The organism is Stenotrophomonas sp. GD03777 (assembly GCF_029842485.1).
Taxonomy (GTDB): domain Bacteria; phylum Pseudomonadota; class Gammaproteobacteria; order Xanthomonadales; family Xanthomonadaceae; genus Stenotrophomonas; species Stenotrophomonas sepilia.
Genome location: NZ_JAOCGL010000010.1, coordinates 1 through 57,671, shown reverse-complemented (window position 1 = coordinate 57,671; position 57,671 = coordinate 1). Strand labels below are relative to the sequence as shown.

45 protein-coding genes (1 of these 45 running past the window's edge) are annotated in these 57,671 nt (G+C 65.5%); 28 read left to right on the top strand and 17 right to left on the bottom strand.

Annotated elements, in window-relative coordinates; genetic code table 11:
- On the top strand, positions 1-234 hold the end of the coding sequence (gene nfi / locus N5E02_RS04480) for a deoxyribonuclease V (RefSeq protein ID WP_279945907.1). The gene continues 441 nt to the left of window position 1, outside the view; only the last 234 of its 675 coding nucleotides appear in the window; its start codon lies off the left edge, out of view; it ends in the stop codon at positions 232-234.
- Positions 235-272: 38 nt separating this feature from the next.
- On the opposite strand, the gene N5E02_RS04475 is transcribed toward nfi, so the two are convergent.
- Both N5E02_RS04475 and N5E02_RS04470 read right to left on the bottom strand, forming a co-directional pair.
- A complete protein-coding gene (locus N5E02_RS04475; RefSeq protein WP_171955919.1) occupies positions 273-1,253 on the bottom strand; it encodes a cation diffusion facilitator family transporter in 981 nt (326 codons plus the stop codon).
- 140 nt (positions 1,254-1,393) lie between these two features.
- A complete protein-coding gene (locus tag N5E02_RS04470; RefSeq protein ID WP_279945906.1) occupies positions 1,394-3,643 on the bottom strand; it encodes a TonB-dependent siderophore receptor in 2,250 nt (749 codons plus the stop codon).
- A 286-nt stretch (positions 3,644-3,929) separates the two neighbouring features.
- On the opposite strand from N5E02_RS04470, the gene N5E02_RS04465 reads away from it, so the two are divergent.
- Positions 3,930-5,345, top strand: a complete 1,416-nt coding sequence (locus N5E02_RS04465; RefSeq protein WP_279945905.1) for a GGDEF domain-containing protein — start codon at positions 3,930-3,932, stop codon at positions 5,343-5,345.
- 95 nt (positions 5,346-5,440) lie between these two features.
- On the opposite strand, the gene N5E02_RS04460 is transcribed toward N5E02_RS04465, so the two are convergent.
- Positions 5,441-6,649 (bottom strand): MFS transporter, encoded by a 1,209-nt coding sequence (locus N5E02_RS04460; protein ID WP_231114046.1) that lies wholly within the window; start codon positions 6,647-6,649, stop codon positions 5,441-5,443.
- Between the two features lie 86 nt (positions 6,650-6,735).
- Here N5E02_RS04460 and N5E02_RS04455 point away from each other — a divergent pair, with 86 nt between their 5' ends.
- The 15 genes from N5E02_RS04455 to map all read left to right on the top strand — a co-directional run bounded on the left by N5E02_RS04455 (position 6,736) and on the right by map (position 19,299).
- Complete coding sequence (locus N5E02_RS04455) at positions 6,736-7,185, top strand: helix-turn-helix domain-containing protein (RefSeq protein ID WP_111127944.1); 450 nt, start codon at positions 6,736-6,738, stop codon at positions 7,183-7,185.
- A 73-nt stretch (positions 7,186-7,258) separates the two neighbouring features.
- A complete protein-coding gene (locus N5E02_RS04450; protein ID WP_111127946.1) occupies positions 7,259-8,386 on the top strand; it encodes a metallophosphoesterase in 1,128 nt (375 codons plus the stop codon).
- Between the two features lie 133 nt (positions 8,387-8,519).
- Positions 8,520-9,203, top strand: coding sequence for a response regulator (locus N5E02_RS04445; RefSeq protein ID WP_008265770.1), 684 nt, complete (start codon positions 8,520-8,522; stop codon positions 9,201-9,203).
- On the top strand, positions 9,200-10,579 hold the full coding sequence (locus tag N5E02_RS04440; protein ID WP_065186713.1) for a sensor histidine kinase: 1,380 nt from the start codon (positions 9,200-9,202) through the stop codon (positions 10,577-10,579). Before N5E02_RS04445 ends, N5E02_RS04440 begins: the two co-directional genes overlap by 4 nt.
- Positions 10,580-10,659: 80 nt before the next feature.
- The gene (locus tag N5E02_RS04435) at positions 10,660-11,496 is read left to right on the top strand and encodes an alpha/beta fold hydrolase (protein ID WP_005415777.1); all 837 of its coding nucleotides are present in this window, start codon (positions 10,660-10,662) and stop codon (positions 11,494-11,496) included.
- A gap of 1 nt (position 11,497) precedes the next feature.
- A complete protein-coding gene (locus tag N5E02_RS04430; RefSeq protein ID WP_021202495.1) occupies positions 11,498-11,857 on the top strand; it encodes an EamA family transporter in 360 nt (119 codons plus the stop codon).
- Positions 11,854-12,252, top strand: coding sequence for a DMT family transporter (locus N5E02_RS04425; protein ID WP_032954032.1), 399 nt, complete (start codon positions 11,854-11,856; stop codon positions 12,250-12,252). The genes N5E02_RS04430 and N5E02_RS04425 overlap by 4 nt, the downstream gene beginning before the upstream one ends.
- 10 nt (positions 12,253-12,262) lie before the next feature.
- A complete protein-coding gene (locus N5E02_RS04420; RefSeq protein ID WP_111127947.1) occupies positions 12,263-13,465 on the top strand; it encodes a DegT/DnrJ/EryC1/StrS family aminotransferase in 1,203 nt (400 codons plus the stop codon).
- Between the two features lie 174 nt (positions 13,466-13,639).
- Positions 13,640-14,356: an MtnX-like HAD-IB family phosphatase gene (locus N5E02_RS04415; RefSeq protein WP_111127949.1), complete on the top strand. Its 717-nt coding sequence runs from the start codon at positions 13,640-13,642 to the stop codon at positions 14,354-14,356.
- 64 nt (positions 14,357-14,420) lie between these two features.
- Complete coding sequence (locus tag N5E02_RS04410; protein WP_171958168.1) at positions 14,421-15,821, top strand: aminotransferase class III-fold pyridoxal phosphate-dependent enzyme; 1,401 nt, start codon at positions 14,421-14,423, stop codon at positions 15,819-15,821.
- 28 nt (positions 15,822-15,849) lie between these two features.
- Complete coding sequence (locus N5E02_RS04405; protein ID WP_279945900.1) at positions 15,850-16,914, top strand: GNAT family N-acetyltransferase; 1,065 nt, start codon at positions 15,850-15,852, stop codon at positions 16,912-16,914.
- A 3-nt stretch (positions 16,915-16,917) separates the two neighbouring features.
- A complete protein-coding gene (locus N5E02_RS04400; protein WP_111127953.1) occupies positions 16,918-17,802 on the top strand; it encodes a hypothetical protein in 885 nt (294 codons plus the stop codon).
- Positions 17,803-17,865: 63 nt separating this feature from the next.
- On the top strand, positions 17,866-18,225 hold the full coding sequence (locus N5E02_RS04395) for a VOC family protein (protein WP_053498166.1): 360 nt from the start codon (positions 17,866-17,868) through the stop codon (positions 18,223-18,225).
- 68 nt (positions 18,226-18,293) lie between these two features.
- Entirely contained in the window at positions 18,294-18,506 is a 213-nt protein-coding gene (locus tag N5E02_RS04390; RefSeq protein WP_005415768.1) for a ParD-like family protein, read from the top strand.
- 10 nt (positions 18,507-18,516) lie between these two features.
- On the top strand, positions 18,517-19,299 hold the full coding sequence (gene map, locus N5E02_RS04385) for a type I methionyl aminopeptidase (RefSeq protein WP_279945909.1): 783 nt from the start codon (positions 18,517-18,519) through the stop codon (positions 19,297-19,299).
- Here map and N5E02_RS04380 read toward each other — a convergent pair.
- On the bottom strand, positions 19,296-19,910 hold the full coding sequence (locus N5E02_RS04380; RefSeq protein WP_111127956.1) for a LysE/ArgO family amino acid transporter: 615 nt from the start codon (positions 19,908-19,910) through the stop codon (positions 19,296-19,298). The two genes, map and N5E02_RS04380, sit on opposite strands and share 4 nt — an antisense overlap.
- A gap of 105 nt (positions 19,911-20,015) precedes the next feature.
- Between N5E02_RS04380 and N5E02_RS04375 the strand changes: the two genes are divergently transcribed.
- The 5 genes from N5E02_RS04375 (at position 20,016) to N5E02_RS04355 (ending at position 25,696) form a co-directional block, all read left to right on the top strand.
- Positions 20,016-20,909 (top strand): LysR family transcriptional regulator ArgP, encoded by an 894-nt coding sequence (locus N5E02_RS04375; RefSeq protein WP_005415765.1) that lies wholly within the window; start codon positions 20,016-20,018, stop codon positions 20,907-20,909.
- A 78-nt stretch (positions 20,910-20,987) separates the two neighbouring features.
- Positions 20,988-22,394, top strand: a complete 1,407-nt coding sequence (locus N5E02_RS04370) for a TolC family protein (protein WP_188238854.1) — start codon at positions 20,988-20,990, stop codon at positions 22,392-22,394.
- Entirely contained in the window at positions 22,387-23,400 is a 1,014-nt protein-coding gene (locus tag N5E02_RS04365) for an efflux RND transporter periplasmic adaptor subunit (protein WP_005415763.1), read from the top strand. Before N5E02_RS04370 ends, N5E02_RS04365 begins: the two co-directional genes overlap by 8 nt.
- On the top strand, positions 23,385-24,572 hold the full coding sequence (locus N5E02_RS04360; protein WP_279945897.1) for an ABC transporter permease: 1,188 nt from the start codon (positions 23,385-23,387) through the stop codon (positions 24,570-24,572). Before N5E02_RS04365 ends, N5E02_RS04360 begins: the two co-directional genes overlap by 16 nt.
- Positions 24,569-25,696: an ABC transporter permease gene (locus N5E02_RS04355; protein WP_279945896.1), complete on the top strand. Its 1,128-nt coding sequence runs from the start codon at positions 24,569-24,571 to the stop codon at positions 25,694-25,696. Before N5E02_RS04360 ends, N5E02_RS04355 begins: the two co-directional genes overlap by 4 nt.
- Positions 25,697-25,823: 127 nt before the next feature.
- Here N5E02_RS04355 and N5E02_RS04350 read toward each other — a convergent pair whose 3' ends face one another.
- The 5 genes from N5E02_RS04350 to N5E02_RS04330 all read right to left on the bottom strand — a co-directional run bounded on the left by N5E02_RS04350 (position 25,824) and on the right by N5E02_RS04330 (position 31,178).
- The gene (locus tag N5E02_RS04350; RefSeq protein WP_005415760.1) at positions 25,824-26,192 is read right to left on the bottom strand and encodes a glycine zipper 2TM domain-containing protein; all 369 of its coding nucleotides are present in this window, start codon (positions 26,190-26,192) and stop codon (positions 25,824-25,826) included.
- 165 nt (positions 26,193-26,357) lie between these two features.
- Positions 26,358-28,580 (bottom strand): methyl-accepting chemotaxis protein, encoded by a 2,223-nt coding sequence (locus tag N5E02_RS04345; protein ID WP_279945895.1) that lies wholly within the window; start codon positions 28,578-28,580, stop codon positions 26,358-26,360.
- A 210-nt stretch (positions 28,581-28,790) separates the two neighbouring features.
- The gene (locus N5E02_RS04340) at positions 28,791-29,183 is read right to left on the bottom strand and encodes a hypothetical protein (protein ID WP_279945894.1); all 393 of its coding nucleotides are present in this window, start codon (positions 29,181-29,183) and stop codon (positions 28,791-28,793) included.
- Between the two features lie 309 nt (positions 29,184-29,492).
- A complete protein-coding gene (locus N5E02_RS04335) occupies positions 29,493-30,518 on the bottom strand; it encodes a DUF2628 domain-containing protein (RefSeq protein ID WP_239502782.1) in 1,026 nt (341 codons plus the stop codon).
- A gap of 180 nt (positions 30,519-30,698) precedes the next feature.
- A complete protein-coding gene (locus N5E02_RS04330; RefSeq protein WP_155760280.1) occupies positions 30,699-31,178 on the bottom strand; it encodes a hypothetical protein in 480 nt (159 codons plus the stop codon).
- Positions 31,179-31,207: 29 nt separating this feature from the next.
- Here N5E02_RS04330 and N5E02_RS04325 point away from each other — a divergent pair, with 29 nt between their 5' ends.
- Positions 31,208-31,399, top strand: a complete 192-nt coding sequence (locus tag N5E02_RS04325) for a hypothetical protein (RefSeq protein WP_065196529.1) — start codon at positions 31,208-31,210, stop codon at positions 31,397-31,399.
- A gap of 18 nt (positions 31,400-31,417) precedes the next feature.
- On the opposite strand, the gene N5E02_RS04320 is transcribed toward N5E02_RS04325, so the two are convergent.
- The 6 genes from N5E02_RS04320 to N5E02_RS04295 form a co-directional block, all read right to left on the bottom strand.
- On the bottom strand, positions 31,418-31,762 hold the full coding sequence (locus N5E02_RS04320; RefSeq protein WP_065196596.1) for a DUF596 domain-containing protein: 345 nt from the start codon (positions 31,760-31,762) through the stop codon (positions 31,418-31,420).
- A 1,517-nt stretch (positions 31,763-33,279) separates the two neighbouring features.
- The gene (locus tag N5E02_RS04315) at positions 33,280-33,684 is read right to left on the bottom strand and encodes a hypothetical protein (RefSeq protein ID WP_065196530.1); all 405 of its coding nucleotides are present in this window, start codon (positions 33,682-33,684) and stop codon (positions 33,280-33,282) included.
- 273 nt (positions 33,685-33,957) lie between these two features.
- A complete protein-coding gene (locus N5E02_RS04310) occupies positions 33,958-34,206 on the bottom strand; it encodes a hypothetical protein (RefSeq protein WP_134955893.1) in 249 nt (82 codons plus the stop codon).
- Between the two features lie 183 nt (positions 34,207-34,389).
- Positions 34,390-34,902: a hypothetical protein gene (locus N5E02_RS04305; protein WP_155760283.1), complete on the bottom strand. Its 513-nt coding sequence runs from the start codon at positions 34,900-34,902 to the stop codon at positions 34,390-34,392.
- Positions 34,902-47,606 (bottom strand): hemagglutinin repeat-containing protein, encoded by a 12,705-nt coding sequence (locus N5E02_RS04300; RefSeq protein WP_279945893.1) that lies wholly within the window; start codon positions 47,604-47,606, stop codon positions 34,902-34,904. Before N5E02_RS04300 ends, N5E02_RS04305 begins: the two co-directional genes overlap by 1 nt.
- A gap of 21 nt (positions 47,607-47,627) precedes the next feature.
- Positions 47,628-49,382 carry a ShlB/FhaC/HecB family hemolysin secretion/activation protein gene (locus N5E02_RS04295; protein ID WP_065196533.1) on the bottom strand — a complete coding sequence of 585 codons (1,755 nt, stop codon included), beginning with the start codon at positions 49,380-49,382 and terminating at the stop codon, positions 47,628-47,630.
- A gap of 356 nt (positions 49,383-49,738) precedes the next feature.
- On the opposite strand from N5E02_RS04295, the gene N5E02_RS04290 reads away from it, so the two are divergent.
- The 4 genes from N5E02_RS04290 to N5E02_RS04275 all read left to right on the top strand — a co-directional run bounded on the left by N5E02_RS04290 (position 49,739) and on the right by N5E02_RS04275 (position 55,399).
- Positions 49,739-50,131 carry a barstar family protein gene (locus N5E02_RS04290; protein WP_005415746.1) on the top strand — a complete coding sequence of 131 codons (393 nt, stop codon included), beginning with the start codon at positions 49,739-49,741 and terminating at the stop codon, positions 50,129-50,131.
- 133 nt (positions 50,132-50,264) lie between these two features.
- Positions 50,265-52,856 (top strand): DNA mismatch repair protein MutS, encoded by a 2,592-nt coding sequence (gene mutS / locus N5E02_RS04285; RefSeq protein ID WP_005415745.1) that lies wholly within the window; start codon positions 50,265-50,267, stop codon positions 52,854-52,856.
- A 321-nt stretch (positions 52,857-53,177) separates the two neighbouring features.
- Positions 53,178-54,689: a catalase gene (locus N5E02_RS04280; RefSeq protein WP_188248333.1), complete on the top strand. Its 1,512-nt coding sequence runs from the start codon at positions 53,178-53,180 to the stop codon at positions 54,687-54,689.
- Positions 54,690-54,796: 107 nt separating this feature from the next.
- Positions 54,797-55,399, top strand: coding sequence for a DUF937 domain-containing protein (locus N5E02_RS04275; RefSeq protein ID WP_065178082.1), 603 nt, complete (start codon positions 54,797-54,799; stop codon positions 55,397-55,399).
- 38 nt (positions 55,400-55,437) lie between these two features.
- Here N5E02_RS04275 and N5E02_RS04270 read toward each other — a convergent pair whose 3' ends face one another.
- Together N5E02_RS04270 and N5E02_RS04265 are read right to left on the bottom strand one after the other, a co-directional pair.
- The gene (locus N5E02_RS04270) at positions 55,438-55,845 is read right to left on the bottom strand and encodes an RNA-binding S4 domain-containing protein (protein WP_005415742.1); all 408 of its coding nucleotides are present in this window, start codon (positions 55,843-55,845) and stop codon (positions 55,438-55,440) included.
- 9 nt (positions 55,846-55,854) lie between these two features.
- Positions 55,855-56,094, bottom strand: a complete 240-nt coding sequence (locus N5E02_RS04265) for a hypothetical protein (RefSeq protein WP_053498135.1) — start codon at positions 56,092-56,094, stop codon at positions 55,855-55,857.
- Between the two features lie 62 nt (positions 56,095-56,156).
- On the opposite strand from N5E02_RS04265, the gene N5E02_RS04260 reads away from it, so the two are divergent.
- Entirely contained in the window at positions 56,157-57,617 is a 1,461-nt protein-coding gene (locus tag N5E02_RS04260; protein ID WP_279945892.1) for an MATE family efflux transporter, read from the top strand.
- Positions 57,618-57,671 lie beyond the last annotated feature (54 nt).

The window sequence follows — 57,671 nt, the reverse complement described above, 5'->3', positions numbered from 1 at the left end:
AGGTTCGTCGAACCGGGCGCCGAAGCTGGTGCGCATACACCGCTGCTGGATGGCGACGAGCAACTGGGCTGGGTGCTGCGCAGCAAGGTGCGCTGCAAGCCGCTGTTCGTGGCCGGTGGCCATCGGGTCAGTGCCGATACCGCGCTGGGCTGGGTGCAGCACACCCTGCGTGGCTATCGGCTGCCGGAGCCAACCCGGCTGGCGGATCGGCTGGCCTCGCGGCGGGACGAATAGCTGCGCCGGGCGTCTCCCGGCGCGCGCGTCATCTTCGATCAACGATGCACATGGCCACGATGGCCCTGCGCGTCCTCGCCGTGGTCGTGGCCCTCATGGCCCTCGTGTCCGCCGCCCTTGGCCGGCGCCGGCCCGCCACAGGCTTCGCCGCAGTGGTCCGCTTCGATCTGCAGTGTCACGTGCTCGATACCGAAGTCATCATGCAGGCGTCCGCCCAGCTCACGGCGCAGCGCATCGGCATCGGTGCCCTGGCGCATCACGATGTGCGCGGTCAGCGCCGGGGTGCTGGAAGCCAGCGCCCACACGTGCAGGTCATGCACGTCCAGGACTGCGACGTGGCCGGACAGGCTGTCGCGCACCCTGGCCACGTCCATGCCCTTGGGCACGCCTTCCAGCAGTACGTTGATCGCCTCACGCATCAGCACGTAGGTACGCGGCAGCACCCACAGGCCGATCAGCACGGCCAGGATCGGGTCGATCGGTTTCCATCCGGTCCACTTGATCAACAATGCGCCCGCAATCACTGCCACCGAGCCGAGCATGTCGGCCCACACTTCCAGGTAGGCGCCCTTCACGTTGAGGCTCTCGCCACTGCCCGCCTGCAGCAGGCGCATCGAGATCAGGTTGATGACCAGGCCCGCAGCCGCGATCACCAGCATGCCGGAGGAGGCGATCTCCTGCGGCTGGCGGAAGCGGCCGATCGCCTCCCACAGGATGTAGGCGGCGACCACGAACAGCATGGCACCGTTGATCATCGCGCCCAACGCTTCCAGCCGTGCATAGCCGTAGGTGCGGCGCGCATCCGGCGGGCGCCGGCTCAACCGTACCGCGACCAGCGCGATCATCAGCGCCAGCGCATCGGTGGCCATGTGTGCGGCGTCGGACAACAGCGCCAGGCTGTTGGTCCAGAACGCGCCCACCACTTCGACGACGAGGAAGGTGGTGGTCAGGCCGAGTGCCCACCACAAGGGCTTCTCGTGGCGGATCTGGGATGGCAGGTGATCGTGGTCGTGGCCCATGGCAACAGCTCCTTTGCGATGCGGTGCAGGCTACGCGGTGCCGGCGGAGGAGACTATTACGATGTTTATAACATTGCAGGCCACACGAGCCCTCGTCGGGCATGGCCCGGCGAGGGCTGCAGATCGACGCCGGCCTGCGGTCAGAACCCGAAGCGCAGGCTGGCCCAGTAGGCGCGGCCCGGCTCGTTGTAGGTCGCCGCCCCGGCATCACTGCTGTTGGCCTCGCGGAACAGGCGCTTGTCGGCCAGGTTGTTCACGCCGAAGCCGAAGCTAACCGTCTCGGTCACCTTGTAGCGCGCGCTCACGCCCCAGATGTTGTACGCGCCACGATCCTGCAGCGCGATCGATGCATCGCAGCTGCCGGTGCAGCGCGGGTCGTTGTTGATGTTGGTCGTGGCCGGTTCCTGCTTGCCGTAGAAGGTGCCGGTCAGCAGCACGGACAGCCTGTCGGTGGCCTGCCAGTCCAGCATGGTGTTGATCGTGTACTTCGGGATCACCGACAACGGCTGGTGCGTGGTCTTGTTCTCGTTTTCCACCATGTAGGTGAAGTTGTTGCTCCACTTCAGGCGGTTGCCCTGCTCGCCCAGCAGCGGAATGACCAGGTTGCCTTCCAGCCCCTGCACGATCGCCTTCGGCGCGTTCTCCCAGCGGAAGATGCGGCCCTTGGTGTCGGCGGTCAGCCCGATCTGGGTGTAGCCGGCCTGGATCTTGTCCTTGTAATCGTTGTGGAAGTAGGTCAACGACGCCTGCCAGCCGCTCTGCGGTGCCCACTCGATGCCCAGTTCCTTGTTCAGGCTGGTTTCCGCCTTCAGGTCCGCGTTGCCGCGCATGTAGCAACCGGCGCCCAGGCTCGGCAGCGCATTGGGGCAGCCGTTGCCGCGGGTGTAGTAGAGATAGTCCGGATTCGACTGGTACAGGTTCGGCGCCTTGAACGCGCGGGCAATGCCGCCCTTCACCACCCAGTCGCCGCTGATACGGAACTGCGCGTTGAGGCTGGGGCTGGTGTTGTTGCCGAACTGGCTGTGGTGGTCGAAGCGCAGGCCCGGGGTAACGATCCAGCGCTCGCCCAGGTAGATGTTGTCTTCCACGAACACCGCCGTGGTCTGCGCATCGGCCTTGCCGCGCGCACGATCAGCCGACAGCCCCGGGATGCCACCGCCGCTGCTGCTGGACTGGCTCATCGAGTACGGGTCGGTCAGGCGGCTGTCCAGGTATTCAAAGCCCAGCGTCCAGATGTTCTCGGCACCACCCAGCGTGGCCGGGAAGCTGACTTCACCGTCCAGCTGGTAGTTGCGCAGGCGCGAGGTCGACCAGTCGGTGCCGTTGAAGCTGCCTTCCGGGCCACCGGCCAGGCCTTCGTTGATGCGCGAGTTGTTCACCGCTTCCACCGCAGCCGTCACCCGCGAGGTGACATCGCCCCAGCGACCACGATGGCTGATCGCGCCGGTGTTGCGGTACATGCGGTTGGTCTCCGCCTTGCCGTCGGCCAGCGCCGCCAGATCAACGCCGGTCGAAGTGCCGGTGGTGCTGACCGCACGGTCGCCAGCGTAGATGTTGCCCTGGCGGCTGGTGCCCGCCTCGAACTCGACCACCTGGTTGGCGGTCACGTCCCAGCGCAGCAGCGCGTTGACGTCACGGTTCTTGACGCCCTCGCGGCCAGCCGGTGGCACTGCGTTCGGCTGGGTGGCGTACTGACGGTTGAGATCGAGTGAATCGGCGTCGGTCTTGTTGAGGTTGCCGTAAAGGCGGAACGACAGCGTGTCGGTCATCGGCCCACTCAGCTGCAGGCCGACGCGCTCGCTGCCACCTTCGGCGCTGTGTTCAGGCACCAGCCCGTACAGGTCGACCGCACCGGCAAGGTCGCCGGTCGGGCGCTTGGTGATGATGTTGACCACGCCACCGGAAGCACCGGAGCCATAGCGTGCCGCCGCCGGTCCGCGCAGCACTTCGATGCGCTCGATCATCTCCGCCGGCACCCAGTTGGTGTCGCCGCGTGTGTTGCGCTCTCCGCTGCGCCCCATGCGCACGGCATCGCGCGCACCGATGCGCTTGCCGTCGACCAGGATCAGGGTGTTTTCCGGGCCCATGCCGCGCAGGTCGATCTGGCGGTTGTTGCCGTACTGGCCCGAGGCGCTGTTGCCGGTGAGGTTGACGCCCGGCATGGTGCGCAACAGTTCGGCGATGTCGTTGGCCGGTGGGCGCCTGGCGATGTCCTCGGCGGTGATGGTCGAGGTACCCAACGCCTGGCGGGCAATCTGCGAGGCGGTGACGTGCACCGTGTCGATATCGGTGGCGTCGGTTTCAGCCTGGGCGGTCAGCGCGCTGCCCGCCAGCAGGGCGGCAACGGCGAGCGCCAGCGGGCGCGGCGAGAGGACAACGGCAGGAGACATGATCTGGACCTTCTGGCAGGGCAACGGGGCCTCTGGCAAAGGGCTTGAGGCAACGACGAGGGGGAGGCGGAGCGTCGCTGCAGTCGCCTGCGGCCCGATCCGTGCGTGCATTCTCCCATCAATGCGAGTGATTCTCAAATGCATTCACTCATTGCTACCGCAGGCGTGATGTGCCCTGCGTGCCGAACGACCCTGCATCGGGCTTAAACTGGCTGGCTTGCCCACCATCAACCGCACGCCGCCGCGGCCGATACCCGTGGTTTGCCGTACGCAGTCAGAGATCGACGTGGAACCACCTCAACTGGACGATGCCAGCCAGCCGCTGGCCGAGGCCTGGCAGCACTGCCTGCAACAGGCCGGCCCGGCCGCCACCGCGCTGCTGCACGCCGCCGCAACCGATGCCCCGCCGGCGCTGGCCCAACGCTTCTACGAAGTGCTGTTGCAGGACGGGCGTGCACGCCGCTTCCTGTCCCACGATCAGGTCAAGCAACGCCTGCAACCGGCCATGCAGCGCTGGCTGGTGCAGCTGCTGACCACTGATGCCGACGGCATTGCCGCCACCGTTGCCTCGCAACGCGTGATCGGCGATGTGCATGCCCGGGTCGGCATTCCGGTCGACCTGGTCACCCGCGGCGCGCGCGTACTCAAGCACGGGCTGTTCGTGCGCCTGCGCGACGACGCGCCCGACAGCGCCACCGCGTTCGCCGCCATCGACTGCCTCAGCGCGATCATGGACATCGCCATGGAAGGCATGACCTTGGCCTACACCCATGCACGTGAGCGCTCCACCCGTGCCGATGCTGCCTACCGGCTGTTCTCGCTGGTGCAGAATGTCGGTACCGAACGCGAGCGCCAGCGTGCACTGCTGCTGGACTGGGAGAACGCCCTGCTCTACGCACTCGCCGGCCACGTGCAGGCCGGCGAAAGCGCCAGCCTGGCGACCTCGGAATTCGGCCTGTGGTTCACCCACAAGGGCATCCCCAGCTTCGGCGAGAGCAGCGAAACCCAGCAGGTCGGCCAGCTGATGGCCCGCATCGACGGCAACCTGCAGCGGGCAAGCAATGACACCCCGGCGCAACGACTGGCGGTGCTGCCGGCCATTCGCGAGGACCTGGCCGCCATCCGTACCCTGATGACGCTGTTGTTCGAACGCATCGGTGAACTGGATGCCGGCAGCGATGCCCTGACCAACCTGCTCAACCGCCGCTTCCTGCCTACCGTGCTGCGCAGGGAGATCGAGCTGGCCACGCGCAATCGCACGCCGTTCTCGCTGCTGCTGCTCGACCTGGATCACTTCAAGGCGATCAACGACGGCCACGGCCACGATGCCGGCGACCGCGCGTTGCAGCACGTCGCCGGCCTGCTCGGCCAGCTGACCCGCGGCAGCGACTACCTGTTCCGCTACGGCGGCGAGGAGTTCGTGGTGGTGCTGGTTGCCGCCAGTGAGTCACAGGCCTCGGTGATCGCCGAGAGCCTGCGCCGGCAGATCGCGCAGTCGCCAGTGGCACTGGCCAACGGCCAAGTTCTGTCGCTGACTGCCAGCATCGGCGTGGCCGGCCATGATGGCCACCCGGACTACGAACGGTTGATGGCACGTGCCGACGCGGCGATGTACGAGGCCAAGCGCAGCGGCCGCAACCGCGTGGTGGTGGCCAGCGGGGACCTGCAGGAAGCCCCGGGCCGGCGTGCGTTGCAGCGATGACGACAGGACAGGTAGAGTCGACCGCTGGTCGACTATCGCGCGCAGCGCGGAATTTTTCGCACGCGGGGCGAAGAGCAGTCGACTGACAGTCGACTCTACCGACAGTCGACTTTACCGGTCCGCGCGCCAGCCGATGCATTGAACGCCACCACTCCCCACCCCGCCCACCACAGCAGCGCCAGCAACGCGATGCCTGCACCCAGCAGGCACACGGCAGGCCAGCCGTGCCGGGCCTGCATCCAGGGCCCGGCAGCCGCACCGGCACCACTACCCACCGCATAGAACAGCATGTACAACGCCACCAGGCGCCCATGCTGTTCCGCCGGTGCACGCAGCAACAATGCCTGGTTCGAAACATGTAGTGCCTGGCCGCCGAGGTCGAGCACGATCACGCCCAGCAGCAGCAACGACAGCGACTGCGGCAGGCCCAGCAGCGGCCACCACGCAACCAGCATCAACAGCAGCGCGCCAAGACTGACCCGATCGGCAAAACCGCGGTCCATCCAGTGCCCGACCCGCGACGCCATCAATGCACCTGCCACCCCGGCCAGGCCGAGCGCACCGATGGCCGCAGTGGACCACTGCAGCGGCGGGGCCGACAGCGGCAAGGGAGCCGCCGCCCAGAACACGTTGAGTCCGGCAAACAGCAGCAATGCCAGCGGACCACGCTCGCGCAGCGTTCGATCCCGGCGCAGCATGCCCAGCATCGAGCCCAGCAGGTCGAGCCACCGCGGCGGTACCGCGGGTATCGGCACGGCCGGCAGGCGCCGCCACAGCAGTACGGCCAGGGCTGCCATCAGCGCTGCCGACAGCAGATAGACCGCTTGCCAGCCGGCAATGGCCGCCACCGTGCCGGACAGCACGCGCGCCAGCAGCAGCCCGATGAACACCCCACCCTGCACCACCCCCACCACGCGTCCGCGCTGCACGGCCGGAGCCATCGCTGCCGTATAGGCGATCAAGCCTTGGGTCAGCGCGGTGCCCAACAGCCCGGCCAGCAGCATGCCAGACAACAGCCAACCGGCCGTGCGTGCCGCTGCCAGCCACAGCAGGGCCGCCACCAGTGCCGCCAGCTGCAGCCGCAGCAGGCGCCGCCGGTCACCGCGATCAGCCAGCGGCAGCAACCCGAGCAATGCCAGCACGCTGCCGGCCTGGGTCGCGGCCAACACCGCGCCGGCAACCGCCCGTTCCAGCGCGAAGGCGTGTACAAGCTGATCCAGCAGCGGCTGCGCGTAATAGACGTTGGCAACGCTGGCGCCGGCGGCAACCGCAAGCAGCACCAGCAGGGGGCGTGGAATCGGCATGGCATTCGTCATCTAGTTTCATATTGAAACCAGATGCAGGCTAGCCACTTTGGTTTTAAACTGCAACCACATTCGGAGGCCACAGCATGCACGCCAACAGCCCCTGCCCCGTTGCCCGCAGCGCCGACCTGCTCGGTGATCGCTGGGCACTGCTGGTGATCCGCGATGCCTTCGATGGCATCACCCGCTTCGGCGACTTCCAGCGCAGCCTCGGCGCCGCGCGCAACATCCTCAGCGACCGCCTGCGCCGGCTGGTCGAGGCGGGCATCCTGCAACTGCAACCGGCCTCCGATGGCTCGGCCTATCAGGAATACGTGCTCACCGCCGCGGGCCAGGCGCTGTTCCCGGTGCTGGTCGCGCTGCGCCAATGGGGTGAGCGCCATCGCTTCGACGCGGGCGAGGCCCATTCGCAGCTGATCGAGTCCAGCACGCGGCGCCCGCTGCCGTACATGCAGCCGCGCGGTCGCGACGGTCAGCCGCTGCAGGCCGCCGCCACCCGTGTGCGCAAGCTCCGGGACGACGGGCACAGCGCCTGACCCGCCCATTCGCGCACACCGCGACCCGGTCGCGCCGGTTAGCATCGGATGTTTCCGCCGCCGGACACCGACGATGTCGCGCTTTCGCCCTTCCCTGATGACCGCCCTGCTGCTGCCGTTGCTGGCCTGCAGCGCCGGAACCACGCAGGCGCGCGAGGTGGCCGCGCCCGCCGACCACGTGCAGGCCGATGGCCCCTATGTGTTCCGCCAGGGCGACCGGGTGCAGGCCAAGTGGATCTGTGCCGACAAGGTCGAATCGCGCACGCTTGCCTCCGGGGCAACAGGGACCGATATCGCACCGCGCTGCGGCTACGAACACACCGTGCATGTGGCTGCGCCGAATGCAGCCTCGGTCTCGGTGCTGCCGGCCACACCGCGCATCGTCGCGCTGTCCGACATCCACGGCCAGTATGGGCTGCTGGTGCGCCTGCTGCGTGCCCATCACGTGATCGACGCGCAGGATCGCTGGGCGCTGGGCAAGGACACGCTGGTCATCGCCGGCGACGTGTTCGACCGCGGCCCGCAGGTGACCGAGGCGTTCTGGCTGCTCTACGGCCTGCAGCAGCAGGCGGCCGCCGCCGGTGGCGCCGTGCACTTCGTGCTCGGCAACCACGAAACCATGGTGCTGTATGACGACCTGCGCTACGTCAACCCGAAGTACCTGCGCAGCGCCCAGCTGCTGGGCCGCAGCTACCCGCAGCTGTATGGCGCCGACTCGGTGATCGGGCAGTGGCTGCGCACCCGACCGGTGCTGCTGAAGATCGGCGATACCCTGTTCCTGCACGGCGGCATCTCGCCCGAGGCGGTGCGGCTGGCGCTGGACCCGGCACGCACCAACGCGGCCTATCAGGCCTCGCTGGGCCTGCCCAGGGCCGAAGTGAAGGCCGACCCGGCCACCGCACCGCTGTATGACGGCAAGACCAGCCCGATCTGGTACCGCGGCTATTTCGATGGCCGCCTCGACACCGCGGGTGTGCAGGCCGTACTCGACCGCCTGCAGCTCAAGCGCATCGTGGTCGGCCATACCTCGATGCCACATGTCAGCAGCTTCCACGGCGACCGCGTGATCGCCATCGACAGCAGCATCAAGAACGGCGAGAACGGCGAACTGCTGTTCATCGAGGAGGGCAAGCTCAGCCGTGGCCTGCTGGATGGCTCCCGGGTGCCGCTGGCGCGGGGTGAGCCGGGGCTGCAGGACTGAATGGAGGGACAGCGTGACGGCGCCAGGAGGTGCCGGCGCGCTCCACCTTCACCCGGTTTGCGGCTACCCTTCGGCAGCCGAGAGGCCCGCCCCGTCCAGCCGGTGGGCCTGACCGTTACAGGAGCCCCCGCGCATGCGCGTTCTGATTGCTGAAGACGACCCGGACATCGCCTCCGGCCTGTGCGCCTCGCTGCGCCGGCAGGGGCACGTGGTCGACCACGTCGACAACGGTGCGCACGCCGATGCAGCACTGGGCTCGACCCAGTACGCACTGCTGGTGCTGGACCTGGGGCTGCCGCAACTGGATGGCCGCGACGTGCTGCAACGACTGCGCCAGCGTGGCGATGGCCTGGCGGTGCTGGTGGTGACCGCGCGTGACGGCCTGGCCGAGCGGGTGCGCGTGCTCGACCTCGGTGCCGACGACTATCTGGTCAAGCCGTTCGCACTGGACGAATTCGAAGCCCGCGTGCGTGCACAGCTGCGGCGGGTCACCAGCAATGGCAATCCGGACCTGCGCATCGGCCGCTTGCGCCTGGACCTGGCCGGGCACCGCGTATGGATCGACGACCAATCACTTGAACTGACCGCACGCGAGTTCGGCCTGCTGTCGGCGCTGGCGGTGCGTGCAGAGCGCATCGTGTCACGCGCGCAGCTGGTGGAAGCGCTGTGCGACTGGGGCCAGGACCTGACCGACAACGGCCTGGACATCGCCCTGCACCGCCTGCGCCGCAAGCTGCAGCCGGGCGGCATGGGCATCCGCACTGTGCGCGGGCTGGGCTACATGCTGGAAGACGCGCAGGACGACAGCGCCCCGTGATCAGTGGACCGCCCAGCCTGCGCCGGCGCCTGCTCGCGTTCCTGGCGTTGCCGATGCTTGGCCTGCTCACCTTCAATACGATCCTGGCCTATTACGTTGCGCTGGACTATTCCAACCGCATTCACGACCGCAACCTGATCGACGACACGCACTCGTTCGCACAGATGCTGAGCACCATGCCGGTGACCAGCGACCTGTCTCCGCAGGCGCGCTTCCTGATCGAGTACGAGCCCGACGGCCATCGCTATTTCAACGTCGACAGCAGCCGCCAGGGGACGCTCAGCGGCAATGCGGATTTCAGTGCCTACGCGCCTTCGCAGGAATGCACCGGCGTGGACCCCACCCTGTACGATGGCATTCTCAACGGCCAGCCGGTGCGCATGGCCACCGTCTGCACGCGGGCGATGAACGATCCGCAGGACCAGCTGGCGGTGACGGTGGCCGAAAGCATGGCCGAACGACGCCAGCGCGCGAGAGAGATCCTGATGATCATCATCCCGCTGATGACCATGCTGGCGCTGGGCACTGCCGCGCTGGTCTGGTTCGGCGTGACCCATGGCCTGCGCATCCTGACCCCGCTGAGGACCCGCCTGGCACAGCGCCGCGGCGAACTGGCGCCGATCTCCGACGCCGACGTACCGGAGGAAATCCAGCCACTGATCAGCACCATCGACGATCTGTTTGCCCGCCAGGCGGAAATGATCACCCTGCAGAACCGTTTCATCGCCGACGCCGCGCACCAGCTGCGCTCGCCATTGGCCGGCATGGCCCTGCACGTGGACCAGGCACTGGCGCATGGCGACCCGGACACGGTGCGCGAGGCACTGCAGCACATCCGCCGGCTCAACCAGCGCACCGCGCGGGTCAGCACCCAGCTGCTGGCGCTGAGCCGGGCCCAGACCGTGCCGGAGACGGTGGAGGCACTGGACCTGTGCGAACGGGTGCCGCAGTGGGTCGGTACACGCGTGCCTGAAGCGATCCGCGACGGCATCGATCTGGGTTACCGCGGCAGCCCCCAGCCGCTGCGCGTGCTCGGCAACGGTGCCCAGCTGCAGGAAGCACTGGACAACCTGATCGACAATGCGCTGCGCTATGCCGGCCGCGATGCGACCGTCACCGTCGGCGTGCACGCGCTGGATGACAATGACGTCGAACTGTACGTGGAGGACAACGGGCCCGGCGTACCCGAGGACGTGATGCCGCGGCTGGGTGAGCGCTTCTTCCGCGCCCCCGGCACCACCGCCAGCGGCACCGGCCTGGGCCTGGCCATCGCCCACGAGGCGGTGGAGCACTTCGGCGGGCGCCTGACCTTCCTCAACCGCCCCGGCGGCGGACTCAAGGTCGCCATCACACTGCCGCTGCTGAAGGCCCCCTGACCCGGACCGGGGCGCTGAAAGGCTGGCGAAAATCGCGGTTGCGATCCTGACCCTCCCCACTGCCGTCCCGGAGCCGCCAGGTGACCGACTCGCACGACTTCTTCCTCCCCGGTGGCCCGCAGGGCGTGCTGCTGGTCCACGGCCTGACCGGTACCCCGGCGGAAATGCGCATGCTGGGCAAAGGGCTGAACAACGCCGGCTTCACCGTACACGGCGTGCAGCTGCCCGGCCATTGTGGCACCGTGGATGACCTGCTGGCGACCACCTGGGAACAGTGGTACCAGGGCGTGGAAGATGCGGCGGCAAGCCTGCGCGGCAAGGTCGACCAGCTGTTCGTCGGTGGCCTGTCGATGGGCGCGGTGCTGTCGCTGGCACTTGCTGCTCGACGACCGGACTGGGTGTCCGGCGTCGGCGTGTATGGCGCCACGTTCCGCTACGACGGCTGGAACATACCCGCTGTCGCCCGCCTCTCGTTCCTGCTGCCGTGGTTCAAGCGCTTCAACATCGGCCGCGACCGCATGTTCATGGAAGAACCGCCGTACGGCCTGCGCGACGAGCGCCTGCGTGCGCAGGTCAGCGCCGCCATGCTGTCCGGCGACAGCGCGGCGGCAGGCCTTCCGGGCAATCCCTGGCACGCGCTGGCCGAGATGCGTGCGCTGAGCAACTGGACCCGCCGCCACCTGCACCAGGTCACCGCCCCGTGCCTGGTGATGCACGCCCGCGAAGACGACGTGGCCAGCATGGGCAATGCCGAACTGGTGATGTCGCGGGTCAGTGGCCCGAAGGAACTGGTGGTGCTGGAGGACAGCTACCACATGATCACGATCGACCGCGAACGCCGCGAGGTGATCCGCCGCAGCGCGCGCTTCTTCACCGGGATCGGTGAACGCAGCGGCGTCCTCAAGGCGGTGGCCTGAGATGGGGGCACTTGCCACGCTGCTGTGGCTGGCCAATGTCGTGCTCGATACCGGTGGCCAGCTCGCCTTCAAGGCCGCCGCCAGCGACCCGCAGGAGGGCGAGGGACTGCAGCGCTGGAAGCACATGCTCAGCCGCCCCTGGCTGTGGATCGGCATCGCCTGTTACGTGCTTGAGTTCGTCGCCTGGATCGCCTTCCTGTCACTGGTTCCGCTGTCCAAGGGCGTGCTGCTGGGCTCGATCAACATCGTGGCGCTGATGATCGCCGGCCGCATCCTGTTCCGCGAGAAGCTCACGCCATTGCGGGTGACCGGGATGCTGCTGGTCACAGCAGGCGTGGCGGTGGTGGGGGCCGGCTCATGAGGCGCCTGTATGTGATCGGCTTCCCCCTGCTGATGGCCTTCGACACCCTGGCCCAGCTGTGCTTCAAGTACGCCGGCGATGCTGCGCTGCCGGTCGAGGCCAACACCACCTGGCTGCTGCGCGTGCTGTCGCAACCATGGGTGTACGGCGCCATCCTGGGCTACGTCGGTGCGTTCTTCACCTGGATGAGCCTGCTGCGGCATGCGCCGATCGGCCCGGCATTCGCGGCCTCGCACCTGGAAGTGATCAGTGTGCTGCTGCTGTCGGCCTGGCTGCTGAAAGAGCCGCTCACCCTGCACCACCTGGTCGGTGCGGTACTGATCGTGGCCGGCATCGTCTGCCTCGGCCGCGCGGAAGCGGACGACCCGCACAGCCCCGCCGAAAGCACCTCGTGAGCGGGCTGCGATGAGCCTGTTCGCGCGCGAACTGCCACCGACCGCCGGCCTGCCGATGCAGGCCAGCGACTTCCTTCCCGGTGGTGGTGACCTGCGCGGGATCCTGGCCAACCAGCTGGGCACGCCGCCGCTGCAGCTGACCTGTTCCGGCACGCACGCGCTGCTGATCGCCCTGCGCACCTTGCGCAAGCGCGCACCCAGGCGCGACACAGTGATCATGCCGGCCTACACCTGCCCGCTGGTGCCGATCGCGGTGCACAGCCTCGGCCTGCGCGTGCAGCTGTGCGATACCCGGCGCGGCCACTTCGACTTCGATCCCGGCCAGCTCGAACGGTTGGCCGATGCGCGTACGTTGGCCATCCTGCCAACCCACCTCGGCGGTCGCATCGCCGATGTCGAACGGGCCTGCGACATCGCCCGCAGCGCCGGCGCCTGGGTCATCGAAGATGCCGCACAGGCGCTGGGCGCACGGGTGGGCAACAGCAGTGTCGGCCTGCGTGGCGACATCGGATTCTTCAGCCTGGCCGCCGGCAAGGGGCTGAGCCTGCACGAAGGCGGCCTGCTGGTCAGCCGCGATGACGAACTGCGCGCCGAACTGGCCGAGCATGCCGCCGAACAGGTGCGCTTCAACCTGCGCTGGGAGCTGCTTCGCAGTGTGCAGCTGCTTGGCCTTGCCGCCTGCTATCGCCCCTCGCTGCTGTCGCTGGTGTACGGCAATCCGCTGCGCAGCGCACTGCAGCGTGGCGATCTGGAAGACGCGGTCGGTGACATTTTCCCGCTGGACATACCGCAGCACCGGGTCAGTCGATGGCGACAGAACATCGGTGCCCATGCCGCGCGGCGATTGCCGGCGTTCCTGCAGGCCGGGCGCCTGCGCGCACTGCAGCTGCGCGTGCAGCTGGCACAACTGCCGGCGGTGGAGGTGGTCGATGGCCTGGCCGGTAGCGGCGGCACCTGGCCGATGCTGATGCTGCTGCTGCCCAGCCAGCGCGCGCGCGATGCCGCGCTGGACGACCTGTGGCCGCGCGGCCTCGGTGCCAGCCGCATGTTCATCCATGCCCTGCCCGACTACGCCTACCTGCGTGGCATCGTGCCGCAGGAGGACGTGCCCAATGCACGTGACTTCGCCGCACGCATGCTCACCCTTGGCAACAGCGCCTGGCAGACCCGTGAGGAGACGGGCGAAATACTGCAGGTCCTGGCCCGCGCCTGACCCGCACGTGCGCGCGTGGCCTGCGCTCCGCGCATTCATCCATGTACTTTCCTGAACGCTTTCCCAGCCCGTCAAAAGCGCCTTTCAACAGGAAAGGAACGAGAAAGGCGGCCTGCCTACATTGAGCCTGCCCCGGCAATGTGCCGGACGCCTTTCTCATCGACGGACCTGCCCATGCACTGGAGCATCCTGTGTGACTTCGACGGCACCATCAGCCTCGAAGATGTCATCGACTCGCTGCTGGAAAAGTACGGCCAGCCGGGCTGGCAGGAACTGGAAGACCAGTGGAAGGCGGGAAAGATCGGCTCGCGTGAATGCATGCAGGGCCAGGTGCGGCGGCTGGAACTGGATCCGGCCACGCTTGATGCCCATCTGGACCAGGTGCAGATCGATCCAGGTTTCGTCGCCTTCGTCGCTCGCACCGAGCAGCTGGGCCTGCCACTGCGCATCGTCAGCGACGGCCTGGACTATGCGATCCATCGCATCCTCGCCAACCACGGCCTGGCGCAGCTGCCGGTGGTGGCCAACCACCTGCGCTGGTGCGATGACCACTGGGAACTGGAATCGCCCTACCAGGCCGAAGGCTGCCGCAGTGGCACCTGCAAATGCGCCTGCGCCGCGCAGGCGCGCGCCAACGAAGCACCGCGCGTGCTGATGATCGGCGACGGCAGCTCGGATTTCTGCGTGTCCGAAGACGCCGACTTCGTGTTCGCCAAGCGCCGCCTGATTACCCATTGCACGAATGCCGGCATCGAGCATGCCGCCATCGACACCTTCCACGATGCAATCGCACTGCTGCCGCGCTTGCTCGATGGCAGCCTGCTGCAGCCACGTCGCCTCGACGCCAGCCCGCAGCCCGCCGCACTGCCCCTGCTGCTTGCCACCGCCTGAGCACTCCCTTGCAGGCGCGCTCCCCTGTTACCCCTTTCGAACGTCCTTCACGGAACCGAACTGCATGAACATTTTTGACAAGAACGCCGCCGCCGCTGCCTCCGATGCGCAGCTGCTGGCCGACGAAGCCCGCTACAGCTCCTTCGGCGACACCGTCCACTACGTCGATCCGCCGAAGATCTTCCAGCGCGGCGAAGGCAGTTACATGTTCGACGGCGCGGGCGTGCCCTACCTCGACCTGCAGATGTGGTACTCGGCGTGCAACTTCGGCTACAGCAACAAGCGCCTGAACGATGCACTGAAGGACCAGATCGACACCCTGCCGCAGGTCGCCAGCCAGTACCTGCACCCGACCCGCGTGCAGCTGGCCAAGACCATTGCCGTGGACATGCACGAGAAGTTCGGCCTCGACGGTCGCGTGCACTTCAACGTTGGCGGTGCGCAGGCCATTGAAGACTCGCTGAAGATCGTGCGCAACGCGCGCGGCGGCAAGAGCCTGATGTTCGCCTTCGAGGGCGGCTACCACGGCCGCACCCTGGGTGCGTCGTCGATCACCTCCAGCTACCGCTACCGCCGCCGCTACGGCCACTTCGGCGAGCGCGCGATGTTCATCCCGTTTCCGTACCCCTTCCGTCGCCCGAAGGGCATGACCCCGGACGAGTACTCCGACCACTGCGTGTGGCAGTTCGAGCGCCTGTTCGAAAGCGAGTACAACGGCGTGTGGGATCCCAAGGTCGGCCAGGCCGAGTACGCCGCGTTCTACGTCGAGCCGATCCAGGGCACCGGTGGCTACGTCATCCCGCCGCGCAACTTCTTCACCGGCCTCAAGCGCGTGCTGGACAAGTACGGCATCCTGATGGTCGTCGATGAAATCCAGATGGGCTTCTGGCGCACCGGCAAGCTGTGGTCGATCGAGCACTTCGGCGTGACCCCGGACGTGCTGGTGTTCGGCAAGGCGCTGACCAACGGCCTGAACCCGCTGTCGGGCCTGTGGGCGCGCGAAGAGCTGATCAACCCGACCGTGTTCCCGCCGGGCTCCACCCACTCCACCTTCAATTCCAACCCACTGGGCACCCGCCTGGGCCTGGAAGTGCTGAAGCTGGGCAAGGAAATGGATTACGAGCGCACCGTGCCGGAAAAGGGCGCGTACTTCCTCGACGGCCTGCGCGGCCTGCAGAAGCGCCACCCGGAAATCGGCGACGTCGACGGCCTGGGCCTGGCGCTGCGTGCGGAAATCTGCCAGGCCGACGGCTACACCCCGAACAAGGAGCTGCTGGACCGCATGGTCGACATCGGCCTGGCCGGTGACCTGCTGCACGACGGCAAGCGCATGGGCCTCGTGCTCGACGTGGGTGGCTGGTACAAGAACGTGATCACCTTCGCGCCGTCGCTGGACATCAGCTACGAAGAAATCGACCTGGCGGTCACCCTGCTCGACCAGGCGCTGACCAAGGCCAAGGGCTGAGGTCGATGCGCTGCCGGTTCCCGTGCCGATGGAGATGACGTCACGCGCATCCAGTACCGCGCTGGAACCGACCGCGCTGCTGGAGGGCTTCCTGGCCCACCCGCCGCTCGGATTTGAGGCAGGCCGCCTTCCCAGCGGCCTGCCGACCTTCCGTGCGCCGCTGGACCTGACCACCACGATGGATGACGAACTGCGCGGCAGGCTGCTCGGCCTGCCGCTGTCGCGCCTGTGGCGGCCGTGGATCACCTGGAAGACGCGCTTCGTCGGTGCCACCAGCACCGAGTACACCCCGCTGCCGGCACACGTTGCCCCGGAGGCGCTGGCCGAGGACGTGACGCGTCACGCGATCGGCGATACCCGGCTGCTGGTGGTGAAGGACCTGGCAGTCGATTCACCGCTGCTGGACGACGCGGCCAACGCACACAGCGGCGCCTTCCTGCAGGCGCTGCTGGCACGCGGCTTCGTCGAACTGGAAGGCATGCCGCTGGCCTGGGTGGCGATCGATTTCGATTCGCTCGACGACTATCTCGGCCGCCTGTCATCCTCGCGCCGCAAGAACATCCGTCGCAAGTTGCGTTCGCGCGATGACCTGCAGATCGACTGCATCGCCACCGGCAACCCGGCCTTGGCCGACCCGCAACTGCAGGCCGAACTGTACGCGCTGTACCTGGACGTATACGCGCAGAGCGCGGTGCATTTCGACCAGCTCGACCTGCCCTATTTCCAGTACCTGCTGGCCGACAGCCAGGGCCAGGGACGGATGTTCCTGTACCGCCACCAGGGCCGGTTGATCGGCTGGAACCTGTGCTACGTGCATGCCGGCAAGCTGGTGGACAAGTACATCGGCCTGGCCTATCCGCAGTCGCGCGAGCACAACCTGTACGCGGTCAGCTGGATGCACAACCTCGAGTACGCGCTGCGGCACGGCCTGAGCCACTACGTGGCCGGCTGGACCGACTCGCGCATCAAGGCCGAACTGGGTGCGCGCTTCACCTCCACCCGGCACGCGATCCACGCACGCTCCCCGCTGCTGCGCGCCGCCCTGCGCAAGCTGGCCCCGCACCTGCAGAGCGAACCTGATGGAGGCGGTTGAACGATGCCGTTGCGTTCCCCGCTGATCCTGGACCTGGACGGTGGCGTGCTGCCGCTGCCCCAGGCACAGACCCTGGCCCTGCCGCAGTGGCATGACCCGCTGCGCTTTGCCTGCAGCAATGCCACCCTGGACCGTTTCGCCGCTGACGTGCTGGCACCACTGCCGGCCCAGCTCGGAACCGTCATGCTCGGCAGTGGCGACTTCCACCACCTCAGCCTGCCACTGCTGCGCCGCATGCGCGGGCAGGCCCCGTTCCAACTGGTGGTGCTGGACAACCATCCGGACAACATGCGGTTCCCGCTCGGCATGCACTGCGGCTCGTGGGTGAACGCCGCCAGCAAGCTGCCGCAGATCTCGCACGTCCATGTGCTCGGCATCACTTCCAGCGATATCGGCCTCGGTCATGCCTGGGAGAACCACTGGCGACCGCTGATGGGTGGACGCCTGACGTACTGGTGCATGGACGTGGACGTGGGCTGGGGCCACCGCCTCGGCATGGGCCGTGCGTTCCGACGCTTCGAGCACCCGGAAGCACTGGTCGCCGCGTTCGCCGCCGAGCAGGCCGCATCCCCACAGCCGACCTACCTGTCGATCGACAAGGATGTATTCGCCGAGGACGTTGCGCGCAGCAACTGGGACCAGGGCCGCTTCCAGCTGGAACACGCACTGGTGGTGATCGAAGCACTGCGCGCCGGTGGCCTGGTCGGCAGTGACATCACCGGCGAAGTTTCGCTGGCCAACTACCAGAGCCGCTTCAAGCGCTGGCTGTCGTCGCTGGATGGCCAGCCGGACGTCAGCGCCGATGATCTTCCTGCCTGGCAGGCCCGGCACCAGCAGGTGAACCGCGAACTGCTGGCGGCAATCGCCGCCGCTCCGACGGCCTGCTGACCGCGTCGGCAATGCCGGGCGTTGGCCGGCACTACACTGGGTTCCCGCCCCGGAGCCCTCGCCATGCCCCAGACCGTCATCCCGCAACTGCGCATGCGCCATGCCGATACCACCCTGCCGTTCTACGTGCAGGGGCTGGGTTTCGTGGTCGACTGGGAACACCGCTTCGAAGCCGGTTTGCCGTTGTTCGCCCAGCTCACCCGCGATGGCCAGACGATCTTCCTCACCGAGCACAGCGGTGACTGCGAGGTCGGCGGCGCGGTGTACTTCATCGTCGACGACGTCGACAGCCTGTACCGCGCCTTCAGCGCCGCCAACGTGCCGATCGAGCAGCCACCGCATGACACCGACTGGGGCAGCCGCGAGATGCTGCTGCGCGACCCCGACGGCAACCGCCTGCGTTTTGCCACCCACCTGGACTGAACAATGCGGACTTGAGGCATATATACGAAACATATATGCTTCGTATATCCACTCCGCCAGAACCGCCCATGGGCATCGTCAACATCGATGACACCCTGCACGACCAGCTGCGCCGTGCCTGCACTGTCTCCAGCCGTTCGATCAACGCCCAGGCCAACTTCTGGATCCGGGTCGGCATGCTGTGCGAAATGAATCCCACGCTGAGCTTCCAGGACATCGTCGCCAGCGAACTGCGGGCTGCCGGCGTGCAGCCGCCGCTGCTGGCACCGGGACAGGTCTGAGCAGATGGCGATCATCAAGCGCCCCGACGAGATCGCGCTGATGGCCGAATCCGGGCGCCTGCTTGCGCAGGTGTTCGCCGCGCTCGACCGGCTGCCGCTGCAGGGCCGCAGCACGATGGAGATCAACGATTTCGTCGAACGCATGATCGTTGACGAGCTGCAGGCGCGGCCGGCCAGCAAGGGCCAGTACGGCTTCCCGTACGTGCTCAACGCCTCGATCGACAACGTGATCTGCCACGGCGTGCCCAGCACCACCGACGTGCTGCGTAACGGCCAGATCGTCAACCTCGACATCACCCTGGAGAAGAACGGCTACATCGCCGACTCCAGCACCACCTACCTGGTGGGCGAGGTCGACTACGCCGCGCGCAGGCTGGTGCAGACCGCCTACCAGGCGATGTGGGAAGGCATCGCCGCGGTGCGCCCCGGCGCGCGCCTGGGCGACATCGGCCACGCCATCGCCCGCTACGCGCGCAGCCACGGCTACACCGTGGTGAAGGAATACTGCGGCCATGGCATCGGCCAGGAAATGCACGAGGAACCGCAGATCCTGCACTACGGCCATCCCAACACCGGCCTGGTGCTGGAAGAAGGCATGGTGTTCACCATCGAGCCGATGCTCAACCAGGGCAGGCCGGCCATCCGCCAGCAGCCGGACCAATGGCCGGTCTACACCCGCGACGGCAAGCTGTCTGCCCAGTTCGAGCACACCGTGGCGGTTACCCGCAGCGGCGTGCGCGTATTGACCCTGCGCCCCGGCGAAACGCCATTGTGCGCGGTGGATGCGGGCTAGAGCGGACGCAACAGAAGCAGCGTTGCCAGGCAGAACATGAAGATCGCGACGCCCCCATCCAGCACCCGCCAGGCGTCCGGCCTGCGGAACACCGGCTGCAACAGGCGCGCGCCATAGCCCAGCGTGCAGAACCAGGCCACGCTGGCGGCGCACGCACCGGCGGCGAACGCCCAGCGCAGGTCACCGGGGTAGCGCGTGGACAGGCTGCCCAGCAGCACCACCGTATCCAGATAGACGTGCGGGTTGAGCAGGGTGAAGGCCAGGCAGGTCAGCAGCACCTGCCGTCCGCTGCCGCCCTGCGCCTCGGCGGCGGCCAGCGCACTGCCACCGCGCCATGCGCGCAGCCCCGCCTGCAGGCCATACCAGAGCAGGAAGGCCGCGCCACCGAAGCGCAGCCCCTGCAGCAGCAGCGGCCACTGCAGCACCAGCGCGCCCATGCCGCCCACGCCCGCCAGGATCAGCACGATGTCCGCGCCGGCGCAGGCCAGCACCACCTTCCCCACATGGCGCTGCTGCAGGCCCTGGCGCAGCACGAAGGCGTTCTGCGCACCGATGGCGATGATCAGGCCGGCACCTGCGAACAGGCCGGCGGCGGCAGCGGCGATCCACATCAGGACAAGCCAGGCAGCGAAGGGATGCGCAGGGTGCGGCCAACGGCCGGTTAAGACAATCTGGTTTTTCTTTATCCTGTGCAGAAAAACTGAAGGGGCACCGGCATGGATCTGGTACATCCACAATTGGCCGCATTCGCTGCGGTGCTGGAAGAAGGCAGCTTCGAGGCTGCGGCACGCCGCCTGTCGATCAGCCCGTCGGCACTGTCGCAACGGATCAAGGCCCTGGAGGACAGGCTCGGGCAGGTGTTGCTGGTTCGCCAGGCACCGTGCCGCCCCACCGCCGCGGGTGAAGCGCTGCTGCGCCGGGTACGGCCGATGCAGGCGCTGGAAGCCGAGGCGCTGGCCGAGCTGCTGCCCGAGCGTGGCAGTGACACCGCGCGCACGCCGATCCCCCTGGCAGTCAACGACGACTCGCTTGATACCTGGTTCGTGCCCGCCATCGCAGACCTGCACCAGCGCCACGGCTACCTGTTCGACCTGCGCATGGACGACCAGGACCACACCCTGCAGTTGCTGCGCGATGGCAGCGTGCTCGGCGCAGTGACCGCCGAAAGCCAGCCGGTGAAGGGCTGCAACGTGCACCCGCTCGGCGCCATGCGTTACCACGCGATCGCTTCGCCCGGCTTCGCCCGCCAGTACTTCAACGATGGCATGCAGGCCGCGGCCCTGGCGCGCGCACCGATGCTGGTGTTCAACCGCAAGGATGAGCTGCAATGGCGCTTCGTGCGGCGCCTGACCCGCGCGCGACTGCAGCCGCCGCTACACTACCTGCCCTCTTCCACCGGTTTCGTCGAAGCTGCCGCGTGCGGACTCGGTTGGGGCATGGCCCCGGAAACCCTGGTCGCGCCCGCCGTGCGCGCCGGCCGCGTGGTGGTACTGGAACCCCGCCGCTGGCTGGATGTGCCGCTGTACTGGCAACATGCCGCCGTGCGCTCAAGCACGCTGCAGCACATCACCCAGGCGCTGCGCACTGCGGCCAGCGGCACCCTTCGTTGAGGACAATCCGATGACCGCAGACTCGGGCTTCACGCCGCGCGCACTACCGTTTGCGCACTTCTTTACCACTGGGACGGCATGGGCGTGATCGGCCGACGTACAAGGATGCACCGCGCGAAGGCCGCGCTGGCGCTGGTGCTGGCGACCTGCCTGCCAACCGCTGCGTCCGCGCAGAACAACACCGACGCCCCCGCATTGGACTGGGAACAGGCACGCCAACGCCTGGAGCAGGTCTCCGATGCGCTGGCGGCGGCTGATGCAGCGGTACGCAACAAGCAGGACCTGCAGGACGCCACGCGCCTGCTGCGCCTGCCGGAGATCACCGGCGAAGTGCGCCGCCTGCAGTTCCAGAAGACCCTGACCCTGCCACTGGGCTCGCTGGCGCCCGTGGCTGAAGCCTTCGGTATCGATTCGCCGCTGTCGTTCACCGAGCGCGACTGGCGTACACGCCCGGTAGTGACCGCGGTGCTGCCGCTGTACACCGGCGGCGTGATCCCGGCCGCGCAACGTGCGGCCAGCGCCGCCCATGAGCAGGCCAACGCCGAGCGCGAGGCACAGCGCCAATCATTGACCGTGCAGCTGGCCCAGGCCTACTTCGGCCAGCGCCTGGCCGAGCAGGCGGTGGACGTGCGCCGCGACGTACGCGACGGCCTCAACCGCCACCTGTCCGATGCAGAAAAGCTGGAGCGCGAGGGCTTCGCCACCCGCGCCCAGCGCCTGCAGGCCACCGTGGCCCGCGACAAGGCCGAGCGCGAATACCAGAAGACGGTGAACGATCTGGCTACGCTGAAGGCCGCGCTGGCCACGCTGCTGCGCAGTGGTGGCGAGGTGCAGCCGGTGTCGCCGCTGTTCGTGCAGCGCGTGCCGATGGAACCGGTGGCCAGCTTCGAGCGCACGGCGCAGGCGCGCCAGCCGCAGATCGCGCGCTTGCGCGCGATGGTGGCGCAGGCCGAACAGGGCGTGCGCGTGCAGCAGGCCAAGCTGAAGCCGCAGATCTTCGCCTTCGGCCAGTACGACTTCCGTCGCCGCGACGAGATGCTGACCGACCCGGACTGGGCGTTCGGCATCGGCCTGAAGTACACCTTCCTGTCGCCGAACTCGCGGCCGGCGCAGATCAGCGCCGCGCGTGCGCAGCAGGACCAGGCCGAAGCGGGCCTGCGCGAGGCCGAGAACCAGGTCGCACTGGGCGTGCGCAAGGCCTGGAACGAACTTGAGACCGCGCGCCAGCAGTTCGTGCTGCTCGACAGCAGCATCGCCCAGGCACAGGAAAACCTGCGCCTGCAGGAGCTGGCATTCCGCGAAGGCCAGGCCACCTCGCTGGATGTGATCGATGCGCGGCTCGGCCTGGGCGGCGCCCGTGTCGAGCGCGCACAGGCCGCCTACCAATACGACATTGCGCTGGCACAGTTGCTGGAGATCAGTGGACAGATGGACCGTTTCGAAGAATTCCGGCGGCGTGCGGACGAGGTGATGGACCATGAGTGATGTGCTGCACGACGATGCGACGACGCCCCCCGGCAAGCGACGGCTGGGACCGATCCTGCTGGTGGTCCTGCTGGTCGCGGTGGTGCTCGGCCTGTGGCTGGCCTGGCGCAGCCCGGCCGACCAGATCCAGGGCATGGCCGATGCGGACACGATCAACGTGGCCGCCAAGATCACCGCGCGCGTGGCCGAGCTGAAGGTGCGCGAGGGCGATCGCGTGCAGCCCGGGCAGGTGCTGTTCCTGCTCGACAGTCCCGAAGTGGCCGCCAAGGAACAGCAGGCGCACGGCGCATTGGCCGCTGCGCAGGCGGTGGCCGACAAGGCCGATGAAGGCGCGCGCAGCGAAGACATCCGTGCCGCCGAAGCGAACTGGAAGCGGGCCGAAGCCGGCGCGACGCTGGCCGAAGCGACCTACCAGCGCGTGCAGAACCTGTTCAACGAAGGGGTGATGACCCGGCAGAAGCGCGATGAAGCGCATGCCCAGGCCACCAGTTCGCGCGAACTGGCCCGCGCCGCCCGCGCGCAGTACGACATGGCATTGGCCGGCGCCCGCGAGCAGGACAAGCGCGCCGCGCAGGGCCAGGTACAGCAGGCGCAGGGCGCGGTGGCCGAGGTCAACGCCGCGCGAGCAGAAGTGGAAGGACGCGCGCCGGTGGCGGGCGAGATCAACAAGCGCATGGCCGATCCGGGCGAGCTGGTGCCGGCCGGCTATCCGGTGTTCACCCTGGTCGACATCGACCGCATGTGGGTGGCGATGAACCTGCGCGAATCGCAGATGCAGGGCCTGAAGGTCGGCAGCAAACTGCAGGGCAGCGTGCCGGCGCTGGGCCTGGATGGTGAGTTCGAGGTCTACTTCATCAATCCGGCCGGCGACTACGCAACCTGGCGTACCACCCGCCAGTCGTCCGGCTATGACGTCCGCAGCTTCGAGGTGCGGGTGCGCCCGGTACGCCGCATCGAGGGCTTCCGCCCCGGCATGAGCGTGCTGTTCGCATGGCCCCAGCACTGAGCCCGGACCGCAACGGCTTCGCCGCTTCGTGGCGGCGCGAGCTGCAGTCGCTGCGCAGCAACCGTGCTGACCTGCTGCTGGTCACCTTGCTGCCACTACTGATGCTGGTAGTGATGGCATGGATGTTCACGCCGTCGGTGATGCGCGATATCCCGATTGCTGTGGTCGACCTTGACCATAGCAGTGACAGCCGCCTTCTGCTGCGCATGCTCGACGCAAGTCCCGGCGTACGCGTCGCCAGCCAGCCAGCGGACCTGGAGGAGGCACGTTCGCAGCTGGGCAGCCTGGACGTGTTCGCCATCGTGCTGGTGCCGCGCGATGTCACCCGGCAGGCGCTGCGTGGGCGCCAGGGCACGGTGTTCGCCTATTACAACGCCACCTACATGACCACCGGCCAGTCCGCGTCGCGCGACATCGGCGACGCGGTTTCCGCATGGAACGCACGCCTGCTGCGCGAGCGCATCGGCCTGCAGGTTGGCCCGGGCAAGCTGCGCGCGGCGCCGATAGCGGTGCAGTCGGACATCCTCTACAACCCGGCGCGCAGCTACGAATTGTTCCTGCTGCCACTGATCTTCCCGGCGGTGCTGTCACTGGTACTGGCACTTGCGGTGGCCGGCAGCCTCGGCCGCGAGATCCGCGATGGCACCCTGCCCGCCTGGCTGGCTCGCACGCCGTGGTCGGCGATCGCCGGCAAGGTCGCGCCGTACCTCCTGCTGTTCTCGCTGTATGGCGCGCTCGGCATCGGCTACCTGGCCTGGCTGCGCGGCGATGGTGTGGCCGGCAGCGTGCTCCTGCTGCTGCTCGCACAGCCCCTGTTCTACCTGGCCACGGTCGCCTACGCGTTGTTTTTCGTCGGCGTCACCCGCGACATGGGTACCGCGCTGTCCGCGGTGGGTCTGAGCATCGGCACCGCACTGGCGTTTTCCAGTGCCACCTTCCCGGTGCTGGACGGGCCGTTGTTTACCCGCGTCTGGCACCAGCTGCTGCCATTGAGCGCCTACATCAAGCTGCAGACCCAGCAGCAGTTCATCGGCTCGCCGCTGCAGGTTTCGGCATGGCCGCTGGCTACGCTGCTGTTGATGACGGTGGTGGCCGGTGGCATCGGCGGCCTGCGCCTGATCGCCTTTGCACGCACGCCTGCCGCCGCACAATCCGCAGGGGCTGACGCATGAGCATGCTCTGGCGCAGCCTGCGGCAGACCCTGATGGCGGTGCTGTGCGACCGCTACGCGATCGTGGTGATGGTCGGTGCGGTGATCCTGTATTCGTTCTTCTATCCAGCCGCCTACCGGCACCAGGTGGCCGGCAACCTGCCGGTGCTGGTGGTGGACGAAGACCATAGCGCGACCAGCCGCGAGCTGCTGCGCAAGCTCGACGCACTGCGCGTTGCGCGCGTGGTCGGGCAACCGGCGGACGTCGACAGCGCACGCGAGCAACTCGAAGCCGGCCACGCCGAAGGCATCGTCGTGATCCCGGCCAACCTGGAGCGCGACATCCTGCGCGGCCATCCGGCCAAGCTGGTATTGCTTGGCAACGGCGCCTACCTGGGCCGTGCCAGCTGGGTGCTGGGCAGCGTGGCCGATGCACTGGGCGCATTCGGGCGCGACGCCGTGGTCGGCCAGGCCGCCTTCATGGGCGCGCCACAGGCACCGCCGGTCACCCTGGTACAGCGCCCGCTGTACAACACCCAGGAAGGCTATGGCAGCGCCATCGTGCCCGGCGTGGCCGAGCTGATCGTGCACCAGACGCTGTTGATGGGCATCGGCGTACTCCTCGGCGGCCGCCGCCTCGCGCTCGGCCGGCGCCTGCGCTTCGACCTCCCGACCCTGGCCGGCATGGCGATGGGCTTCGGCCTGATCGGCCTGTTCGGTTTGTTCTGGTATGCCGGGTTCACCGCCTGGGTGCAGGACTATCCACGAGGAGGCAACCCGCTGGGCCAGCTGCTGGGCGGCACCTTGTTCATCGCCGCGACGGTGGCGTTCGGCCTGTTCATCGGCAGCTTCTTCCGTACCCGCGAACGCGCGTTCCAGTACATCATCGCCACCTCCATCCCGCTGTTTTTCCTCGCCAACCTGTCGTGGCCGGCGGTGATGACGCCGCAACCGCTGGTCTGGCTGGCACAGCTGCTGCCGACCACCTCGGGCATCAACCTGATGGTGCGCCTGAACCAGATGGACGCCCGCCTGGCCGACGTCAGCCACGAACTGATCACCCTCACCGTCCTGCTGCTGCTCTATGGCAGCCTCGCCACCTGGCGCCTCCTCGCCAAAAAGGGGACGGAGGGAATTAAGTCGTAACCGGCCGGTTTGGGAGATTGCGACTTAATCCCCTCCGTCCCCTTTTCCTGCAACGAAGAACGCCGGCGCGCGGCCGGCGTTCGAGTACTGCGATGTGTAAGGCGGAACGGGCGCTGTCGGCAACCGATCAACGATAGACGCGCTCGCAACGGCGCTCAACCACGCGGTCGCCGTTCTTCTGCTGGCTGTTGCCCTGGATCTGGCGACCGGCCGCACCACCGGCAACAGCACCGGCCACGGTAGCGAGCTTCTTGCCATTGCCGCCGCCCACCTGGTTGCCCAGCAGGCCGCCGATCACTGCACCCGTGGCCGTACCCGCAATGCGGTTCGGATCGCGCGAGTTGCGCTGCACTTCCACGTTCTTGCAGACCACGCGGCTGCCGTCGTTGAACTTGCGTCCCTCATCGCGCGGGCCATACGTCTGCGCGCCGGCCACCGACGAAGCCGCCAGCAGGGTGCCCAGCACAAGCAATCGGGTCGAGGTCTTCATGGCCATCTCCTGAGTTCCGGTATGGCGCAAGTGTCCTCCCGCGGTTGGCAACCCAAGGTGAAATGCGCGTGTCCGCCACCTCATCGGCCATCGCGCGTTCAGGAAGAAAATCCGCGCCCATCACGATCAGCCATCGTGATGGGCGCCGTCTCCCTACCGGCGTGCCACGTTCTAGAACTCTTCCCAACCACCGGCATTGGCCGCCAGTGTCGGTTCGATGCGGGGTGAAAGCGCAGCGGGCCGGCGTACCGGGGTGACCGTCGCAGCTACCGCTGCCAATGCGGGGCGTACCACCGCCGCTGCCGTCGCCGCACCCGTGCGGAACACCGAAACCGCCTCAGCCAGCAGGTTGGCCTGCTCTTCCATCGAGCGTGCCGCTGCACTGGCCTCTTCCACCAGCGCCGCATTCTGCTGCGTGGTCTCATCCATCTGCACCACAGCCTGGTTCACCTGCTCGATGCCCGAGCTCTGCTCCTGCGATGCGGCGGAGATATCAGCCATGATGTCGGTCACGCGCTGCACCGACGCCACGATCTCTCCCATCGTGGTGCCTGCCTGGCGGACCAGCGCCGATCCATCGGCGACCTTGCCGACCGAATCCTCGATCAGGCCCTTGATCTCCTTGGCCGCTCCGGCCGAGCGCTGTGCCAGCGTGCGCACCTCACTGGCCACCACCGCAAAGCCCCTGCCCTGCTCGCCTGCACGCGCGGCTTCCACCGCCGCGTTCAAGGCCAGGATGTTGGTCTGGAAGGCGATGCCGTCGATGACACTAATGATCTCGGCGATCTTCTTCGACGAGGCTTCGATGGCCGACATCGTGGTGACCACCTGGCCGACCACCTCGCCGCCCTGCGAGGCGACACCGTGCGCGCCGATGGCGAGCTGATTGGCCTGGCGTGCATGCTCGGCGTTCTGCTTCACGGTGGAGGTCAGTTCCTCCATCGATGCTGCGGTCTCTTCCAGGTTTGCCGCCTGCTGTTCGGTACGCCGCGACAGATCGGTGTTGCCCGAGGCAATCTCGCCTGCTGCGAGGTTGATGCTGGACGCACTGGACTGGATGCGGCCGACAATCTGCTTGAGCTGATCGACGGTGGCATTGCAGTCATCGCGCATGCGGGCGAACACGCCGTGGAAGTCGCCCTGCATGCGTACGGTGAGGTCACCGCGCGAGATCGCCTGCAGCAGCGTCGACACCTGCACCAGGTTCTCGTCGGTGGTCTGCATCAGGCGATTGAGTCCAGCCACCATGTCGCGGAAATCGTAGGCGAAGCGATCTTCATCGCCGCGCAGGCTGAAGTCGCCCGCCGCCGCGGCCGTCGCCAGCCGGCGGATCTCGCCGTTGATCGCCGACAGGCTGGTCTTGGTCTCGTCCATTGCCTGGGTGATCGCCGCCTTCTCGCCCGGCAGCGGATCCATGTCCACCGACAGGTCGCCACGGGCGTAGTGCTTCATCACTTCGATCAGCCGGTTCTGCACTTGCACGTGCGAGCCGACCAGCGCATTGGTCTCGTGCACCATGCGCCCGTAGTCGCCGGGGAAGGCAGCCTCGTCCATGCGATAGCTGAGGCTGCCGGCATCGTGCTGGCGGGCCAGCTCGCCCTGCGCCGCCATCACCGACTGCAACTGCGCCTGCATGCGCTGCATCGACCTGAGCAGCTGCGTCACCTCATCGTTGCCGGACGCGTCGATGCTGTTGTCCAGCCGCCCGTTGGCGATGCCGTCGGCCAGCTTCACCGCACCTTCCAGCGGGCGGGTCAGGCTGCGGGTGATGGCCCACGCGGCCAGCGAGCCCAGTATCAGGCTCAGCACGCCGAACACGATCGACAGCGTGCCGGTCCAGGATTCGGTTGAACGGTATTCCTCGCGGCTGCGCGCGGTCAGTGTCTCCTGATGCCGCAGCAGGGTCGAGATCGTCTCGTTCCATGCGGTAGCCAGGCCGTGCTCGGCGAGCAGTTCCTTGGCCGCACCGTCAAAATCCCCCGCCTTCATGCGCTCGTGCAGATGCTGGGTGGAGGCGTCGGTGGCCTTGCGTGCCGCGTCGATCTTCGCCACCAGGGCATCACCGGTGGCATCGCGTGGAATCTTGATGTACTTGGCCCAGATGCCGTCGTAGGTCTGCGACAGCTCCTGCGCCTTCTGATAATCCTTGTCGAAATCCTCACCGCGCTTGATCACCATCAGCCGGCGATGCATCAGCACCGCGTTGTTGGTATCCAGCATCTCGTTCAACAGCCGCATCTTCACCATGTTGACGTCCACCACTTTCGAGAACTGGGCAGACTTCAGATGGTTTCCGTACAGCGCCAGGCCGACGATGGCCACGATGAACAGCAGCAGCAAACCGAACCCGGCCCCCAGCCGGGATCCCACACGGAGGTTGCGTAAGGCGAGCATCTCAATTCCCTTGATCATGGCCGTACGATCGATGGCGGCGCGGGCAGGGGAAACTTTATGGGTCGATATTATTATATCGATCTAAAACTCTGGAACTGTGCGGACAGGTGTGAAAGCGGGCGACCCACGAGGGCGTTATATCCAGAAGGCATATCGCCACGTGTACCGAGAATAGGATAAGGCCGGGGCCTGCCGCCCCGCTATCTGGCATTACAGGGCAACAGGCCCCGGGAAGACCAGAGCCTTCCCGAGACTTGCCGCATAGACGCTCTCGCACTGGAAGGAGAGCACAAACTGGAACTCGCACGTCGCGGCGTAACGCTTGATGAAGTGGCATATTTCCTCCCAGGCACGTTCAAACCCGCTCGCGCGGAAATGAAACGAGCCGAGCAGGCCCACCTGCCACGAGGCCTCAATCCCTTCCGCTACGACAGCTTCCGGCGGGTCGACGATGCCGAACCCGAAGCCAGTGTTGGATGCTGGAAGATATCCACGCAGACCGTCAGTACCGTCGGAGTACTCGGCCTGGATCGAATCCAGGGCGTGCAGCACGGCACCCAGATCGGCACCGGCTTCGACTTCCAGAAACAGCGAAATGCTCATTATCGAACCATCAATCTGAAGCCAACAGCTTCATGACTCGGCATGGCCGCTTTCGTCTTCGGCTTCATTTCTGTCCTGAAGAATTCCTGATTCATACGGACTACCCCTGCCCACCTCACCCATGGGAGCTCGCAACAATCCGGCTACCGCTTCAGATCAGTGTAGGTAGCACTCATATCCTTTATGCCCTCCTCGCTGTTCCCCATGGACGCTCTCACCGCGTCCAACCAGTCCTCCCACGCACCTGGATCCGTGGGGCTTCGATCCTCCTTAAGACTCCAGCCAAGTGAACCCAGCAGCCCCCCGATCTCATCGCTGGGGCCGCGGGAATAGTCGATCTGGAGGAAGTAGAACATCGCCATGTAAGCTTCCTCGATCGTCAAGAGCTGTTCTTTCACCAATAATCTCCCTGCATGCACCATTTCCAGAGCGACTCTCGCCGGATGTCAGCGATCGCAATCCAATGAGGGTATGCCGGTTGAAGAACCGCATCTTCCCCTCGATCGTGAAGTCCGTGCGCCTGATTTCACCCAGCATCATCTCGCGTTGGGCGTCGTTCAACGTGCACGGCTCCAGAACATTGGCCTCCAGCACTCGCCCCGGGGGCGCCAGTCGCAGCTCGACAATGCAGGCATTGCCCTCGATGGGGACACCTGCTGGCCACGCCGTCATTGTGATCGCACGCATTTGCTCCTGGTACGCCACCCGCTCTGCTTCCTCCATCTGCGGGTCCGGCAGATACGGCGGGTTCGCCGCCACGTGCACAGCAGACTGCGTGGGCGTTGGCTCTGATATCGAACCAACGATCAGTTTGATCAGGGTGTTCTGTGAGGCCGTTACCGCCAAGGCGATCACCAGAGCGGTGTAGCTGACACCACCAGCCTTCTGCAGCTCAAGGTGCCGCCGATGTGCCCCGCGATGCTCGGCATCAACCTTGCGGACAATCCTTCGGCAATGCGACAGGTACAGCGGATTCGCCAGAATTCCTGCAAGTACGCGAAACACCAGGAAAGAGAGCAAGGACAACCATGGCAGCCCCAGCAGCACGAAGGTGGTCATCAGCAACGGCGAAAGGATGAACCAGATCGCGCCCCACGCATGCATGCGCCGGAAGAAGAACCAGAGTGACGAGAACAGGAATGCCGGCCAGTTCCATCGCCTTGGCGCCCTGCCGCTTGCTTCGTACAGCCTCCAGTGACGGAGATAGGCGCGGAACCTGTCACCTACCACGATCGCCAGTGCTTCCTTCTCGCTCAACCCATCTGAGGTTGCATCTGTGCTCTGCACCGCTTCACCGACGGCGCTGCCGAAGGTGGGTTCAATCCTTACTTTCATTATCCTCTATCCAAACTCGCCACGAAACTAAACCTTGCTCCAGGCAGGCTCCTCTGTCACCTCAACATGAGGCCTACTGCGGCCGGCAAGAATCTCGACTTCGAATTCACAACCGAATTCAAGATCCTCTTGCATCGCCCGCCCCACCCCATTCAATCGCTATTGCCATCAGAGAAGCCGCTACCCAAACCCCTGCGACCTAACCTTTCCAACCGACTCCATCCACTCAACCCAGACAGCGGCATCATTCAGGCAACTGGAATCATTTAAAGGCGACGTGAGACGCCCAATAACTTCGAACAGTGGAAGACCCTCACCGGATCGATCAAAAATCGCCTCGAGGAATACCAGCATTACTGAGAACGAATTCAGCAACGTCAAACACCCACCCGATGAACTCATTTGTGCGACACAGAATTCAGCATTAAGTGCGCCCCCAGCGGTGTTGACCTCTGCAAACGCGTCGCGCCAGTCATCCCACATTACCGGATCGTTGGGCAGGTCATCTGCCCACAAAAAAGAGCGCGCCGAAGATAATAGATCAACAAGAGCGTCCTGATTACTACCCCTATCCAAATAATTTTGCAGGAAAACGCACATCAACACATATGCAGCCTGAACAGAAATTTCTTTGAAATCTCCCATATCACCAACACTCATCCCGCCCCCTCTCTTCTGAACCGGCTCAGATGCGCACTGCAAACACCATTGGCAATCAGCTGGCTGGTGGCCGTCACCGTACCTGCGGCAGCCGCCGTCGCCTGCCTGTCCATCAGCAAAGTGCTTGCATCAGCAATGCCTTCACCGCGCGCTGCGCTGGTATCGATGTTGACGCCCAGCTCAGCCGCCAACATCTGTTTGCCATCGATGGTGAGGTGTGATCGATTTGGACTGGAATGCTACGTCCAATGCTCACGGCCATCTGCGCCAATCCAAACCAAGCCCGCCGGAGCATCGATCAAGAACCAAAGGCCGAATCCATCAATATCATCTTCGCCAGGACTCTCAAGCCATGCCTTTGAGATGAACAACAATTGTTCCCGCCAGTCACCCTCCAAGGTCCTCCCGTCCGATGCGAGTTTTACTTTCCGCTCTCTCAGCAAACGCCCCATCAACTCGAAGAACGCGCCCCTCCTTCCAGAAATCCCAACATCCCCCATCTCCATCGTCATGTGCTGCCAGACGGCACCAAGAGACAACCCAAACGAAGAATTCATCACTGCAGAATAGACTTCATCCCTCATTCTAGCCTCACCCCTACTTGCCCCCATTACCTATCGACTTGTCCCGCACATCAGTCGCCCAACTCGCACCAGATTGCGCTCGCCTGATCCCCTGCGTGGAAGTTGTTCTCAAACAAGTTCCTGGCAATCCTCACATTCAACACGGTCCCCGCCAGATCCTGCCCGACAACCCACCCGCCAGCGCTCCCACCGCTTTAGAGAGCGCCAGAACCGCCTCCGTTTGAATCATCGAACAGTCCAAGCTCTCCGGGCCACGAACCCATACTTGTACGAAACAGCCGCATTCACAAACGCCTGACACGCAGGGCTCGCCGAGTTCGCTGTACAAACCGAGAGCAGCTCACAGTCCATTCGCTCCGACAGTTGCTTGGCAACGTCACGCACCATCTTTTGGCATGACGTGTCGCTGCCATACTCGTCGAGTTGCTGCTTCATTACTCGAGCTTGATCCTCAGCAAGGAAGTTATTCTCAACCGAGTTCTTGGCAATCCCCGCATTCAACGCGATCCCGGCCAAATCCTACCCTAAAGCACCCAATAAGTTTCTGGCGATGGCACAGGCACAGCGAGCTCGCCAGTAATGCGTAAGCAGACGGCTCATCAGCGATGGCAACAGCGCCAGCCACAGCGCCCGCATCAACGATGCTGCAATCATCAGCAGGGCCGCAGTCTGGATTAGCCATTTCCCAGCTCATTCCGGCACAGCATTGAGCGAACGTACTCAGCCGATCCCGGAGTTCTTTCTATATACTTGAGACATGCCATACCCAGGTATCGACTAAACTCTTCATCACTAACAATCACAACGTCCGGGTCATACTTGAGCCCATATGAAAATTCCACCCCAGAAAAGTGATCATCCACGTCGAAGCTACTATTATCTGGGAATCTACAGTCAACATCATCGGTGCCAAAACCCCAGCCCCTTGATAAACACTCGAGCATCTGAATAAACACTCCCGAAGAATAAATCCAATCAAAGTAAGCAAAAACCACCCAATCAGAATCCCTCTTATCCATCCAAGATCCAAACAACTGATCACTCATACCAACCTCACTTAGGGTGGAAATTTTTAACTACACCGGCATCATCGATGTACACAACGAAAGAGACGCCTCCCGCATTGGACTCATATATCCTCTTCCCCGCAGCAACAGCGTCCTTGTAACCCTTCACAGCAGCTTCCTGGCCGAGCACCAAAACCTTCCTATCTGACATTATAGGATGCGATCATCGGTCGCCGTGGCACCACGCAACGCGGTATCGCCCCCGGCCTTCATCGAGATGTTATTGCGCGCCCCGCATCTTCTGCAGGCGATCATTGGGATTTCGAGCCGCGTCGACGTTGATGATCGGATCGATCAACCGGGACTTCGCCCCCCCACCCGTAGAACCGATCCCACTCAGCTTCACGTAGTACCCAACCCTTGTGAATCACCCTTGCCGCAATCGCCAGTGGTTGAAATCCCCTAAGAGATCAAGCCTAAGCCCTCACGGAGCGACGATTCCCTTCCAGATCAGACAATGGAACTCCCCAAAGGGCCGCGCGCATCATCAGTGAAAAATCTAGTGTCCAGATCCTGCGCCGGCTCCATCCCTCCAAACACAGTGCGCGCTTCACTTAGCAACTTCAATTGCTGGAAATGCCTATGGAGTATGGGCATGGCCACGGCAACATCCGACCAATCCATCTCGAATGAGAAATCTATACTTACCGTTCTGTCGAATCTAAAGACGCGAATCAGCAACGTAGGAATATGAACGGCGAATTCCAGCCTAAAACCATTGATCTCCTGGATCATGCAAGAACTGCACGGGAAGTCATCGACATTTCCCGCAAGCCAGTCGCCAACCGCTATCGGCTCGCCATCCAGCTCGGTCCGCGAGACGGACTCAGCCGTGCGACCGATCGATTCCAGCACCTAGGACTCGTTGACCCACGGGACGACCTCCATGGCAATCTCAAACGAGTCACTCATCAATAAACCCTCTCCGATTCCGTCAGCGACCGACTGGGTTAAGACCCTCGTCCATGTTTCGGATTCATTTTTCTTCGATCCGCCCCCCAGCAGCACTTAGATCTACGGACTGAAATAGCTACCATCTTCCAGCTTCCAGACAAAACCGCCAGGAACCCAGCCATATCCAGGCTTGGCAACCCAGAACATGTCCGGATCTCAGTCCAACTCAGGCGGTCAAGCCGCCATGAAACGCTCAATCTGCTCATTAACGGCACCGCCCCAAAAACCATTCACATCTTCGAGCCTAGCCCTCCCTTCACTTAAAACAGCACCCGACCCCCATCGGAAGAACTGCCTCCTCTCTTCAAGCGAAAGACCGGGAAGATAGTCAAAACAATTCCACCAGATCACATCAACATCAAGAAGCCCCACACTACCAATAAATCCCCTTACATCAAGACCATCCAACCAATCATTAATCACTTTAACTTAATCTACACTTTCTCAGTCTAACGCTCATTTGGTGAAATTGTATCCACGGTCCACTTCGCGCCAGTGACATTACTCAAGCTAGAACGATTTATTAAGCCCATACTCACACCATCCTTTCTAATGAGATTACTGCAGATACACTCAAAAATGACAGGAATCGCATGCAATCTACAGCTAAGAAATCCCGAAAGACTCAAGCTCCTTCAATGTAATGAATCGAAGCCTTTCACCTCTCAAAGCCGAACCATTCAAGAATTCGCCATAGCCGCATACATCACACTGAAATGCGGGCGTAAAACTGATCAACCCCATATATGCCCGCATATACGCCTCCCCGCAGCGGGAACACACCCTGTCAATCTCGACGGCGACCAACTCCTCCATCAGATCTCTGACAAACTGCGCGACACCGTCATCACTTGCGTTTCTCAACTGGGTCGCACGCGAATGCACGCGCCCAACATCCGCTTCCCCGATCTCCGCGAATGGATATTCATCCAATCGACCATCCATATTCACAATCAAGTCAAAGCCATAGCTTAGGAATGGTTCTCTGCGAACCTCGCCCTCGCATTCCATAACCCATTGGATCAGTGCCTCAACAACACCCCTCGCACCCGAATTATTATTTACGCTCGAAAGACCTGAAATCAGTCTATTCCTCAAAATTCCCGACAAGCGAGCCATTACTCTCCACCCTTTATTGGAAACGTTGTAATCAAGTTTCCCGCCTTATCTGTAAACACTTTGATGACGGAGGTTGGCTGCCCCCCATCCTTCAGTGAAGATATCCCAATCGGCCTTCCAACATCAACAATACGAACGTATTGTCCTCCAGGAATTTCATAGACAGGAGAGCGAACAACAACCGCGCTTTGTAGAACCACCTTGAGCTCATCCGGATTAATACTGAAGATGGATCTATTTCCAGCTGGTGACTTTCCAAAGTGCCCATCTAGAACATGCTGAAAGCCCGCAGAAACCGGAGCCCCTGAGTCGCGCAAAGGCGTTGTTCGTGTCCGTCCGTTGGCCAGATTGACTCGCGAAAGCACTACACCACGCTGAACTGGATTTCCTGGAGCACTGAAACCCCCACCGTCATTGGTTACCTGTAACTTTGGCGGATTGGAATTTTCCGGACGAGAGAAGCCCTTCTCGTACCCAGCCGGCACGGAATTCGTTGTCGACGCCTCATCAGTTGGTCTGAGCGCTCGTGGCCGCGTTACACCAAGACCGCCCGTCTGAGGCAAAAGCCCAGTCCTGTTCACAAATCTCACTGCTCCGATGTTGGCCAAGGCCCCCATCGTCAACGTCAGCGCTCGTCGATTCTCTTCGCTCGCGCCACCCAACGTTGCGGCAATGAACGCGGCACTGGCGATAGCACTTGAAGCTTGAGCGTCATGTACAGCGAAGAAGTTCCTAAGCTGCATTGCTGAGGGAAGCAAGTCTTCGGAACGAGTTATTTCAAGCCCAGACTGCTTCAACGCAGCATCGTACAGGCGCTCGTTTGTCCCTTTGCCACGATAGATTAAATCTTCAAACCACGAATAGTTTGCATCCTTGTATGCCTTCTGGTCAGCCCCCAAACCGACATAGGGTCGCCCATAGGACTGCGACGGGTTGATTCCCTGCAATTCGCCAGGATTCAGAGAACCACTATTGGCGAGGAACTGCTTCTGTAGCTCCGGAAGGTCTAGCGGACCGTTTTGCAGTTCGTAACGATTGATATAAGTCGCGAGATCTGCGGCTTGAACCTCAGTCAGGGTCTCTCCTGCCAACGCCTTCCGGAGCAACCCCGCACTCATCTGGTCCGCAGCATCAAGCAGAACCAGTTCCAAGGATTCCTGTTTATCCAGCCCCCCCTGCCGCTTGGCCTTCTCGCGGAGATGCACCATCCGAGCATGATCGTCATTGCCAAGGAAATTGTTCTCAACCGAATTCTTGGCAATCCCCGCATCCAACGCAATCCCAGCCAGATCCTGCCCTGACAACCCACTCGCCAGTGCTCCCACCGCCTGCGACAACGCCAGCACCATCTCCTTCTGCTCCGGGCTCAGCCTGGAAGGATCTCCCCCGGTCAACGTATTAGTCAGCACCTTCGCGGCCAACTCGCCGCCAGCCGCAGAGACCGCTCCGGTTCCCGCATTGCCACCATTGGCTTCCGCCAGCAGTGCACCCAATACCGCGTGCGACAGCAATTGCAGAGTCGCATTGGGATCGCTGCCGTGGTTCGAGTCAAGCTTGCTGCCGATGAAGTAAGCGGCATAGGGCGCCAGCGCATTGGACGCGACCTGACCGGCGCCCTGGCCGGCTACGCCCCCTACCACAGCCGTCGTCACTGCGCTCAGGGCACGGCTGTACTCACCGCCATCACCCCACTTCTTCGCATCGTTATAAGCTTGGCTGTTTGCGGTCAGCACCTTATCGCGTTGCGCTGCGCTAAGCGCGTTGAACGCCTTTTTATCATCGGTTGACAGGCCATCGTAGTACGCCTGGGTTGCCTTCTTGCTCTGATAGGCTTGAACGTCCCATGCAATCTGCTGGCTGGTGGCCATCACCGTCCCCGCCGCAGCCGCCATCGCCTGCTGGTCTGCCAGCAGCTTGCTCGCATCCGGCAATGCCTCCAGCGCACGATGCGCTCCACTGGCGTCGGTGTTGATGCCCAGCTCGGCCGCCGACGTCTGCTTGCCACCGATGGTGATGTTGCCCTCGGTCAAGGTGGCAAGGGTGGAGCTGCTGTCGCTGCCCTTCTCCATCATCGGCAGGCCCGGAGCACCTCGCGGTGCGGCCGTTCCCGGCTTGGGCGCCCAGCCATCCATCTGCCCGCCCGCACCACCACTGATGCTGCCGGAGCTGGCCGTGTAGTCCATGTGGTTCTGCAGGTCAGTGAACGTCAGCGAGCCCGCAGTCAGTTCACTGTTGCCCGCATGGGTGCTGGCAATCGCACCGCCCACCAGATTCACGTGGCCGGCATCGACGTGGTAGCCGCCGTTGCCGGCAAACAGGCCGCTCTGCTGGCCGACACCCTGATAGCTGCCGCTGGCCTTGCCTGCGCTCGCATACCCGTCGGCATTCCACGCGGTACCGAACGACACCTGCACGCGGCCACCCACCTGGCTGTTCCTGGACATGCTCTCGGCGATGTCCTGCAGCGACTCGATCGTCAGCGTGCCGCCGGTCTTGACGTCGATGCGATCAGCGGTCGCCGTGGCGCCACGCAGCGTGGTATCGCCCTCGGCCTTCATCGAGATGTTCTTGCCGGTCAGCGTGGTGTTCTGCCAGGTCCTGCTCTCGGCATTGGCCTTGCTGCTGCCAACACTCGCTTCGGCGTACACGTACACGCCGGTCTGCGCCCCTACCGAGACGCCCACGCCGACTTCGGCGCCGGCATTGCTGCTCTTGCTGCGGTCGGCCACATGCGCCTTGCCTGCTTCCAGCAGAATGTCGCCGGCCGAATCCAGGCTGAGGGTGTTGCCTGCACTCAGATTGCCCTGCACCACGTGAATGTCGCCCGTCGTGCTGGTGAGGTTGACGTTGCCGCCGCCCTGGATGGTGGAGCCACGCGACACCCTGCTGCTGCCATCGGCACTGCTGTTGGCGGTCTTGAAGCCGATGCCTGCTTCAGCACGGAACAGTTCGCCACTGCCGCCTCGGTCGGACAGCGCCGAGATCGCACTGGCTGCCTGGTACGCGTTGGCGCCCGCTGCCATGCCCTGCATCTTCTGCAGGCGATCATCGGACTGACGGGCCGCGTCCACGTTGTTGATCAGGTCGATCAACGGCGACTTCACCCGCGCGAACACGCCGATCTTCAGGTCCTTGTCGCTCTGCGAGTAGTGACCACTTTCGTCCGCGGTCAGCAACTCGATCTCGGCGGCGGTGATGTTCACGTCCTTGGCGGCCACCACGTTGCTGGCCGTCTGCGTGTACTTGCCCCCGGCGGTCAGGCTCACGCTGCCGCCCAGGCTGCCGATGCTGCTGGCCACCTGTGACACCTGCGCGCTGTCGTCCTGGTGCTGCTCGCGGTGCCAGCCGGAGAACTTCTCGGTATCCGATATCTGTACCGTGCCGATCGCCTTGCTGTCGGACGTATTGGCGTTGCTGACCGTATCCTGCCCGCTGCGCACCAGCAGATCACCGGCGGCACGGATGCTGACGTCCTTCTCGGCCGCGATGTTGGCTGCGGTCAGGCGGATGCTGCCTTCGGTGGTGGCCATGCGCACGCCGCCGCCGACCGACAACTGCGTGCCGGTGATGGTGTCACTGCTGCCGCTGCCCTGGCTCTGCGAGTTGTTGGTACCGAACGGCAGGCCGCTGGTGTTGTTGGCAAAGCCCCAGCCCTTGCCGCGGCTGCTGCTGTCGCTGCGCTCGGTGTTGTGGGCCACGTCGAACACGATGTCCTGGGTGGCCAGCAGCACAGCGTTGCCCTCGGCCGACATCTGTGTGCCCTGGCTGAGGATCGAGCCGCCGTTGGCAATCAACGTGAGATCGCCGCCTGCAGCCAACTGGCTGACGCGGGCATCACTGGTCGAATGGCTCTGTTCGCTGTTGGTGCGCTGGCTGCCGGCAGTCACCACGGTCGACGTGGTGGCCGCGCGCAGGCCGGAGGCGGCGCCTTCGGCGGTGCGGGTGATCCGCCCCATCGCCGAGCCACTATCGGCCATACCGTCGGTGGTCGAATCGCGGGCGCTGCGGTAGGCCTTGGTCGGGTCGTAGGTCACGCCCACCGAGAAGCCGCTGGACTTGCTGGCCTGACTGGATTGGCTGTCCGTGGTGTCCTGTCGCGCCAGCAGCGCAATGTCCTTGCCCACCAATGTCAGGTTCTCGCCTGCGGCGACGTCCGAGGCTTCGATCGTCAGCGTGTTGCCAGCATTGATCAGCACATTGCCGTCGCGCGAGGCGATCGCCGATCCCACCTGGGTGGTGGACTGCTCGGCGCGGGTGCTGCTGTTCTTCGCGCTGCTGTAGCCGACCGATGCCACGCCGTTGCCGAAGCCTCCGGTAACGCCGGATTTCTTTTTGCTCTCGCTGGACTCACTGCTGTGATGATCTTCGGCAGCAGTGATCAGCACATTGTTACCGGCCCCCAGAATCACGTTGCCGGTGGCATCGACCACCGCACCTACCGCAGTCAGATCGCGGCCAGCCGTGATGTTGATGCGCTCGCCCTGGATCGCCGTGCCGATGGCATAGCTGTCGCTGGCGTCGACGCTGCGCGTGGTGGTGGTACTAGACAGCGCCTTCTTTTTCTTGTCGTAGCTGTCCAGACTGTAGTCGTGCATCTCGTTGGCTGAGAGCAGGTTGACGTCGCGGCCCGCGGCCACGCTTACCGCGCCGTCATTGCTGTCGACCAACGCGGCTGTCAGGTTCACGTCCCGGCCTGCGCTCAGCAGCAGATTGTCCCCGGTCTGCAACGTGCTACCGCGCACCGTCTCATCACGCTGGCTGACCTGCAGCGAGCTGCGCTTGCCCGCGTTCGCAAAATCCCGGCTCTCGCTGTCCACCAGCGCCTGGCTGTTGATGTCCCCACCGGCCTGCAATGCCAGACCGCCCGCCGCCTTGATCTGCGCGGCGGCCAGGTTGATGTCCTTGCCGGCTGCCAGCACCACATCGCCAGCGCCCTGCACCGATGTGGCAGCGTGCGTCGTCCTGCTGCTGCGCTGGTGGTTGCGTTCATCGAAGGTGGCGTCGCGGCGCTCCTCCAGCGCAATCGCGCCAACATCCAGAGTGCCGCCTGCGGCCAGCTGGGTCAGGCCGTCGGCGCCGGCGTTGCGGATCTGTGCGGCCTGCAGGCTGATGTCACCACCGGCCACCACCGACAGCATGCCGTCGCCACTGGGTTTGGTCACATACAGACCGGCGACCCGATCGATGCGGTTGGTCTCGTACTGGTAGGTGCCACCGCCCTGCTGTGTCTCCACCGTGGAGGCCACCGTGACATTGCCCGCAGCCTTGACCGACAGCGCATCGGTGGCCGTCACGGCGGCACCCACAACACGGATGTCCTTGTCCGACGACAGCCCGACGTACTGGCCGGAAATGCTGCCGCCCAGATGCTCGATGTTGCCGGCATCGATGGTCACCAGCTTGCGCCCGGCGATGTTGCCGGTGTTGACCAGGCCATTGCCCAGTTTGATATCGACATTGGCGCCTGCCAGCAGTGCGCCGTTGCCGTCGAGGTCGCCCGGGCGCAGGCGCAGGTAGACCTGCGGCACCAGCGCGGTGGTGGTGCTGCCATCGGCCAGGGTGACGGTCTGCTCGACCAGCCAGACAATGTCACTGGTCAGCTGTGCCATCTGCGCTTCGGTCAGCGCCACGCCGGGGCGAAGGCCCCATTCGCTGGCGACCGTGGCACCGGCCTCCAGCAGCGCGCGGTACTGCGCCTCGTCACTGGCGTAGCCGTCGAGGAAGCGGCGACCGGTCAGCTGGCCGATCTGCTCGCGCACCAGCTTCTGCTCGTAGTACCCATCACCCAGCCGCTTCTGCACGGTATCGGGCGAGTAGCCCATCTGGCCCAGCAGATGGTCCGAACTCAGCCAGGTCTTGTGGTCGGTGAAGCGCGGATCGGTCTCGACCAGATAGTGGCCGCCGTTGGGGTTGACGTTGAACAGGCTGGCGCTCGGCGCGCGCGTGTCCGGTGCACCCATCGCGATGCGATCCGGCGATCCTCCACTGGCTGCGACCACGCGCGGCCCGGACGTACCGGTGTTGCCGCTCACGCCGCCGACGCTGCTCCCTTGCTGGGTACTGGCACCATCGGCCGCCTGTGCCAGCGCGCGTTCGGCACCGGTGCCGGCGGACTGGCCCGGCCCCTGCGCACCGCCATGGCCCGGCCCATTCGGCAGCGCCGTGGGCCCCTGCACGTTGAGGTTGGCCATGGCCGAACCGTTCTGCACGTTCGGCGCGTTTCGCCCCTGGTTGAGGTTGCTCAGGTCACCGACGTCGATGCTCAACGAGCCGCCGCTGACAATGCTGCCGCCAATCTTACCGGTCACCTCGGAAATGGCCGGAGCACTCCAGGTCATCACATCCCCGCCGAACGTGTGGCTGACGTTGGAGAACTGGTGCGTGCGATACAGCGTGGCCGCCAGGTTCTCCACCTTTGCCGCGCCGGTCAGTCCGGTGATGTCCAGATCGCCGCCGGCGGCAATGCTGCCGTAGTGGTTGCGCAGGTCATCGCTGCGGATGCGCATCGCACCGCCTGACCGGATGACCGCATCGGCACCGACGCTCGGCTGCAACACATCTTCGGTCACGGTGCGCGTGGCCAGGCGATACTGCTCGTTGGCACTGGTGGAGTTGCCGCCCGCAAACTGTGGGCTGGTCAGAATGCGGTCGGGATCGTAGTCCTTGTAAGTCCACAACTGCACGCAGTTGGTCGTACAGGTGCCATACGCTGACGAGTAGGTGAGTTTGTCATCGACGTAGCGGAATGCCGGCGAATCGGGATGCAGGGTGGCCAGCTCGGCAAACGGATCGTCGGCACCAGCGGCAACCTGGTCCGGATTGACCTGGTTGTCCTGGCGGCCGACGTAGTACATCACCACCGTGCCGTCCTGCACGTTCAGCCGCGCACGCTCACCCAGCGCGGCATACAGCCCACCGCGCCCGAAGAAGTAGGCACTGGTCTGCGCGGTCAGTCGTACCACCGCACGGTGCACGGTGAAGCCATCCGGCGTGATGTGCGGCGTGTCTTCCAGGATATCGGTCGGGTTGAGGTAGTACACCTCGTGCGCCGAATAGTGACTGGTACTGCGAATGTCCTCGGTGCCATTCTTGCCGTTGCGCCACCAGGCGGGTCGATCCATGCGCACCGGAGCGTTCACGGCGGTGGTCTGTGTGATGACCACGTTCTCGCGGATGTTGTTGACCACCTGCGCATCGATGGACAGGTTGCCGGTGACATCGATGACCGAGCTGATGTTGTCGATCCGCCCGGCAATGCCGCTGGCGATGCGATCGGCACTCAGCGTGCCGCCGATGGCAGCATCACCGCCGCTGTAGATCAGGCCCTTGCCGGTGTTCTGCAGCTCGCGCACGCCCAGGTCCAGGCGCTCGCGTGCAGCCACGGTGCCGACGCGGGTGGCACCACCGGCCTCTTCGGCGCGATTCTTCAGCACGCCGGTGGAGATCGCCACGCGATCACCATAGATGCGCCCGGTGCCAAGATTGTCGATTTCGCCGGCCTCCAGGTGGGTCAGCGCGCCATCGATCAGGCCCCGGTTGGTCAGCTGGCCACGGGCATTGAGGTGGGTCGTGCCCTGGCTGGATATCTCACCCGAGGCCGCATTGGTGATGTTCTGGGCGTTGAGGTCGAGGTTGCCACCGCGCACCACACCCTGGTTGTCGAGGTCGCCGGACAGGTTCAGCGACAGCGTGCCGTTGGCGATCCATTCGCCACGTTGGCGCATGCCCTGCTGCAGGGTGAGGCCGAGGTCACGCTGCGCATGCACCTGGCCGTCTTCGCTGAGCGCACGTGCGACCAGGGTCTGGCTGCCATCGGCGCGCAGCAGGCCGCCGCTGTTGGCGACGTTGTCCGCCTGGCTGTCCAGGTTGCCGCCGGTGCTGATCACGCCGCCGGTGTTCTCCAGCTGGCCGTTGATCTGCAGCCGCGCACCGCCATCAGTGACGACCTGGCCCTGGCTGTTGTCCAGCCACTGTGCACCGAACTGCAGCTGGCCCGCCTGCAAGCCACGCGTGCCGTCGCCGCCACGGGTGTTGCGGTTGTCCACGCTGGCGGCCGTGAGGGTCAGCAGCTGGCCGGCCGCGATCGCGCCGGCGGCGTTGTCCAGATGCCCGTCCAGGGTCAGGTCGAGGTTGCGCCCGGCCTGCACGCGACCACTGGCATTGGCCAGGCTCGCCGCCTGCAGCGACAGTTTCGCGGCGCTGGCAAGTGTTCCACCGGAACTGTTGTCGACGCGGGCCAGCAGCAAGCGCGCATCGCCTTGTGCATTGACTGCGCCGCCACGGTTGTCCAGCACGCCACCATCCAGCTGCAGCTTCCCGGCCGCCAGCAATCCACCGCTGCCGGCGGTGGCGCGGTTGTCGATGTCCTGCCCGGCCGTGTTGATGGCCAGGTCGGCCGCCGACTGCACGCGACCGCCCTGGTTGTCCATCGCGCCACTGCGAACGATCAGGTCGCCCTTCTGCGTGCCCAGCGTGCCGGCGCGGTTGTCCAGCCGCTGGCCGCGGGTATCGATGTCCAGCTGGCCGCCCAGCAGCGTGCCGCGCTGGTTGAGCAGGCCGTTGCCCTGCAACTGCAGCCGTTCGCCGGCCTGCATCGCGCCGTCGCTGTTGTCCACGCCTGCCGCCGTGGTCGCGCTCAGGTCCTTGCCAGCGACCAGGGTGCCGTGGCGGTTGTCGAGACTGCCGGCGCCCAGGGTCATCGTGCCGGTGCTGGACAGCAGCCCCTGCTCGCCATTGTCGAGACGACCCTCAACGCTCAGCACCAGCGCGCTGCCGCCCGCATGCACGGTGCCGCCCTGGTTGCCGAGGCTGGCCGCGGTGACCGTGCCGGCACCGCCGAGCAGGATGCGGCCCTTCTGGTTGTCCAGCGCCTGGCCGATCGCCAGCGTGGAGTGACCCGCGCCTGCACCCTGCAGCGTGCCCTGTGCATTGATCAGCTGCTGCGCGGTGACAGCCAGCGCGCCATTGCTGGCCAGCGAACCGCCGCGATTGTCCAGCACACCCTGTACGCGCAGGCGCAGCGCGTCTTCACCGGTTGCGGTGAGCGTGCCACCGGCGGTGGTCAGGGTATCGGCGGTGATGTCGACGCGGCGCGCCGAGGCGGTTGCCGCGGTCAGATCGAGGTTGGCGCCGTCCAGCGCGAAGCTGCCATTGCTGAGCACGCTGCCGCCGTTGCCCAGCAGGGTCTTCGCCGAGACCTGCAGCTGGCCGCTCCCCGCGTGCTGGATCCTGCCTGCACGGTTGTCCAGCACCTGTGCCAGCAGGGCCAGGTCGCCATTGCTGGCCAGCGTGCCACCGGCATTGCCCAGCGTCGTGGCCTTGATGCGACTGGCGCCTTCGCCGCTGGCGATGATGCGGCCACCGGCGTTGTCGAGCGTGGTTGCCTCAAGGTCGAGGCGATCGGCGCCCAGCGTCGCGTCACGATGATCCACGTCGCCAGCACGCAGGGTCAGCGTGGCCGAGGAGACCAGCGTGCCCTTGCTGCCGTCCAGGCGGCCGGTGGTGATGTCCAGGCCCTGGTTGCCGGCCTGGCGGATGCTGCCGCCACTGTTGTCCAGCCGTGCGGAAGTGACCGTCAGGCGATTGGCGTTGCTGGCGATCGTGCCTTCGTGGTTGTCCAGCGCAGCGACGATCTGCAGCGTGCTGTCAGCCGTTCCGGCACCGCTGAGCGTGCCCTTGCGGTTGATCAGTTCACCGGCCTGAACATCCAGCGCGCCGTTGCCGGCGATCGTGCCGCCGCTGTTGTCCAATGCCTGCGCCACACGCACTAGCAGCGCCTCGCTGCCAGTCGCACTGAGGCTGCCGCCGGCATTGTCCAGGCGCTGCGCATCGATGGCGGTGCGCTCGGCCTGGGTAACGCTGCCGGCGCCGAGCACAAGCTCGCCCCCTTCCAGCGTCAGCGACGACTGGCTGAGGATCCGGCCCGCCGCGCCCTGCAGGCTGTCGGCCCGGATCTGCAAGGTGCCTCTGCCCGCGTGTTCGATCGCGCCGCCGCGGTTGTCCAGGCGCGCTGCCTGCAGCTGCACATCACCAGTACCGGCCAATCGGCCACCGTTGCTGTTGTCCAGCAGCTCGCGGGCCAGCACCTGCAGCGCACCACTGCCTGCGGCCAGCACCTTGCCGCCCTGGTTGAGCAGGCTGCCAACCTGCAGCTGCACCTGGCCATTGCCGGATATCGCGCCGCCCGTGTTGTCCAGGGAGTCGCGCACCGTCAGCGCCACACCCTGCGTGCCGGCCGACTGCAGCGTGCCCTTCTGGTTGTCGATGCGACCGGCGTCGATGCGCAGGCCGCCGTTGCCGACGATCTGGCCGCCCTGATTGTCGAACGCATCGCGCACGTCCAGCGCCAGCGCCGAGACACCCTGCGAGACGATCTGGCCCTGGCGGTTGCGCAGTGCCCCGGCGTGGATCTGCACACTCTGCGCCGATGTCGTGCCACCACTCACGTCCAGCTCGCCGCCGGACAGCACCAGCGCGCCGTTGCTGAGCAGACGCCCTTCGCTGCCACGCAACGTATCGGCCTGCACGCTCAGGATGCCGGTGCCAGCCTGCTGAACCAGGCCGTTGCTGTTGTCCAGCGTGGTCGCGACCAGTGCCAGATCGCCGTTGCCGGCCAACGTGCCGCGGGCACTGTTGTCCAGCGTCGTGGCCTTCACCGAACTGGCCCCGCTACCCAGCGACAGCAGGCTGCCGCCCCGGTTGTCCAGCGTCGCGGCCAGGATCTCGAACCCGGCCGCACTGAGCGAACCGTTGCGCAGATCGGCGTTGCCGACCGACCATTGCAGGCGGCCCAGGGTACTCAGTCGCCCACCGCTGCCGGCCCAGTCGCCCGTATCCAACGCGAGACCACCGCCACCGGCATGTTCGATGCGGCCTCCCGCATTGCCGACCTGGCCTGCGCGCAATGCAAGCCGCGTGGCATTGGTGGCCAGCAGGCCACCGTCGTTGTTGAACAGGCCCTGCACCGTCCACGACGATGCCGCCTTGCCGGCGTGGCGCAGTTCACCACCGCGGTTGTCGAGCGCCTGCGCATCCAGCGACAGGTCGCCGGCCACGCTCAGCGCACCCTTCTGGTTCGACAACAGGCCCACCTGCAGCGCGGCATCGCCATGCACCTGCAGCGTGCCGCCGTCATTGCGCAGCTCCCCCCCAGCCTGCAGCGCGCTCACGCCCAGGCGACCGCCGCTGTTGTCGAGACCCTTGCGTGCGGCCAGTGACACCGAGCCGCCGTTGCTGATGCTGCCGCCGTCGTTGTCCAGCGTACCGGCGATGGCGATCAGGCCCTCGGCCAGGGGCAGCTCCGGCGACGTCGGCGTGCCCGCCGAGCCCCCATTGCCGCCTCCGGTTCCCGGCGTTCCCGGCGTGCCGGTTCCGGGTGTTCCACCGCCACTGCCGGGCGACGCGCCGCTGCCAGCGCCGCTCCCGTTACCACTTGATGCCATGGCATCCAGTGCACCCAACAGGCCATTGCTACGGTTGCTGGCTGCGTCGGCCTTGAGTGCCAGCGCTTGCACACCGGTCTGTTCAATGGCGCCGCCATGGTTGCGCAACCCCTGCGCCTGCAGCTGCAGGCGCTGTGCATTGAGCGTGCCGTTGCTGTTGTCCAGCGTGCCACCGGCGGTGATCGCAACTTCGCGCGTGGCGGCGATGGTGCCGCCATTGGCAAGATCGCCACCGGCCTGCACGCGCACGTTCTGCCGCGACTGCAGGGCGCCGATGTTTTCCAGCCGGCCATCCACCGTCACCACCAGCTCGCCGGCCTGTGCGCCAATGCTGCCGGCATTGCGCACGCCCACGCCGTGCTCATTGCCGACCAGCCAGATCTTGTTGGCGAACATGCCGCCCAGCGCACCAACGTCCAGCGCGAAGGCCGGCGCCTCGCCGCTGGCCGCGGTCGCACTGGCCTGGCTATGGTCGGCACTGACCACGTTGTTGCCCAGCGTCGCCTGCAACTGATTGGCCCAGATGCCGGCGTTGACCTGCAACGAACGGGTGATCAGGTCGGTGTAATCGGCACGGCTGGTGTCCAGGCCATCGCCATCGATCTGGATCGCGCCCCCTGTGACGCGGTAGCCCTCAAGTGCGCCTGCACCCGTGAACATCGGCGTGCCGGTGGTCAGGGTCACCCGGCTGGCATTGAGGAAACCGCCGCCATTGACCTGGATGCCGGCCGGGTTGGCAATGATCACCTCGGCGCGCTGCCCGGCCACTTCCACATAGCCGTTGAGCCGGCTGGCCCGACCATTCACTTCATTGAGGATGACCCGTGCACTGCCGGTGGCAAGCCACGGGTTGCCCTGCACCCAGCCGCCCAGCTGCGTCTGCACCTGGCCGCGGGCGTTGTTGAGGATGACGCCATCGCGGCCCACGTCGAACTGCGAATAGCGGTTGCGCGACACACCCGCCGCCGACGGCGTGGTGATGTTCACCATCGGCACGCCATTGGGTGCCGTCACCATCGTCGGCCGTTCACGGCCCGGCGCATTCGGATCGGAAATGATGCGCGCATCGGACTGCGCCAGCGCAGGCGTTGCCAGGCTGACCCAGCCCAGTGAGCACATCAGTGCGAAGCCCAGCGGCGACAGCGCAGCGCTCTGCCGGCCCGGCACATGGCCGACCAGGCCACCGCCGCCCTTCACCAGCTCCGAAGCCACCTGCCAGACGCGCAGCGCGCGGTTGAAAACCAGACGATAGATAGTGTTCATGTCACGTGTCCTTGTGGCAGATCAGTAGCGCCAGGCCAGGCTGAAGCCGAATGTGGTGTAGTCGGTGGGGAAATGGGCGGGTTTGCGCAGCGCCGAACCCACGAAGCCATCCCAGGAAAGCTGCTGCCAGCCGCCGCGCAGGCCCAGTGCCATGCCGGCCAGGTCATGGCCGGACTGCCACTGCGCGGATGGGCCGCCGATGCGGCCGTAGTCGGCAGCCACGTAGAACTCCTGGCCGCCACCGATACCGAGCGAAAGATCGTTGCGCAGCGACCAGCCACGCTCGCCGCTGAGCGAGCTTTCACCGTCGAAACCGCGCACGGTATAGCGGCCACCGATGGCGAAGCGATCCTGCGGCGAGAGTGGCGTGCGGTTCCACTGCGCCCGCCATGCGGCGGTGTAGCGCAGGCGCTGCCTGCCCAGCTGGAACGGCACGCTGAACTGCGCGTCGGCAGTGATCAGCTTCATCCGCGAGGTGCCTTCCAGCGGCAACGTCGGGTTCCACAACTGCGCCATCTCTTCCGGCGAACGCAGTGCGTGGAAGGCGCCCGTGCCACGCCGGTAGGCCACGCTGGCATCGAGCGTGGCAGTGCCGATGAACTGCTTGTGGGTCAGGCCCAGTTCCCAGCCAGCGGTGCGGCGGCGCTGCACTTCGATCTCGGTATCGTCGATGTAGTTCTTCGACTCGCGCTGCCAGCCGCGTGCGTAGGCACTGAACTTGATCTTGGCATTGCGCAGCAGCAGCCGGTCCACCCGCGCTTCGGCGTTTTGGCTGCGGCCGCTGTAGTCATAGCTTTCAAAGGCACCAACCACGTTCTGGCTGTAGTCGTAAGCGCTGGCGGTCGCACCGAACAGCCAATAGCCGTAGGGCACGTCGTAGTGCGCGGTCCAGCTGTCGGTGTCCTTGCCGCGGCCGTTGAACACGCCACGGCCGGCGCTGATGTAGAACAGCTCGTTCAGGCCCAGCGGATTGTCCAATGACAGCGTGGCATTGGCCTGCAGCTTGCCGGTGCCGCGGCTGCCGGCATCGTCCAGGGTGACGCTGGCGCGCACCGGTGAGCGCTGCGTCCAGTCGATCTGCAGGTCGCTCTGGCCTGGCGCCGCGCCCTCGCCGTCGGCCGGCGCGATCTTGATGTCGGCGCTGACGGTGGGCACGCGCTGCAGGTTCTCCAGCCCCTGCTCGATGTCACGCAGGTTGAGCAGGCCGCCGCTGCGGATCGGCAGTGCATTGGCGAGGACCGGATGCCGTCCCTGCGCGTCGGAGAACACGGCCTCGCGGAACCGGCCCGGCACCACCGACAACGCCAGCGTGCCCTGGTTGAGGTCCTGCGGTGCGGACAGCACGCGCGTGGTGACATAGCCACGGGCGATGATCGCGTTCTGCACACGCTTCATCACCACGTTGATGCCTTCGGTTCCCAGGCAACGGCCAGTGGCCGGATCGTCCGTCGGGTCGGCCGCCGCCAGTGCCCAACCGAAGCGCTGGCTGTCTTCGCCTTCCAGCACGATGCGATCGATGCGTACGCACGGGTGCTCCTGCGCCGGCAGGCGGTCGCTCTCCTTCTGCGCGTCCCGCTCCAGGCGGACGTCGGGACGTTGTTCCTGCTGCTCGCGCAGCACGCGTTCGCGCTCCTGCTGCCGCAGCAGTTCCTGCGCGGCGGGATCACCGGCCTGCTGGGCGGTCGCCGGCCATGCGGCAACGGCGAGCATCAATGACCAACCACGATGGAGCCTCGGCCCCGGGTGCTTCTTCCCTGTTTCCACGCTACGTTCCATTCGAAATCGTCCTGCCAGCCGCAGTGCTGCAGGAACGTGAACCGAGGCTGCGCCACCATGGACAGCCACGGCATCGCGCGACAGGCGCAATGCCGCAGTACAGATCGGCCGGCGCGGGAGTTTCTGAAGGATGAATTTCCGCAGGGCGCGCGTCAGCCCGGTGCAAGGGCTCGCGGCAAAGCGTTGGCAGGTTGCGGAACGAGCGTTCGCCTCGTACCTGCAAAGCGGCACATGCGGCTGCACGACAGCCGTGCAGCGAAGTGCAGCCGCCAAGTATGCGGTGCACGGCCCACGCCCGCAAAGCGAATCCGTTCAGCCGCACACACCCTGCGCGCGGGTCACGCTACAGTCGGCGCATGACCATCGTCCTACAGATTGAAGGCGCCGCCATCGATGACATCGCCAGCCTGTACGCGGAGATCAACCGCGTGTTCATGGCTGGCGAGGCGTGGCAGCTCGGGCCAAGCCTTGATGCGCTGGACGACCTGCTGCATGGCAGTTATGGCGCGTTGGCCGGCCAGGCGCAGGCCACGCTGATCTGGCGCGATATTGCCCACAGCCGCAAGGCCCTGGGCATGGAGACCACCCGCCAATGGCTGCAGGCAAAGCTGGACACACCGGGCAGCTTCAACACGCAGGCCATTGCCCACCAGCTGCAGGCCCTGCAACGGGGCGAAGGCCCGACCTACTTCGAGATCGTCATGGAGATTTTCACCAGCCACCGGCAGATCACGCTGGTCCCGGCCTGACTCCTTTACGTGCCGTACCGGCCTGCCACCGGTGGCGGCAGCCCTGCGCCCCAGCAGTTACCATGGACGGCCCTGTACCCGCTCCGCTGCGGCCGCCCTCCGGCGTGGCCGGATGCCCAGATCCACGAGTCCCATGTCCAAAGACAAGTCCGCCGAACACACCCCGCTGATGAAGCAATTCTTCGCAGCCAAGTCCGAGTACCCGGACCTGCTGCTGTTCTTCCGCATGGGCGACTTCTACGAGCTGTTCTACGACGATGCGCGCAAGGCCGCGCGCCTGCTCGACATCACCCTGACCCAGCGTGGCAGCTCCGGCGGCGCACCGATTCCGATGGCCGGCGTGCCGGTGCATGCCTACGAGGGCTACCTGGCACGGCTGGTGGCGCTGGGCGAGTCAGTGGCGATCTGCGAGCAGATCGGTGACCCGGCGCTGGCCAAGGGCCTGGTCGAACGCAAGGTGGTGCGCATCGTCACCCCCGGAACCGTCACCGACGAAGCGCTGCTGGACGAGCGCCGTGACACCCTGCTGATGGCGCTGTCGCGCACGAAGCAGGGCTACGGCCTGGCCTGGGCCGACCTGGCCGGTGGCCGCTTCCTGGTCAACGAAGTGGAAACCGACGACGCCCTGGAAGCGGAACTGGCCCGACTGGAGCCGGCCGAGCTGCTGGTGCCCGACGAAGAGAACTGGCCGGAATTCCTGCGCCAGCGCACCGGCGTGCGCCGTCGCGCCCCCTGGTTGTTCGACGCCGACAGCGGCCGCCGCCAGCTGCTAAACTTCTTCAAGCTGCATGACCTGAGCGGCTTCGGCATCGATGACAAGCCGCGCGCGACCGCTGCCGCAGGTGCCCTGCTCGGCTATGTCGAGGAAACCCAGAAGCAGCGCCTGCCGCACCTGACTTCGATCGCGATGGAAACCGCTGGCGAGGCGATCGCGATGAATGCCGCCACCCGTCGCCACCTGGAACTGGATACGCGCGTCGACGGCGATACCCGCAATACCCTGCTGGGCGTGCTCGACAGCACGGTGACGCCGATGGGCGGCCGCCTGCTGCGGCGCTGGCTGCACCGCCCGCTGCGCCTGCGCGAGGTGCTGGTGCAGCGCCACCATGCGGTGGAAACCCTGATCGATCGCGGCAGCGACGCCGACATCCGCGAACAGTTCCGCCGCCTGGGCGACCTGGAACGCATCCTCACCCGCGTCGCGCTGCGATCGGCGCGCCCGCGCGATTTTTCCACCCTGCGTGATGGCCTGGGGCTGCTGCCCGCCGTGCGCGAGGTGCTGGCGCCACTGGACTCGCCGCGCCTGCAGGCCCTGCACGCCGCGCTGGGCGAGCATGACGCGTGCGCGCAGCTGCTGGCCAGCGCCATTGCCGAAATGCCGCCACTGAAGCTGAGCGACGGCGGCGTGCTGGCCGACGGCTTCGATGAAGAGCTGGACGAGCTGCGCCGCCTGTCCACCCATGCTGACCAGTTCCTGGTCGATCTGGAACAGCGCGAACGCGAAAGCAGCGGCATTCCCACCCTGAAGGTGGGCTACAACCGCGTGCACGGCTACTACATCGAGATCAGCAAGGGCCAGTCCGACCGTGCGCCGGTGCACTACACCCGCCGCCAGACGCTGACCAATGCCGAGCGCTACATCACCGAAGAACTGAAGGCGTTCGAAGACAAGGTGCTGTCCGCGCGCGACCGTTCGTTGTCGCGCGAGAAATACCTGTACGAGCAGCTGCTGGACACCCTCGGCGAACAGCTGGAACCGTTGAAGCAGTGCGCCGCTGCGCTGAGCGAACTGGACGTGCTGGCCGCCTTCGCCGAGCGCGCGCAGGCGCTGGACTGGTCGCGGCCGGAACTGGAAACGGCACCGTGCCTGAAGATCGAGCGTGGCCGCCATCCGGTGGTCGAAGCGGTGCGTGAGCAGCCGTTCGAACCGAACGACCTGGACCTGCATCCCGACCGTCGCATGCTGGTCATCACCGGCCCGAACATGGGCGGTAAATCGACCTACATGCGGCAGAACGCGCTGATCGTGCTGCTGGCCCACATCGGCAGCTTCGTGCCGGCCAGCCGTGCGGTTATCGGTCCGATCGACCGCATCCTGACCCGCATCGGCGCCGGTGACGACCTCGCCCGCGGGCAGTCGACCTTCATGGTCGAGATGGCCGAGACCAGCTACATCCTGCATCACGCCACCGCCCATTCGCTGGTGCTGATGGACGAGATCGGCCGCGGCACCTCCACCTACGACGGCCTGGCGCTGGCCGATGCGGTCGCACGTCACCTGGCCTACCAGAACCGCTGCTATACGCTGTTCGCGACCCACTACTTCGAGCTGACCGCGCTGGCCGACGAACAACACGAGGGCGGCCGCAGCGGCATTGCCAACGTGCACCTGGATGCCGTCGAGCACGGTGAAGCGCTGGTGTTCATGCACGCGGTGAAGGACGGTCCGGCCAACCGCAGCTTCGGCCTGCAGGTGGCCGCACTGGCCGGCCTGCCGCGCACTACCGTGGCGCAGGCACGGCGGCGCCTGGCCGAGCTGGAGCAGCGCGGCGGTGAAAGCCATGCCGCCGAGCTGGCGCCGCAGGCATTGGATGCGCCGCAGCAGTTCGGCCTGTTCAGCGCCCCGGCCAGCAAGGCGCAGGAAGCGCTGGCGGCGATCGACCCGGACGAACTGACGCCCAAGCAGGCGCTGGAAGCCCTGTACCGGTTGAAAGCGCTGCTGTGACTGCAACGCATAGAGACGGCCTCCGGCTGCCATGCAGGAGGCCTCTTGAAAGTCTCTGCAAATCCGATTTTGCGTTTCAATTGACAGAATCTATCAATCTGAACGGATCATTCGATTATTCATTTCATCTGGCCCTAGCTAAAGTCGAGTGAAGATGTTCCACCCCGTCTTCACCCGCAGGAGCCAGCCATGAGCCAGTCCGATAACAACAGTCCCAAGTGCCCGTATCACACCGCTCCGTCGCCGGCAGAAGGCGCCCAGCAGCAGCGTGAGCTGAGCACGACGCCGAAGCAGAAGCACGGCGACGATCCGGTCACGCCGATGACCACGGCCTTCGGCGCACCGGTGGTGGACAACCAGAACAGCAAGACCGCTGGCCCGCGCGGCCCGCTGCTGATGGAAGACGTGTGGCTGCTGGAAAAGCTGGCCAACCTCAACCGCGAGATCATTCCCGAGCGCCGCATGCATGCCAAGGGATCGGGTGCGTTCGGTACCTTCACCGTCACCCACGACATCAGCAAGTACACCCGCGCCAAACTGTTCGAGAAGGTGGGCAAGCAGACCGAGATGTTCGCACGCTTCACCACGGTGGCCGGCGAGCGTGGTGCCGCCGACGCCGAGCGTGACATCCGCGGCTTCGCACTGAAGTTCTACACCGAAGAAGGCAACTGGGACCTGGTCGGCAACAACACGCCGGTGTTCTTCCTGCGCGACCCGCGCAAGTTCGCCGACCTCAACAAAGCGGTCAAGCGCGACCCGCACACCAACCTGCGAAGCGCGCGCAACAACTGGGACTTCTGGACGCTGCTGCCCGAAGCCCTGCTGCAAGTGACCGTGGTGATGAGCGACCGCGGCATTCCGCGCAGCTTCCGCCACATGCATGGTTTCGGCTCGCACACCTACAGCTTCACCAACGCCGACAGCGAGCGCTTCTGGGTCAAGTTCCACTTTGTCAGCCAGCAGGGCATCGAATCGCTGACCGACGCGCAGGCGCAGATCCTGGTCGGCCATGACCGCGAAAGCCACGGCCGCGACCTGTTCGACGCGATCGAGAAGGGCGACTTCCCGAAGTGGAAGCTGTTCATCCAGGTCATGCCGGAGCTGGAGGCGGAAACCTACCGCATCCATCCGTTCGACCTGACCAAGGTATGGCCGAAGAGCGACTACCCGCTGATCGAAGTGGGCCAGTTCGAACTGAACCGCAACCCGGTCAACTGGTACCAGGACGTGGAGCAGTCGGCGTTCGCACCGAGCAACCTGGTGCCGGGCATCGGCCCGTCGCCGGACAAGATGCTGCAGGCACGCCTGTTCGCCTATTCCGATGCGCAGCGCTACCGGCTGGGCGTGAACCACCACCAGATTCCGGTGAACGCCGCACGCTGCCCGGTGCACAGCAATCACCGCGATGGTGCGATGCGCGTGGATGGCAACTACGGCGGCCTGCCGCATTACGAACCGAACAGCTACGGCCAGTGGCAGGAACAGCCGCAGTACCGCGAACCGCCGATGAAGATCCGCGGCGACGCCGACTTCTGGAACTTCCGTGAGGACGACGCCGACTACTTCAGCCAGCCCGGTGCGCTGTTCCGCAGCTACAACCAGGCACAGAAGGACCGCCTGTTCGCCAACACCGCCCGCGCCCTGGGCGATGCACCGGACTTCATCAAGCAGCGCCACATCGACAACTGCAGCAAGGCCGACCCGGCCTACGGTGCCGGCGTCGCCGCAGCCCTCAAGGCGCTGGCCAGCCAGCCATCGGATCCGTTCAAGCCGGCGCAACCGGAAGCGGACTTCCCTACTGCGACCCCGGGCGCGGAAGACATCGAGCTCTGATCGCCCTCCCCGTGTAAGGCACGCCGCCCCCCTGTGAGGCGGCGTCGCCGTTTTAACGGTCCGCGTCGTACCTTCTGCACGCCCCACCCCAATCAAGGAATCCGCAGATGAGCCTGACCGATGAACTTCTCGCCAAACTGCAGGGCGCGCCGCTGCAGCAGGTCTCCCAGCAGCTCGGTATCAGCGATACCCAGGCTTCCGGTGCGATCAGCGCCGCACTGCCGGTGCTGATGGGCGCGCTGGGCAACAACGCCTCGCAGCCACAGGGCGCACAGGCGCTGCTCGGCGCACTGCAGAACAACCACAGCGGCCTGGACCTGGGCAGCGTGCTCGGCTCGGTACTGGGTGGCGGTGGCGGTGGTGCCGCCAGCGATGGCGCCGGCATCCTCGGCCACATCTTCGGCGGCAGCCAGCAGAAGGTCGAAAGCGGGCTGGCGCAGGCTACCCAGCTGGACAGCGGCCGCACCAGCCAGTTGCTGCAGATCCTCGCACCGATCGTGATGGCCTTCCTCGCCCAGCGTCTCGGTGGCGGCCAGGCCGATGCCGGCTCGCTCAGCCAGGCGCTTGGCCAGGAAAAGCAGCACGTGCAGCAACAGGGTGGTCTTGCCGGTGGCCTGCTCGGCAGCCTGCTGGACCAGGACGGTGACGGCCAGCTCGGCGTGGGCGATCTGCTGAAGATCGGCGGCAGCCTGCTCGGCGGCAAGCGCTGACGCCTGCGGGCGCCCGACCCGGTCCGGCGCCGCATCATTTACAGCGCGTCAATATCGCCCAGCGCGCGGATCAACCGGCGCGCGCGCTTGTCCGGCTTGTGCTCCGGCGGCTGGAACCCGTCACGCGCGGCGATGCGCAGCGCACGCTGTTCGGCACGACGCGCCTTGGAGGCCTCGCTCTCGGCATACAGCTGCTGCGCCGTCGCTGCGGGCCCGCGCTGATCGCTCAGGCCGAGCACCTGGACCTCGAAATGCTCTTCACCACGGTCGACCTGAAGCTGTTCGCCCACGCGCACCGCGCGTGAGGATTTCGGACGCTGCCCGGCAACGCTGACCTTGCCGGTCTCGATCGCCTGCTTGGCCAGGCTGCGGGTCTTGAAGAAACGGGCCGCCCACAACCAGATGTCCAGGCGGACACTGGGTGACAGCGGGGAAAGCTCGGGCATGGGGGCAGGCTACTCCAGTGGCTTGTTGAGGGGACGCGGGTTGTCCGGGTCGGCCCGGCAGCCGGTGCCGCCGATCAATGGCCGCACCCCGGAGGCCAGGTCCTGGCGCTGGCTGCCGACCAGACACTCGGGACGGTCGGTTGGCCGGATCTGGGTATCACCCAGCCGGTCGTCCATCGAACATGCGGCCAATACGACGCTGATCAAGGCCAGCGCCAGCCTCCGCTCCACCTGCAGTCGTTGATGCATTGCCACATCCCGCAAACCGGCGTGGTGCTAGTGTGCGCCTCCCGGGATTCGATCACCACTCCATGGCCAAGGCACCGCTTGACCTGACCTCCGGCCCGATCGGGCGCAATCTCCTGTTGTTCTCCCTGCCGATCCTGGCGGGCAACATCGCGCAGTCGCTGAACGGCTCGGTAAACGCGGTCTGGGTCGGGCGCTTCCTCGGCGAGGCGGCACTGACCGCCACCGCGAACGCCAACAACATCATGTTCTTCCTGATCGGCTCGGTGTTCGGTTTCGGCATGGCCTCCACCATCCTGATCGGCCAGGCGATCGGCGCGCGCGACATCGTGCAGGCGCGGCGCGTGGTCGGCACCAGCGCCACCTTTTTCATCGGCCTGTCGGTGATCATCGCCCTCGCCGGCTGGTTCATGGCCCATCCGCTGCTGGCGGCGATGGGCACGCCGGCCGCTTCGCTGCCATTGGCCGAGGCCTACCTGCAGATCATCTTCCTGGCGATGCCGACGCTGTACGCGTTCGCCTTCCTCACCGCCGCGCTGCGCGGTGCCGGTGATTCACGCACGCCGTTCCGCTTCCTGATGGTGTCGGTGGCGCTGGACATCGTGCTGAACCCGGTACTGATCTTCGGCATGGGGCCGTTTCCCGCGCTGGGTATCGCCGGCTCGGCGTGGGCCACACTGGTCGCGCAGACGCTGTCGCTGGCCGGCCTGCTGCTGTACATGCGGCACAAGCGCCACACCCTGTGGCTGGGCCGCGCCGACATGCGCCTGTTCAAGCTCGACATGACCATCCTCAAGGCGCTGGTGGTCAAGGGCGTGCCGATGGGCCTGCAGATGGTGCTGATCTCGCTGTCGGTGATCCTGCTGATGACCATGGTCAACCAGTACGGGACCGACACCGGCGCGGGCTACGGCGCTGCCCTGCAACTGTGGAACTACCTGCAGATGCCAGCGATGGCGATCGGTGCAGCGTGCTCTTCGATGGCCGCACAGAACGTGGGGGCGCAGCGCTGGGATCGCGTGCGCGGCACCGCGCGCCAGGGCGTGCTGTTCAACTTCCTGCTGACCGGCGCGTTGATCCTGCCGCTGGTGCTGTTCGATCGCCAGCTGCTGGCGCTGTTCCTGCCACCGGCCAGCCAAGCGCTGGAGGTCGCGCGCCACCTCAACCACGTAGTGATCGGCTCGTTCCTGTTCTTCGGCGTCAGCTTCGTGATCTCCGGCGTAGTGCGCTCCACCGGCGCGGTGATTCCGCCGCTGCTGATCCTGGCTGGCTCGCTGTGGGGCGTGCGCGTGCCGTTCGCCGAACTGCTGCAGCCGTACTGGGGCGCCGATGCGATCTGGTTGAGCTTCCCGGTCAGCTCGCTGGTGTCGATGCTGCTGTCGCTGGCGTATTACCGCTGGGGTGGCTGGCGCAAGGCGAAGATGATGGGCAAGCCCTCGCATGCCGAAGAACTGGCCACGCCCTCTGAGATTCCCGCCTGCCCACCCTCGCCGGTGGCCGACCCGGATGCCGCACCGCTGCGGTAGTGCCGGCCGCTGGCCGGCAACTTCAAACCCCTCCGCAAGCATCGCAGAACAGCC

Excerpts from the sequence above, each read along its gene's own strand:
- N5E02_RS04475 (WP_171955919.1), bottom strand. The coding sequence starts at position 1,253 with ATGGGCCACGACCACGATCACCTGCCATCCCAGATCCGCCACGAGAAG.
- N5E02_RS04470 (WP_279945906.1), bottom strand. The coding sequence starts at position 3,643 with ATGTCTCCTGCCGTTGTCCTCTCGCCGCGCCCGCTGGCGCTCGCCGTT.
- N5E02_RS04460 (WP_231114046.1), bottom strand. The coding sequence starts at position 6,649 with ATGCCGATTCCACGCCCCCTGCTGGTGCTGCTTGCGGTTGCCGCCGGC.
- N5E02_RS04455 (WP_111127944.1), top strand. The coding sequence starts at position 6,736 with ATGCACGCCAACAGCCCCTGCCCCGTTGCCCGCAGCGCCGACCTGCTC.
- N5E02_RS04450 (WP_111127946.1), top strand. The coding sequence starts at position 7,259 with ATGTCGCGCTTTCGCCCTTCCCTGATGACCGCCCTGCTGCTGCCGTTG.
- N5E02_RS04445 (WP_008265770.1), top strand. The coding sequence starts at position 8,520 with ATGCGCGTTCTGATTGCTGAAGACGACCCGGACATCGCCTCCGGCCTG.
- N5E02_RS04430 (WP_021202495.1), top strand. The coding sequence starts at position 11,498 with ATGGGGGCACTTGCCACGCTGCTGTGGCTGGCCAATGTCGTGCTCGAT.
- N5E02_RS04425 (WP_032954032.1), top strand. The coding sequence starts at position 11,854 with ATGAGGCGCCTGTATGTGATCGGCTTCCCCCTGCTGATGGCCTTCGAC.
- N5E02_RS04420 (WP_111127947.1), top strand. The coding sequence starts at position 12,263 with ATGAGCCTGTTCGCGCGCGAACTGCCACCGACCGCCGGCCTGCCGATG.
- N5E02_RS04415 (WP_111127949.1), top strand. The coding sequence starts at position 13,640 with ATGCACTGGAGCATCCTGTGTGACTTCGACGGCACCATCAGCCTCGAA.
- N5E02_RS04410 (WP_171958168.1), top strand. The coding sequence starts at position 14,421 with ATGAACATTTTTGACAAGAACGCCGCCGCCGCTGCCTCCGATGCGCAG.
- N5E02_RS04405 (WP_279945900.1), top strand. The coding sequence starts at position 15,850 with ATGGAGATGACGTCACGCGCATCCAGTACCGCGCTGGAACCGACCGCG.
- N5E02_RS04400 (WP_111127953.1), top strand. The coding sequence starts at position 16,918 with ATGCCGTTGCGTTCCCCGCTGATCCTGGACCTGGACGGTGGCGTGCTG.
- N5E02_RS04395 (WP_053498166.1), top strand. The coding sequence starts at position 17,866 with ATGCCCCAGACCGTCATCCCGCAACTGCGCATGCGCCATGCCGATACC.
- N5E02_RS04390 (WP_005415768.1), top strand. The coding sequence starts at position 18,294 with ATGGGCATCGTCAACATCGATGACACCCTGCACGACCAGCTGCGCCGT.
- N5E02_RS04380 (WP_111127956.1), bottom strand. The coding sequence starts at position 19,910 with ATGTGGATCGCCGCTGCCGCCGCCGGCCTGTTCGCAGGTGCCGGCCTG.
- N5E02_RS04375 (WP_005415765.1), top strand. The coding sequence starts at position 20,016 with ATGGATCTGGTACATCCACAATTGGCCGCATTCGCTGCGGTGCTGGAA.
- N5E02_RS04370 (WP_188238854.1), top strand. The coding sequence starts at position 20,988 with ATGGGCGTGATCGGCCGACGTACAAGGATGCACCGCGCGAAGGCCGCG.
- N5E02_RS04365 (WP_005415763.1), top strand. The coding sequence starts at position 22,387 with ATGAGTGATGTGCTGCACGACGATGCGACGACGCCCCCCGGCAAGCGA.
- N5E02_RS04360 (WP_279945897.1), top strand. The coding sequence starts at position 23,385 with ATGGCCCCAGCACTGAGCCCGGACCGCAACGGCTTCGCCGCTTCGTGG.
- N5E02_RS04355 (WP_279945896.1), top strand. The coding sequence starts at position 24,569 with ATGAGCATGCTCTGGCGCAGCCTGCGGCAGACCCTGATGGCGGTGCTG.
- N5E02_RS04350 (WP_005415760.1), bottom strand. The coding sequence starts at position 26,192 with ATGGCCATGAAGACCTCGACCCGATTGCTTGTGCTGGGCACCCTGCTG.
- N5E02_RS04345 (WP_279945895.1), bottom strand. The coding sequence starts at position 28,580 with ATGCTCGCCTTACGCAACCTCCGTGTGGGATCCCGGCTGGGGGCCGGG.
- N5E02_RS04340 (WP_279945894.1), bottom strand. The coding sequence starts at position 29,183 with ATGAGCATTTCGCTGTTTCTGGAAGTCGAAGCCGGTGCCGATCTGGGT.
- N5E02_RS04335 (WP_239502782.1), bottom strand. The coding sequence starts at position 30,518 with ATGAAAGTAAGGATTGAACCCACCTTCGGCAGCGCCGTCGGTGAAGCG.
- N5E02_RS04330 (WP_155760280.1), bottom strand. The coding sequence starts at position 31,178 with ATGAGTGTTGGTGATATGGGAGATTTCAAAGAAATTTCTGTTCAGGCT.
- N5E02_RS04325 (WP_065196529.1), top strand. The coding sequence starts at position 31,208 with ATGCGCACTGCAAACACCATTGGCAATCAGCTGGCTGGTGGCCGTCAC.
- N5E02_RS04320 (WP_065196596.1), bottom strand. The coding sequence starts at position 31,762 with ATGAGGGATGAAGTCTATTCTGCAGTGATGAATTCTTCGTTTGGGTTG.
- N5E02_RS04305 (WP_155760283.1), bottom strand. The coding sequence starts at position 34,902 with ATGGCTCGCTTGTCGGGAATTTTGAGGAATAGACTGATTTCAGGTCTT.
- N5E02_RS04300 (WP_279945893.1), bottom strand. The coding sequence starts at position 47,606 with ATGAACACTATCTATCGTCTGGTTTTCAACCGCGCGCTGCGCGTCTGG.
- N5E02_RS04295 (WP_065196533.1), bottom strand. The coding sequence starts at position 49,382 with ATGGAACGTAGCGTGGAAACAGGGAAGAAGCACCCGGGGCCGAGGCTC.
- N5E02_RS04290 (WP_005415746.1), top strand. The coding sequence starts at position 49,739 with ATGACCATCGTCCTACAGATTGAAGGCGCCGCCATCGATGACATCGCC.
- mutS (WP_005415745.1), top strand. The coding sequence starts at position 50,265 with ATGTCCAAAGACAAGTCCGCCGAACACACCCCGCTGATGAAGCAATTC.
- N5E02_RS04280 (WP_188248333.1), top strand. The coding sequence starts at position 53,178 with ATGACCACGGCCTTCGGCGCACCGGTGGTGGACAACCAGAACAGCAAG.
- N5E02_RS04275 (WP_065178082.1), top strand. The coding sequence starts at position 54,797 with ATGAGCCTGACCGATGAACTTCTCGCCAAACTGCAGGGCGCGCCGCTG.
- N5E02_RS04270 (WP_005415742.1), bottom strand. The coding sequence starts at position 55,845 with ATGCCCGAGCTTTCCCCGCTGTCACCCAGTGTCCGCCTGGACATCTGG.
- N5E02_RS04265 (WP_053498135.1), bottom strand. The coding sequence starts at position 56,094 with ATGCATCAACGACTGCAGGTGGAGCGGAGGCTGGCGCTGGCCTTGATC.
- N5E02_RS04260 (WP_279945892.1), top strand. The coding sequence starts at position 56,157 with ATGGCCAAGGCACCGCTTGACCTGACCTCCGGCCCGATCGGGCGCAAT.